This window comes from Streptomyces tibetensis (assembly GCF_040647715.1).
Lineage (GTDB): Bacteria > Actinomycetota > Actinomycetes > Streptomycetales > Streptomycetaceae > Streptomyces > Streptomyces tibetensis_A.
Window position 1 is genome coordinate 55,904 of sequence record NZ_JBEZCR010000003.1, and the last position, 52,570, is coordinate 108,473.

Annotated in this window: 64 protein-coding genes and 2 pseudogenes (2 of these 66 cut by a window edge); 46 read left to right on the forward strand and 20 right to left on the reverse strand. The window is 71.2% G+C overall.

What is annotated here, in order from left to right:
• On the reverse strand, window positions 1-58 hold the beginning of the coding sequence (locus AB0B29_RS08770) for a winged helix-turn-helix transcriptional regulator (RefSeq protein ID WP_362235865.1). 731 nt of this gene lie to the left of the window's left edge; 58 of the gene's 789 nt are visible here — the first part of the coding sequence; it begins with the start codon at window positions 56-58; its stop codon lies beyond the left edge, outside the window.
• 172 nt (window positions 59-230) lie between these two features.
• Between AB0B29_RS08770 and AB0B29_RS08775 the strand changes: the two genes are divergently transcribed.
• The 9 genes from AB0B29_RS08775 (at window position 231) to AB0B29_RS08815 (ending at window position 6,000) form a co-directional block, all read left to right on the forward strand.
• On the forward strand, window positions 231-1,082 hold the full coding sequence (locus tag AB0B29_RS08775; protein WP_362235868.1) for an alpha/beta hydrolase: 852 nt from the start codon (window positions 231-233) through the stop codon (window positions 1,080-1,082).
• 38 nt (window positions 1,083-1,120) lie between these two features.
• Entirely contained in the window at window positions 1,121-1,375 is a 255-nt protein-coding gene (locus AB0B29_RS08780) for a MoaD/ThiS family protein (RefSeq protein ID WP_234845559.1), read from the forward strand.
• A gap of 2 nt (window positions 1,376-1,377) precedes the next feature.
• Window positions 1,378-2,499 carry a hypothetical protein gene (locus AB0B29_RS08785; protein WP_362235871.1) on the forward strand — a complete coding sequence of 374 codons (1,122 nt, stop codon included), beginning with the start codon at window positions 1,378-1,380 and terminating at the stop codon, window positions 2,497-2,499.
• Window positions 2,500-2,638: 139 nt separating this feature from the next.
• Complete coding sequence (locus AB0B29_RS08790) at window positions 2,639-3,376, forward strand: LmeA family phospholipid-binding protein (RefSeq protein ID WP_362235873.1); 738 nt, start codon at window positions 2,639-2,641, stop codon at window positions 3,374-3,376.
• A 201-nt stretch (window positions 3,377-3,577) separates the two neighbouring features.
• Complete coding sequence (locus tag AB0B29_RS08795; RefSeq protein ID WP_350310325.1) at window positions 3,578-3,658, forward strand: putative leader peptide; 81 nt, start codon at window positions 3,578-3,580, stop codon at window positions 3,656-3,658.
• A 137-nt stretch (window positions 3,659-3,795) separates the two neighbouring features.
• Entirely contained in the window at window positions 3,796-4,641 is an 846-nt protein-coding gene (locus AB0B29_RS08800) for a sulfurtransferase (RefSeq protein WP_351628197.1), read from the forward strand.
• A 39-nt stretch (window positions 4,642-4,680) separates the two neighbouring features.
• Entirely contained in the window at window positions 4,681-4,968 is a 288-nt protein-coding gene (locus AB0B29_RS08805) for a DUF1416 domain-containing protein (RefSeq protein ID WP_003991226.1), read from the forward strand.
• A gap of 251 nt (window positions 4,969-5,219) precedes the next feature.
• Window positions 5,220-5,483 carry a DUF3099 domain-containing protein gene (locus tag AB0B29_RS08810; RefSeq protein ID WP_362235876.1) on the forward strand — a complete coding sequence of 88 codons (264 nt, stop codon included), beginning with the start codon at window positions 5,220-5,222 and terminating at the stop codon, window positions 5,481-5,483.
• Between the two features lie 142 nt (window positions 5,484-5,625).
• Window positions 5,626-6,000: a VOC family protein gene (locus AB0B29_RS08815; protein WP_362235878.1), complete on the forward strand. Its 375-nt coding sequence runs from the start codon at window positions 5,626-5,628 to the stop codon at window positions 5,998-6,000.
• Here the strand turns inward: AB0B29_RS08815 and AB0B29_RS08820 are convergent.
• Window positions 5,994-6,356, reverse strand: a complete 363-nt coding sequence (locus AB0B29_RS08820) for a DsrE family protein (protein WP_362235880.1) — start codon at window positions 6,354-6,356, stop codon at window positions 5,994-5,996. The genes AB0B29_RS08815 and AB0B29_RS08820 overlap by 7 nt on opposite strands.
• A gap of 105 nt (window positions 6,357-6,461) precedes the next feature.
• On the opposite strand from AB0B29_RS08820, the gene AB0B29_RS08825 reads away from it, so the two are divergent.
• The 6 genes from AB0B29_RS08825 to ygfZ all read left to right on the forward strand — a co-directional run bounded on the left by AB0B29_RS08825 (window position 6,462) and on the right by ygfZ (window position 11,194).
• Window positions 6,462-7,217, forward strand: a complete 756-nt coding sequence (locus AB0B29_RS08825) for a hypothetical protein (RefSeq protein ID WP_362235883.1) — start codon at window positions 6,462-6,464, stop codon at window positions 7,215-7,217.
• Window positions 7,214-8,056, forward strand: coding sequence for a hypothetical protein (locus AB0B29_RS08830; protein WP_362235885.1), 843 nt, complete (start codon window positions 7,214-7,216; stop codon window positions 8,054-8,056). Before AB0B29_RS08825 ends, AB0B29_RS08830 begins: the two co-directional genes overlap by 4 nt.
• Window positions 8,053-8,934, forward strand: a complete 882-nt coding sequence (locus tag AB0B29_RS08835) for a hypothetical protein (protein ID WP_362235888.1) — start codon at window positions 8,053-8,055, stop codon at window positions 8,932-8,934. Before AB0B29_RS08830 ends, AB0B29_RS08835 begins: the two co-directional genes overlap by 4 nt.
• Before the next feature lie 219 nt (window positions 8,935-9,153).
• Window positions 9,154-9,729, forward strand: coding sequence for an FABP family protein (locus tag AB0B29_RS08840; protein WP_362235890.1), 576 nt, complete (start codon window positions 9,154-9,156; stop codon window positions 9,727-9,729).
• Between the two features lie 51 nt (window positions 9,730-9,780).
• Complete coding sequence (locus tag AB0B29_RS08845) at window positions 9,781-10,218, forward strand: Fur family transcriptional regulator (protein WP_362235892.1); 438 nt, start codon at window positions 9,781-9,783, stop codon at window positions 10,216-10,218.
• 10 nt (window positions 10,219-10,228) lie between these two features.
• On the forward strand, window positions 10,229-11,194 hold the full coding sequence (gene ygfZ, locus AB0B29_RS08850) for a CAF17-like 4Fe-4S cluster assembly/insertion protein YgfZ (protein ID WP_362235895.1): 966 nt from the start codon (window positions 10,229-10,231) through the stop codon (window positions 11,192-11,194).
• Window positions 11,195-11,213: 19 nt separating this feature from the next.
• On the opposite strand, the gene dtd is transcribed toward ygfZ, so the two are convergent.
• The gene (gene dtd, locus AB0B29_RS08855) at window positions 11,214-11,639 is read right to left on the reverse strand and encodes a D-aminoacyl-tRNA deacylase (RefSeq protein ID WP_030242984.1); all 426 of its coding nucleotides are present in this window, start codon (window positions 11,637-11,639) and stop codon (window positions 11,214-11,216) included.
• 211 nt (window positions 11,640-11,850) lie between these two features.
• Between dtd and AB0B29_RS08860 the strand changes: the two genes are divergently transcribed.
• From AB0B29_RS08860 to AB0B29_RS08870, 3 genes are all read left to right on the forward strand, one after another.
• A complete protein-coding gene (locus tag AB0B29_RS08860; protein WP_362235898.1) occupies window positions 11,851-12,483 on the forward strand; it encodes an RsiG family protein in 633 nt (210 codons plus the stop codon).
• A gap of 97 nt (window positions 12,484-12,580) precedes the next feature.
• A complete protein-coding gene (locus AB0B29_RS08865; protein WP_362237210.1) occupies window positions 12,581-13,834 on the forward strand; it encodes a GNAT family N-acetyltransferase in 1,254 nt (417 codons plus the stop codon).
• A 269-nt stretch (window positions 13,835-14,103) separates the two neighbouring features.
• A complete protein-coding gene (locus tag AB0B29_RS08870; protein ID WP_362235901.1) occupies window positions 14,104-15,021 on the forward strand; it encodes a winged helix-turn-helix domain-containing protein in 918 nt (305 codons plus the stop codon).
• A 36-nt stretch (window positions 15,022-15,057) separates the two neighbouring features.
• Here the strand turns inward: AB0B29_RS08870 and AB0B29_RS08875 are convergent, their stop codons facing one another.
• Entirely contained in the window at window positions 15,058-15,246 is a 189-nt protein-coding gene (locus AB0B29_RS08875) for a hypothetical protein (RefSeq protein WP_104787582.1), read from the reverse strand.
• Between the two features lie 147 nt (window positions 15,247-15,393).
• Between AB0B29_RS08875 and AB0B29_RS08880 the strand changes: the two genes are divergently transcribed.
• From AB0B29_RS08880 to AB0B29_RS08905, 6 genes are all read left to right on the forward strand, one after another.
• The gene (locus AB0B29_RS08880) at window positions 15,394-16,284 is read left to right on the forward strand and encodes a winged helix-turn-helix domain-containing protein (protein ID WP_362235904.1); all 891 of its coding nucleotides are present in this window, start codon (window positions 15,394-15,396) and stop codon (window positions 16,282-16,284) included.
• 29 nt (window positions 16,285-16,313) lie between these two features.
• Window positions 16,314-17,051, forward strand: a complete 738-nt coding sequence (locus AB0B29_RS08885; RefSeq protein ID WP_362235907.1) for an HAD family hydrolase — start codon at window positions 16,314-16,316, stop codon at window positions 17,049-17,051.
• A gap of 299 nt (window positions 17,052-17,350) precedes the next feature.
• Window positions 17,351-19,537 (forward strand): phosphotransferase, encoded by a 2,187-nt coding sequence (locus AB0B29_RS08890; RefSeq protein ID WP_362235909.1) that lies wholly within the window; start codon window positions 17,351-17,353, stop codon window positions 19,535-19,537.
• 43 nt (window positions 19,538-19,580) lie between these two features.
• Window positions 19,581-20,195 (forward strand): TetR family transcriptional regulator, encoded by a 615-nt coding sequence (locus AB0B29_RS08895; protein WP_362235911.1) that lies wholly within the window; start codon window positions 19,581-19,583, stop codon window positions 20,193-20,195.
• Window positions 20,196-20,244: 49 nt separating this feature from the next.
• Window positions 20,245-22,260, forward strand: coding sequence for a HelD family protein (locus AB0B29_RS08900; protein ID WP_362235913.1), 2,016 nt, complete (start codon window positions 20,245-20,247; stop codon window positions 22,258-22,260).
• A 53-nt stretch (window positions 22,261-22,313) separates the two neighbouring features.
• Complete coding sequence (locus AB0B29_RS08905) at window positions 22,314-22,937, forward strand: RraA family protein (protein ID WP_362235916.1); 624 nt, start codon at window positions 22,314-22,316, stop codon at window positions 22,935-22,937.
• Window positions 22,938-23,085: 148 nt separating this feature from the next.
• Here AB0B29_RS08905 and AB0B29_RS08910 read toward each other — a convergent pair whose 3' ends face one another.
• Genes AB0B29_RS08910 through AB0B29_RS08920 form a run of 3 tightly spaced genes read right to left on the reverse strand, consistent with a single transcriptional unit; the run spans window position 23,086 to window position 25,415 of the window.
• Complete coding sequence (locus AB0B29_RS08910; protein ID WP_362235919.1) at window positions 23,086-24,264, reverse strand: GDSL-type esterase/lipase family protein; 1,179 nt, start codon at window positions 24,262-24,264, stop codon at window positions 23,086-23,088.
• 5 nt (window positions 24,265-24,269) lie between these two features.
• The gene (locus AB0B29_RS08915; protein WP_362235922.1) at window positions 24,270-24,857 is read right to left on the reverse strand and encodes a TetR/AcrR family transcriptional regulator; all 588 of its coding nucleotides are present in this window, start codon (window positions 24,855-24,857) and stop codon (window positions 24,270-24,272) included.
• Window positions 24,858-24,905: 48 nt separating this feature from the next.
• Window positions 24,906-25,415: a DUF2269 domain-containing protein gene (locus AB0B29_RS08920; RefSeq protein ID WP_362235925.1), complete on the reverse strand. Its 510-nt coding sequence runs from the start codon at window positions 25,413-25,415 to the stop codon at window positions 24,906-24,908.
• Window positions 25,416-25,550: 135 nt separating this feature from the next.
• Here AB0B29_RS08920 and AB0B29_RS08925 point away from each other — a divergent pair, with 135 nt between their 5' ends.
• Window positions 25,551-26,198, forward strand: a complete 648-nt coding sequence (locus AB0B29_RS08925; RefSeq protein WP_362235927.1) for a class I SAM-dependent methyltransferase — start codon at window positions 25,551-25,553, stop codon at window positions 26,196-26,198.
• Between the two features lie 28 nt (window positions 26,199-26,226).
• On the opposite strand, the gene AB0B29_RS08930 is transcribed toward AB0B29_RS08925, so the two are convergent.
• Window positions 26,227-26,496, reverse strand: coding sequence for a winged helix-turn-helix domain-containing protein (locus AB0B29_RS08930; RefSeq protein ID WP_362235930.1), 270 nt, complete (start codon window positions 26,494-26,496; stop codon window positions 26,227-26,229).
• Window positions 26,497-26,677: 181 nt separating this feature from the next.
• Between AB0B29_RS08930 and AB0B29_RS08935 the strand changes: the two genes are divergently transcribed.
• The 4 genes from AB0B29_RS08935 to AB0B29_RS08950 all read left to right on the forward strand — a co-directional run bounded on the left by AB0B29_RS08935 (window position 26,678) and on the right by AB0B29_RS08950 (window position 28,111).
• The gene (locus AB0B29_RS08935; protein WP_362235933.1) at window positions 26,678-27,028 is read left to right on the forward strand and encodes a hypothetical protein; all 351 of its coding nucleotides are present in this window, start codon (window positions 26,678-26,680) and stop codon (window positions 27,026-27,028) included.
• Window positions 27,028-27,411 (forward strand): hypothetical protein, encoded by a 384-nt coding sequence (locus AB0B29_RS08940; protein ID WP_362235936.1) that lies wholly within the window; start codon window positions 27,028-27,030, stop codon window positions 27,409-27,411. Before AB0B29_RS08935 ends, AB0B29_RS08940 begins: the two co-directional genes overlap by 1 nt.
• A 71-nt stretch (window positions 27,412-27,482) precedes the next feature.
• Window positions 27,483-27,788 carry a hypothetical protein gene (locus AB0B29_RS08945; RefSeq protein ID WP_362235938.1) on the forward strand — a complete coding sequence of 102 codons (306 nt, stop codon included), beginning with the start codon at window positions 27,483-27,485 and terminating at the stop codon, window positions 27,786-27,788.
• Complete coding sequence (locus AB0B29_RS08950) at window positions 27,785-28,111, forward strand: hypothetical protein (protein ID WP_362235940.1); 327 nt, start codon at window positions 27,785-27,787, stop codon at window positions 28,109-28,111. The genes AB0B29_RS08945 and AB0B29_RS08950 overlap by 4 nt, the downstream gene beginning before the upstream one ends.
• On the opposite strand, the pseudogene AB0B29_RS08955 reads toward AB0B29_RS08950, so the two are convergent.
• Window positions 28,089-28,337: pseudogene (locus AB0B29_RS08955) on the reverse strand (hypothetical protein); the annotation flags it as partial. The gene AB0B29_RS08950 and the pseudogene AB0B29_RS08955 overlap by 23 nt on opposite strands.
• Window positions 28,338-28,483: 146 nt before the next feature.
• Between AB0B29_RS08955 and AB0B29_RS08960 the strand changes: the two are divergent.
• The 5 genes from AB0B29_RS08960 (at window position 28,484) to AB0B29_RS08980 (ending at window position 31,029) form a co-directional block, all read left to right on the forward strand.
• Window positions 28,484-28,855: a VOC family protein gene (locus AB0B29_RS08960; RefSeq protein ID WP_362235942.1), complete on the forward strand. Its 372-nt coding sequence runs from the start codon at window positions 28,484-28,486 to the stop codon at window positions 28,853-28,855.
• Between the two features lie 68 nt (window positions 28,856-28,923).
• On the forward strand, window positions 28,924-29,199 hold the full coding sequence (locus AB0B29_RS08965) for a hypothetical protein (protein ID WP_362235945.1): 276 nt from the start codon (window positions 28,924-28,926) through the stop codon (window positions 29,197-29,199).
• Between the two features lie 136 nt (window positions 29,200-29,335).
• Entirely contained in the window at window positions 29,336-30,169 is an 834-nt protein-coding gene (locus AB0B29_RS08970) for an NAD(P)H-binding protein (protein WP_362235948.1), read from the forward strand.
• A 222-nt stretch (window positions 30,170-30,391) separates the two neighbouring features.
• Entirely contained in the window at window positions 30,392-30,613 is a 222-nt protein-coding gene (locus AB0B29_RS08975; protein ID WP_017945933.1) for a type II toxin-antitoxin system VapB family antitoxin, read from the forward strand.
• Complete coding sequence (locus AB0B29_RS08980; RefSeq protein WP_362235951.1) at window positions 30,610-31,029, forward strand: PIN domain-containing protein; 420 nt, start codon at window positions 30,610-30,612, stop codon at window positions 31,027-31,029. The genes AB0B29_RS08975 and AB0B29_RS08980 overlap by 4 nt, the downstream gene beginning before the upstream one ends.
• An 80-nt stretch (window positions 31,030-31,109) precedes the next feature.
• Here the strand turns inward: AB0B29_RS08980 and AB0B29_RS08985 are convergent, their stop codons facing one another.
• Together AB0B29_RS08985 and AB0B29_RS08990 are read right to left on the reverse strand one after the other, a co-directional pair.
• Complete coding sequence (locus tag AB0B29_RS08985) at window positions 31,110-31,523, reverse strand: DUF6193 family natural product biosynthesis protein (protein ID WP_362235953.1); 414 nt, start codon at window positions 31,521-31,523, stop codon at window positions 31,110-31,112.
• 222 nt (window positions 31,524-31,745) lie between these two features.
• Window positions 31,746-32,438: a TetR/AcrR family transcriptional regulator gene (locus AB0B29_RS08990; RefSeq protein ID WP_362235955.1), complete on the reverse strand. Its 693-nt coding sequence runs from the start codon at window positions 32,436-32,438 to the stop codon at window positions 31,746-31,748.
• A 53-nt stretch (window positions 32,439-32,491) separates the two neighbouring features.
• On the opposite strand from AB0B29_RS08990, the gene AB0B29_RS08995 reads away from it, so the two are divergent.
• A complete protein-coding gene (locus AB0B29_RS08995; RefSeq protein ID WP_362235957.1) occupies window positions 32,492-33,610 on the forward strand; it encodes an FAD-dependent oxidoreductase in 1,119 nt (372 codons plus the stop codon).
• Between the two features lie 136 nt (window positions 33,611-33,746).
• Here AB0B29_RS08995 and AB0B29_RS09000 read toward each other — a convergent pair whose 3' ends face one another.
• Window positions 33,747-34,643, reverse strand: a complete 897-nt coding sequence (locus AB0B29_RS09000) for an aminoglycoside phosphotransferase family protein (protein WP_362235960.1) — start codon at window positions 34,641-34,643, stop codon at window positions 33,747-33,749.
• A gap of 284 nt (window positions 34,644-34,927) precedes the next feature.
• Between AB0B29_RS09000 and AB0B29_RS09005 the strand changes: the two genes are divergently transcribed.
• The 3 genes from AB0B29_RS09005 to AB0B29_RS09015 all read left to right on the forward strand — a co-directional run bounded on the left by AB0B29_RS09005 (window position 34,928) and on the right by AB0B29_RS09015 (window position 36,775).
• Window positions 34,928-35,569 (forward strand): helix-turn-helix domain-containing protein, encoded by a 642-nt coding sequence (locus AB0B29_RS09005; protein WP_362235962.1) that lies wholly within the window; start codon window positions 34,928-34,930, stop codon window positions 35,567-35,569.
• Between the two features lie 88 nt (window positions 35,570-35,657).
• Entirely contained in the window at window positions 35,658-36,335 is a 678-nt protein-coding gene (locus tag AB0B29_RS09010) for a hypothetical protein (RefSeq protein ID WP_362235965.1), read from the forward strand.
• Window positions 36,336-36,442: 107 nt separating this feature from the next.
• Window positions 36,443-36,775 carry a DUF2516 family protein gene (locus tag AB0B29_RS09015; protein ID WP_362237212.1) on the forward strand — a complete coding sequence of 111 codons (333 nt, stop codon included), beginning with the start codon at window positions 36,443-36,445 and terminating at the stop codon, window positions 36,773-36,775.
• A 112-nt stretch (window positions 36,776-36,887) separates the two neighbouring features.
• Here the strand turns inward: AB0B29_RS09015 and AB0B29_RS09020 are convergent, their stop codons facing one another.
• From AB0B29_RS09020 to AB0B29_RS09035, 4 genes are all read right to left on the reverse strand, one after another.
• Complete coding sequence (locus tag AB0B29_RS09020; protein ID WP_362235968.1) at window positions 36,888-38,234, reverse strand: PP2C family protein-serine/threonine phosphatase; 1,347 nt, start codon at window positions 38,232-38,234, stop codon at window positions 36,888-36,890.
• Between the two features lie 373 nt (window positions 38,235-38,607).
• Window positions 38,608-39,696 (reverse strand): C40 family peptidase, encoded by a 1,089-nt coding sequence (locus tag AB0B29_RS09025; protein ID WP_362235970.1) that lies wholly within the window; start codon window positions 39,694-39,696, stop codon window positions 38,608-38,610.
• A 196-nt stretch (window positions 39,697-39,892) separates the two neighbouring features.
• Entirely contained in the window at window positions 39,893-40,711 is an 819-nt protein-coding gene (locus tag AB0B29_RS09030) for a class I SAM-dependent methyltransferase (protein ID WP_362235973.1), read from the reverse strand.
• Between the two features lie 31 nt (window positions 40,712-40,742).
• The gene (locus AB0B29_RS09035; RefSeq protein ID WP_362235976.1) at window positions 40,743-41,159 is read right to left on the reverse strand and encodes a CPCC family cysteine-rich protein; all 417 of its coding nucleotides are present in this window, start codon (window positions 41,157-41,159) and stop codon (window positions 40,743-40,745) included.
• Window positions 41,160-41,382: 223 nt separating this feature from the next.
• Between AB0B29_RS09035 and mshA the strand changes: the two genes are divergently transcribed.
• Window positions 41,383-42,720, forward strand: a complete 1,338-nt coding sequence (gene mshA / locus AB0B29_RS09040; protein WP_362235979.1) for a D-inositol-3-phosphate glycosyltransferase — start codon at window positions 41,383-41,385, stop codon at window positions 42,718-42,720.
• Entirely contained in the window at window positions 42,713-43,225 is a 513-nt protein-coding gene (locus tag AB0B29_RS09045) for a YbjN domain-containing protein (RefSeq protein ID WP_362235981.1), read from the forward strand. The genes mshA and AB0B29_RS09045 overlap by 8 nt, the downstream gene beginning before the upstream one ends.
• Here the strand turns inward: AB0B29_RS09045 and AB0B29_RS09050 are convergent.
• Window positions 43,222-44,058 carry a helix-turn-helix transcriptional regulator gene (locus tag AB0B29_RS09050; RefSeq protein ID WP_362235984.1) on the reverse strand — a complete coding sequence of 279 codons (837 nt, stop codon included), beginning with the start codon at window positions 44,056-44,058 and terminating at the stop codon, window positions 43,222-43,224. The genes AB0B29_RS09045 and AB0B29_RS09050 overlap by 4 nt on opposite strands.
• Before the next feature lie 49 nt (window positions 44,059-44,107).
• Between AB0B29_RS09050 and AB0B29_RS09055 the strand changes: the two genes are divergently transcribed.
• Window positions 44,108-44,545, forward strand: coding sequence for a DUF2000 domain-containing protein (locus AB0B29_RS09055; protein WP_362235986.1), 438 nt, complete (start codon window positions 44,108-44,110; stop codon window positions 44,543-44,545).
• 115 nt (window positions 44,546-44,660) lie between these two features.
• Window positions 44,661-45,368 (forward strand): YqeB family protein, encoded by a 708-nt coding sequence (locus AB0B29_RS09060; protein ID WP_362235989.1) that lies wholly within the window; start codon window positions 44,661-44,663, stop codon window positions 45,366-45,368.
• Window positions 45,369-45,501: 133 nt separating this feature from the next.
• Here AB0B29_RS09060 and AB0B29_RS09065 read toward each other — a convergent pair whose 3' ends face one another.
• The gene (locus tag AB0B29_RS09065; protein WP_362235992.1) at window positions 45,502-45,921 is read right to left on the reverse strand and encodes a nuclear transport factor 2 family protein; all 420 of its coding nucleotides are present in this window, start codon (window positions 45,919-45,921) and stop codon (window positions 45,502-45,504) included.
• Window positions 45,922-46,038: 117 nt separating this feature from the next.
• On the opposite strand from AB0B29_RS09065, the gene AB0B29_RS09070 reads away from it, so the two are divergent.
• Window positions 46,039-46,374 (forward strand): DUF6233 domain-containing protein, encoded by a 336-nt coding sequence (locus AB0B29_RS09070; RefSeq protein ID WP_362235994.1) that lies wholly within the window; start codon window positions 46,039-46,041, stop codon window positions 46,372-46,374.
• Between the two features lie 314 nt (window positions 46,375-46,688).
• Window positions 46,689-47,315, forward strand: a complete 627-nt coding sequence (locus AB0B29_RS09075) for a GNAT family N-acetyltransferase (RefSeq protein ID WP_362235997.1) — start codon at window positions 46,689-46,691, stop codon at window positions 47,313-47,315.
• A gap of 101 nt (window positions 47,316-47,416) precedes the next feature.
• On the opposite strand, the gene AB0B29_RS09080 is transcribed toward AB0B29_RS09075, so the two are convergent.
• Window positions 47,417-48,685 carry an MDR family MFS transporter gene (locus AB0B29_RS09080; protein WP_362236000.1) on the reverse strand — a complete coding sequence of 423 codons (1,269 nt, stop codon included), beginning with the start codon at window positions 48,683-48,685 and terminating at the stop codon, window positions 47,417-47,419.
• A 169-nt stretch (window positions 48,686-48,854) separates the two neighbouring features.
• Between AB0B29_RS09080 and AB0B29_RS09085 the strand changes: the two genes are divergently transcribed.
• The gene (locus tag AB0B29_RS09085) at window positions 48,855-49,616 is read left to right on the forward strand and encodes a phosphoglyceromutase (RefSeq protein ID WP_053670843.1); all 762 of its coding nucleotides are present in this window, start codon (window positions 48,855-48,857) and stop codon (window positions 49,614-49,616) included.
• 659 nt (window positions 49,617-50,275) lie between these two features.
• Here the strand turns inward: AB0B29_RS09085 and AB0B29_RS09090 are convergent.
• A pseudogene (locus AB0B29_RS09090) lies at window positions 50,276-51,261 on the reverse strand (tyrosine-type recombinase/integrase); the annotation flags it as partial.
• 388 nt (window positions 51,262-51,649) lie between these two features.
• On the opposite strand from AB0B29_RS09090, the gene AB0B29_RS09095 reads away from it, so the two are divergent.
• On the forward strand, window positions 51,650-52,570 hold the 5' portion of the coding sequence (locus AB0B29_RS09095) for a pentapeptide repeat-containing protein (protein WP_362236003.1). It continues 84 nt past the right edge of the window; only the first 921 of its 1,005 coding nucleotides appear in the window; the start codon lies at window positions 51,650-51,652; its stop codon lies beyond the right edge, outside the window.

Consider the following 52,570-nt stretch of genomic DNA (forward strand, 5'->3'; position numbering starts at 1 on the left):
CGGGAAGCACCTCCGTCGACGGCTGGAGGGCATTGGTCAGGAGCAGCAGAGAACTCATACGTCTGGTTCCTCCTCGGTCCCTGCGAGGACGTTTGTTGGCACAGCACCGCTCTGCGATCCCGAAGGCCCCGTACACCTGCGGTTTCCCGCTTCGTATACAACGCTTCCGAAAGCACAAAAGGACCCGGGGGCTACGTTGCCCGAGTCCTCTGCCCAGCAGAATAGCCCACATGAGCTCTGGTTCGGCAGGTCATGTGGCGCGTTCCACCGATCGTCCGCATGCCGAGACGAACGGGGGAAAGCCTGTGCGGACGTCGTCGCGGGCGTTTCTGCGGACGTCGGACGGTGTGGCGATCGACGCCGTGTACGCGCCGGGAGCGGCCCTGTACGACACCTCCGCGACGCCGTCCGCTCATCCGGTGTTCGTCGTCGCCCACGGTTTCACCGGTGCGGTGGACCGCCCGCACGTGCGTCGGATCGCGGAGGCGTTCGCCCGCTACGGGGGTGTCGTCACCTTCTCCTTCCGCGGGCACGGGATGTCCGGCGGGCACTCCACGGTCGGCGACCGGGAGGTGCTCGACCTGGCGGCGGCGGTGGCCTGGGCGCGCGGTCGCGGGCACGCGCGGGTGGTGACCGTGGGCTTCTCCATGGGCGGCTCGGTGGTGCTGCGGCACGCGGCGCTGCACCCGGGGCAGACCGACGCGGTGGTGTCGGTCAGTTCACCGGCCCGCTGGTACTACCGGGGCACCGCGCCCATGCGGCGGCTGCACTGGCTGGTGACCCGGCCCGAGGGGCGGGTCCTGGGCCGGTACGGATTCCGTACCCGCATCCACCACCGGGACTGGAACCCGGTGCCCCTCTCCCCGGTGGAGGCGGTGCCGAGGATCGCCCCGACCCCGTTGCTGATCGTGCACGGCGACGCCGACGGCTACTTTCCCGTCGACCATCCGCGCATGCTGGCCGCGGCCGCCGGTGACCAGGGCGAACTGTGGCTGGAGCCGGGCATGGGGCACGCCGAGCACGCGGCGGGCGACGAGCTGCTGGCCCGGATCGGGGAGTGGAGCCTCCGCCGGGCGGGCTAGCCTGACGGGGTTCACCGTCGAATTCATTGAGGAAGCAGATGCCAAAGGTCACGGTGCGCTACTGGGCCGCCGCCAAGGCCGCGGCCGGGGTGGCCGAGGAGCCCTACGAGGCGGTCACGCTCGCCGAGGCGCTCGACGGGGTGCGCGAGCGGCACCCCGGCGAACTCGAGCGCGTCCTGCGCCGGTGCTCGTTCCTCGTCGACGGTGACCCCGTGGGCACCCGCGGACATGAGACGGTACGGCTGGCCGACGGCGGCACGGTCGAGGTGCTCCCGCCGTTCGCAGGAGGGTGACGATGACCGACCAGCCGAACCAGCAGCCCCATCACCAGCCCCAGCAGCCGCACCAGCCCCAGCGGTACGACGGCTACGACCCCTACGGGCAGCAGCCCCAGGCGTGGCCCGGGCAGGGCTACCAGGGCCACGAGGACCCGCAGGCCGCCCAGCAGTACACGCAGCAGTGGCAGGGGCAGACCTGGGAGACGCAGAACCACCAGCCGGTGTCCGCGCAGGCGCCGGATCCGGAGACGGCGATCCTGACACCCCAGTCGCCCGGGCCGGCCCGAAGCCCCCGGGCGCCGCAGGGAGCCGCGGCCCCGGCCGCAGGGGACGCCGCAGACCCCTCCGCCCCCGGTTACGGCCCTGCCACCGTCGGCGGGAACGCGCGCCTCACGGACGCCCAGCGGGCCCGGGCGGAGGGACGCTCCCCGATCATCGAGCCCGGGATGCAGCCGGCCGCGCTGACGGCGCTGCTCGGGCTGCTGCTGGCCGGCGCCGCGGCGGTCGGGACGTACGCGCTGCTCGTGCCGCTGGTGATCCTGCAGGCGGTCACGGCGGCGGGCTGGTTCCGGCTGAACGGGATGTGGCCGGCCCGGCAGGGCATCGCCCTGGGCTTCGCGGGCGCGCTGGCCGCCGACGCCGCGCTGCTGGTCTCGGACCGCTCGCCGGCGGCGATCCTCGGCACGATCGGGGTGTGGGTGCTGCTCGCGCTGGTCCTTGGGCTGCGGTCGCACGCCGACCCGGACGAGCGGATGTACGGCCTGATGGCGACGGTCGCGGCCTCCGCGCTGGCGATCGTGGCCGGTGGGTACCTCGCCGCCGCGGCCGACGCGGTGACGGTGGGCGCGGTGGCCGTGGCGGTCGCGGTCCTGGCCCGCGCGCTGCCACTGCCGACCCCGGCCTCGGTGGTGGTGTCCCTCCTCGCCGCCGCGGGCGCGGGCATCGCGGCCGGGTCGGTCACGGGCCTCGGCACCCCGGGAGCGCTCCTCGGCGCGGGTGCCGCCGCCTGCGCGCTGATCGGCCACCGGGTCGCGAGCTACGACTACCCGTCCCGCTTCGTCCACTTCACGGCGGGCGTGGCCCTGCCGCTGGCCGCTGCGGCCCCGGCGGTGTACGTCCTGGGCCGGGCGCTGGTGTAGCGCGGAGGCCCGGACGCCGGGCTTCCGCTCTGTCACAGATGATCAACAATTCTCCGATCCCCCTTCCGCTCGGCGTTACTCTCACGCCAGGGACGGCCACCGGGTCGTCGAGACACCGGACCGGTGGGGGATTCAACGCATGCGCGCACTGCGAATACTGCTGATCTTCGTCGTGATCCTGGGCGGCCTCTTCGTGATCGCCGACCGCGTCGCGGTCAACTTCGCGGAGGACGAGGCCGCCGATCGGCTGAAGACCACGGAGAACCTGTCGGCGACCCCCGACGTGTCGATCAAGGGCTTCCCGTTCCTCACCCAGGTCGCCGGCGGCTCCCTGGACGACATCGAGGTCGGCATCAAGGACTACGAGGCCGCCGCGGGCGACGGCGGCCGGAAGATCCGCATCGACGACCTGCAGGCCGACATGAAGGGCGTCGAGTTCTCCGGCGACTACAGCTCCGCCACCGCCACCAGCGCGACCGGCACCGCGACCATCGCCTACGACGAGCTGCTGAAGACGGCGAAGTCCGAGCCCACGCAGGTCGCCCCCGGCGTCACCGCCAACGTCGTCGGCCTCTCCGACGGCGGCAACGGCAAGATCAAGGTCACCGTGGAGGCCACGGTGCTGGGCACCAAGCTCCCGGAGCCGGTCTCCGTGCTCAGCTCGGTGAAGGTGGACAACGGCACGGTCCGCGTGCACGCCGACGGCCTGCCCAAGTTCGGCGGTGTCGACATCGCCGAGAACCGCGTGCGGGCGATCACCGACTTCCAGCAGAAGATCGACGGCCTGCCCGGCGGCATCAAGGTGGACACCGTCGAGGCCGCCCCGGACGGCGTGGAGATCACGGTGAAGGGTTCCGACGTCCGGCTGGCCGGGTAGACAGGGCGCAGGCGGCGGACCAGGGGTGTCCGGTGGGCGAGACGACGGCGTCCGCAGCTCAGATGTGACGGCCGATACGTCGGGTCGCGACCCCTGCCGTCAGGCGTCGCACAGCTCTCGGGTCCCACATCGCGGATCATCTCGTCTCAGCATGCGACACACCGGTGACATGCCCGCCCGACCGTCCCTACGATCGACGGTATGAAGCGACAGGCGGACCTCACGAAGCGGCGGGCAGTAGACCTGTGCCGCGTCGCCGCCATGCTCTGTCGCACCTTCTGAGCGATCGCGTCGGCAGTCGCGCCGGCGCGCGCATCCCCGCAGCCCCGCATCACGGGCACCCGTGCGCCGCCCTGCCTCAAGGGCGCGCCCTGCAGACCTCGCACGCCCCGCCGTAACTGCCCCGGAGGAGAAGAAGCATGAGCCGCAACGACGTCCTGGTTGACGCCGACTGGCTCCAGGAGCACCTGGACGACCCGACCATCGCCATCGTCGAGGTGGACGAGGACACGTCCGCCTACGAGAAGAACCACATCCGCAACGCCATCCGGATCGACTGGACGCAGGACCTGCAGGACCCGGTCCGCCGTGACTTCGTCGACCAGGAGGGCTTCGAGAAGCTCCTGTCCGACAAGGGCATCGGCAATGACCACACGGTGGTCCTCTACGGCGGCAACAACAACTGGTTCGCCTCGTACGCGTACTGGTACTTCAAGCTGTACGGCCACGACAGCGTCAAGCTGCTCGACGGCGGCCGCAAGAAGTGGGAGCTCGACGCCCGCGAGCTGGTCGCCGGTGACGAGGTGCCGGAGCGTCCGAAGACGGACTACAAGGCCAAGGCCCAGGACACGTCCATCCGTGCCTTCCGCGACGACGTCGTGGCCGCCATCGGTTCGCAGAACCTCGTCGACGTGCGTTCGCCCGACGAGTTCTCCGGCAAGCTGCTCGCCCCGGCCCACCTGCCGCAGGAGCAGTCCCAGCGCCCGGGACACGTCCCGTCCGCCCGCAACATCCCGTGGTCCAAGAACGCCAACGACGACGGCACCTTCAAGTCGGACGAGGAGCTCAAGGAGCTCTACGCCGAGGAGAGCGTCGACCTGGCCAAGGACACCATCGCCTACTGCCGCATCGGTGAGCGCTCCGCGCTGACCTGGTTCGTGCTGCACGAGCTCCTCGGTGTGGAGAACGTCAAGAACTACGACGGCTCCTGGACCGAGTACGGCTCCCTCGTGGGCGTGCCGATCGAGCTCGGCGCCAACAAGTAACCAACCCCCACCGACCTTTCCAGACTTCAGGAGTACGACATGTGCGGTGCGAAGGCCGGCGGCCCCGACGCCTCGACGATCAAGCCCGGTGAGACCACCATCCAGGGTCAGGTGACCAAGGACGGCGAGCCCGTGGTGGGCTACGTCCGTCTGCTGGACTCCACCGGCGAGTTCACGGCCGAGGTGCCGACCTCGGCGACCGGACAGTTCCGCTTCTACGCGGCCGAGGGCACCTGGACCGTCCGTGCCCTCGTGCCCGGCGCCACCGCCGACCGCACGGTCGTCGCCCAGCAGGGCGGCCTGGCGGAGGTCGCGATCGCCGTCTGACGGCGACCGGATTTCGAAGGGCCGCACTCCTCGGGTTGGACGCCTGGGGTGCGGCCCTTCGGCCTGCCCGGACCCAGGGGGTCTCTGGCGGACCTCCGCGGCGTCGCGACGCCCGGCACGCACTCTCGCCGCACCGGACGGAAGGCCAAGTAGCTCCGCTACGAGACCTTCCGTCCGGCACGCCGAGAGCACGCACCGAACGCCGCTCCTTCCTCCGCGGAGATCCGCCAGAAACCCCCTACGCTGGACGTATGTACGCACGCCGGCGTCACACGTACTTCGCGATGATGGGCCTCTGTATCGGCCTCTTCGTGCTGGCCTGGGGTGTCGTGCGGCTGTGGTCCGTTCCCGTCGCCGTCGGGATGTGTGTGGTCGCCATGGTCATCCCGCCCGTGGCGGCCATGGTCGCGAACCGGCGCGGCCCCGAGGACCGGTGGTGGGACGACCCCTCGGGGGATCCCCAGTCCGACGAGTGGTGGGACGAGCTGGACGGCAAGAAGCGCCGCCCGCACTGAGCGGCTTTCTCCCCGCCCGGCCGTCCGCGTCGAGCGGCGTCCTTCCCCGCCCGCCGGCGTTGACCCGCCCGCTGAGCGGCTTTCTCCCCACCCGCCCGCGCTGACCGGCATCCGCTCCGCCCGCCCGGGGTATTCGCGCCCCATGAGACTGACGGCGGCGGTTCTGGACGCCCCGGACGCCCGGGAGCTCGCGCGGTTCTATCTGCGGCTGCTGCCCGGCTGGCGGGTGTGGCGGGGGGAGGACGGCCCGGACTGGGTGCACATCCGGCCGCCCGGCGGTGGCACGGGGCTGTCCTTCCAGACCGAGCCCGCCTACGTGCCGCCTGTCTGGCCGAGCGGCCCCGACCGGCAGCAGATGATGATCCACCTCGACTTCGAGGTCGACGACCTGGAGCGGGAGGCCGAGCGGGCCGTCGCCGCAGGGGCCCGGCCGGCCGGGTACCAGCCGCAGGACGACGTCCGGGTGCTGCTGGACCCCGCCGGGCATCCGTTCTGCCTGTACACGGACTCTCAGTAGACGAGCGCCTGCGTCCCGTCCGCCATGGCCTCCTGGACGAAGACCTGCGCGCCGGCGATGCGGACGCCCTTGAGGACGTCCTGCTCCGTGATGTCGCGACGGGCCGCACACTGCGTGCACAGGGTGACCCGGCCGCCGGCGAGGAGGGAGTCCAGCAGGTCGGGCAGGGGAGCCGCGTGCGGCAGCTCGAACTCGGCGGCCCGGCCGGGCAGGGCGAACCAGGCGGACTCGCCGGTCAGCCACAGGGAGACGTCGACGCCGCTGGCGACGGCCACCGCCGCCACCGTGAACGCCTGGGAGCACCGCTCGGGGGCGTCGGCCCCCGCCGTCACCTTGATCACCAGCTTCTTCGCCATGCCCGAATCGTAATCAACGACCGTGCAACCGTGATCGTCGACCGAGGGTCTCCTGTGCGCGCGCATATGGCATGCGCGACTCAAGATCTGTGATGTGGGGGCGTCTTGGAGACAGACGAAGAGGTGGCCGCCGCGCCCGAGCGCGGGTGGCGCCTTCGTCCACGGCGGGGCACGGCCGTGCTGATCGGTGCCGCCGCCGTGCTGGGGCTGGTAGCCGGCGGCTGCGCCGGATACCTCGTGCAGGTGCACCGCGCGCCCACGAAGCTGCCCCCGCTCTCGCGGCCGGCGCTCGCGCAGGCGAGGGGCGAGGGGCCCGAGCCCCTGTCGGCCGCGCGGGACCGGCGGGTGAAGACCGACGGCGACCTGCGCGAACTGCTGCTGGAGAAGCCGCGCGGGGCACGGGACGCCGCGTACCTGATGGGCCGAGACGGCTGGCTGGACCTGGCGAACTACGCCGAGTTCTACGAGAAACCGGGCGAGATGTTCGGCGAGCTCGTCGGCGACGAGTTCCGGCGTGCGGCCGTCACCGGCTGGCAGGGCGGCGGCAGCCACGAGGTGGAGATCCGGCTGGTGCAGTTCCGGCAGGAGGAGACGCTCGCCGCCGCGGAGAACGTGGAGAACACCCAGTACTGGGTCGAGGACAAGGGGGGCACCGACAGCTGGGCGATCCCCGGCTCCGGAAACGGGCGGGCCTACGTCCACAAGCGACCCGACACCAAGCCCGGTTATGTGCCGCTGTACACCGCCGAGGCACACGCCTGGCGCGGCGACATCGCCCTGGAGATGTGGATCACGGACACCAAGCCGATTCCCAAGGCGAAGATCATGGACCTGGCCGAGCGGCAGTTGGAGCGGCTGTGAGTGACGACTACATGGAGCCGAACGAGCCGGCCGAGCCGGTGGGAACCGGGACCGCGTCCCCATCCGTCCCCGAGCTCCCTGAGAAGCCCCCGCGCCTGGCCCGGGCCGCCGTCGTCGCCGCGACCGCGCTGCTGGCGGCGGCCCTGGTCGGCGGTGTGGGGTACACCGTCGTGGCCGTGAACGGCGCCGACCGGGACGCCGGCGCGCCGGTCTGGGCGTTCCCCAAGACCAGGAGCGAGCCGGAGGCGGAGAAGAAGGCCGCCCCCAGGGGGCTCGCCGGCCTGCTCGTGCCGTACGGGACCGACGGCTGGGGCCCGGGGCCGGACCTGGGCGCGTACGGCCCGGACACCGCGCTGAGCGGGCAGGAGGCCACGGCCTTGCGCAAGGAGGCACTGAGCGGCCTGCCGCGCACTCAGCGCAAGCGACTGGAGAAGGCCGTCGACCAGCAGCGCATCACCGGCGTCGCCATGCGCAGCTACCTCAGCACGACCAGCCTCTCCGACGGCTTCACCGACGGGGCCTTCGCCGTGCGCGTCCAGCTCGCCCGGATGGAGAACCGGGACGCCGTCCGGGAAGCCTCGCGGGTGCGCAGCGCGTTCCTCGGCTCCTCGGACGTCTTCCGCCCGGGCCCGAAGATCAAGGGCCACAAGGACGCCGCCTGCTTCCTGCCGCCGAAGGACGACGACGAGGAGCTGGAGACGATGCTCTGCTTCGCGCACGTCGGCAACGTCCTGGTCACCACCCTCGCGGACGGTGCGAAGCCACTTGACACCAAGGGGGCCGCGGCGCTGTTCCGCGAGCAGCTCGACCGCATCACCGAGCCGGGGAAGGCGATATGACCGAGGAGCAGCAGACCGCCGTACGGCCCGCGGAGCAGGTCGGGCGGGAGGTGCCCCCGGCGGGTGCGCAGGTGACGCCGGAGGCACCCCCGGCGCCTGTGCACGGGGACCACAAGGGCCGGGGAGCCCTGCGGGCCGCCCTGCGCTGGACGACCGCCGTGGTGGTCTTCGCGGTGGTCGGCGCGGCGACGGCGTACGGCCTCACGCGGCTGGAGCGGACCGACGTACCCGGGCTCTCGACGGAGTCGGACGGGCGCTGGGAGTACCCGGCGCTCACCAGGCCGCCGCTGCCCTCCGGCAGCCCGGGCCCGTTCGCCGAGGCCGACAAGGCCGGCACGCACCACGCCGACCTGCGGGCCCTGCTTCTGCCCGCTCCCGCCGGCGCCCAGGACGACAGGACACTGCGGGGCACGGACGGCTGGCTGGCGCGGAAGGACTTCCTGGCGGAATACGCCGCGAAGGACGACCGCGCGGAACTCGGGCGGCACCTCACCGATCACGGGCTGCGGCACATCGCCGCTCGCGGCTGGAGCATGCCGGACGGTACGCGTACGCGGATCTATCTGCTCCAGTTCGACACCGCGGCGGTCGTGGACGCACTGCTGGGGCCCTACCTCGCCCCCTACAGCGCGCCGAAGTTCCCGCTGCGCGGCGCCGCGACCTCGGGCAACGACCGGACGTTCCCCCAGGAGGCTTTGGTGCAGGACGTTCAGCGGGTGGTCTACGACGAGGCCGGGCCGCACGGCGGCGAGCAGGTCCGCCACGCCTACCTCGCCGCCGGCGACACCCTCGCGCTGGTCGTGCACTCCAGGAAGGGCGGCGCGCGGGCCGTGCCCTTCCAGCAGACGGTGACGTTGCAGAGCCAGCTGCTCGGCTGACGTCGCACGGTCGTACCTCACCAAGAGGCCCGGATCCCGGCCGCGTAAGCTGGCCTCCGGCCCTGTGCAACCGTTCGCACCCCCGCTCAAGGAGCACCCCGTGGAGATCTTCTTCGAAATCCTGTTGGTCCTGGTCGCCGTCGGCGTCCTCGCCTTCGCCGGACTGACCGTGAAGAAGCTGTACCAGGGCCAGCGCTGACCCACGTCTAGGAAGTTCCCATGATCGAGATCCCGTCCGACCTCCACAAGGACCTCGTCCCGCTCGCCTTCCTGCTCGGCAACTGGGCGGGCGCCGGCGTGCACGACTTCCCCGGCTCGGAGAAGTGCAACTTCGGGCAGGAGGTCACCTTCACCCACGACGGCCGGGACTTCCTGGAGTACCAGTCGCACAGCTGGGTGCTGGACCAGGACGGCAACAAGGTCCGTCCGCTGGAGTCCGAGCACGGCTACTGGCGCATCGACGCCGACCGCAAGGTCGAGGTGACGATGACCCGCGACGACGGCGTCATCGAGATCTGGTACGGCGAGCTGGCCGACAAGAAGCCGCAGATCGACCTCGTGACGGACGCGGTGGCCCGCACCGCCGCCTCCCAGCCCTACACCGGCGGCAAGCGGCTGTACGGCTACGTCAAGAGCGATCTGATGTGGGTCGGCGAGAAGCAGACCCCCGAGGTCGAGCTGCGCCCCTACATGTCCGCCCACCTGAAGAAGGTCGTGACCCCGGAGGAGGTCGAGCGCTGGGCCAAGGCCCTGCCCGACGACATGCCGGACGACGGCATCGCGTTCTTCAAGTAGCCGCACGCCTTCCTCGACCGGTCCCGTGCCGGTGGTCCTAGACTCTTGGGTGTGGTGAGCACCGACTGGAAGAGTGATCTGCGGCAGCGCGGCTACCGGCTGACCCCGCAGCGGCAACTCGTGCTCGAAGCCGTGGACGCCCTGGAGCACGCGACCCCCGACGACATCCTCGTGGAAGTGAGGAAGACGGCGTCGGGGGTCAACATTTCCACGGTGTACCGGACGCTGGAGCTCCTCGAGGAGCTCGGCCTGGTCAGTCACGCGCACCTGGGGCACGGGGCGCCGACGTACCACCTCGCGGACCGGCACCACCACATCCACCTGGTCTGCCGGGACTGCCAGAACGTGATCGAGGCGGACGTCTCGGTGGCGGCGGAGTTCACCGACAAGCTGCGGCAGACCTTCGGGTTCGACACCGACATGAAGCACTTCGCGATCTTCGGCCGGTGCAAGGACTGCACGCTCAAGGCTTCAACTACCGAGTCGTAGGCTTACGGATATGAAGAGCCCCCTGCTGACCCTGCCCGGCGCCGTCCCCGCCGAGGGCGTGGACGAAGGCGTCGCCGCCCACTACGGCGACCTGTTCCGTGAGCAGCGCGCCCTCGCCGACGGCACCGGATTCGTGGACCTCTCGCACCGGGGGGTCGTCGCCGTCACCGGTGAGGACCGGCTGGCCTGGCTGCACCTGCTGCTCACCCAGCACGTCAGCGACCTGCCGGCGGGCCGGGCGACCGAGGCGCTGATCCTCTCCGCGAACGGCCACATCGAGCACGCGCTGTACCTCGTCGACGACGGCGGGACGGTCTGGGCGCATGTGGAGCCGGGCACCCAGGAGGCGCTGATCGCGTACCTGGAGTCGATGAAGTTCTTCTACAAGGTCGAGGTCGCCGACCGCACGGACGACATCGCCGTGGTGCACCTCCCGGCCGGCTCCATCGCCGAGGTCCCCGAGGACGTCGTCGTGCGGGAGACGCCGCACGGCCGGGACCTGTTCCTGCCGCGCGCCGACCTGGAGGCGTACGCGGCGCAGGCCGGGCCGCCCGCCGGGCTGCTCGCCTACGAGGCGCTGCGCGTGGAGCAGCACCGGCCCCGGCTCGGTTTTGAGACCGACCACCGCACCATCCCGCACGAGCTGGGCTGGATCGGCTCGGCGGTGCATCTGCAGAAGGGCTGCTACCGGGGGCAGGAGACGGTCGCCCGGGTGCAGAACCTGGGCAAGCCGCCGCGCCGCCTGGTCTTCCTGCACCTCGACGGCAGCGAGGTGCACCTGCCGGTGGCCGGGACGGAGCTGCGGCTCGCGCAGGACGGTCCTGACGGCCGCAAGGTCGGCTTCATCACGACGTCCGCCCGCCACCACGAGCTCGGTCCGGTCGCCCTGGCCCTGGTGAAGCGGAACGTGCCGCCGGACGCCCCCCTGGTGGCCGGGGACACCGCCGCGGCCCAGGAAGTCGTCGTCGAGCCGTAGGACTTGTAGATCTTTCGGGTCAGATTTCGATCTGCACGGTGAACGGGCCGTCGTTCGTCAGCGATACCCTCATCGCCGCTCCGAAGCGGCCCGTGGCCACCGTCGCGCCCAGGGAGCGCAGTTGGGCGACGACCTCGTCGACCAGCGGTTCGGCCACGTCGCCGGGGGCGGCGGCGTTCCAGGTGGGGCGGCGGCCCTTGCGGGCGTCGCCGTAGAGGGTGAACTGGCTGATCACCAGGAGCGGTGCGTCGATGTCGCTGCACGACTTCTCGTCGTGCAGCATGCGGATCGACCAGAGCTTGCGGGCCAGCTGGGCCGCCTTCTCCTTGGTGTCCTCATGCGTGACGCCGACGAGGACGCACAGCCCCTCGCCCTCGATCGCACCCACGGTCTCGCCGTCCACGACGACGCTCGCGCCGTCCACCCTCTGCACCACTGCTCGCATACGTCCATCATGCAGGGCGGTGACATTCGCGCCGCGGCCGGACGGCGCATGGCCCGAAAGGGTGGTTTGCGCGGGCGCCAACAGCCCCTGCACGGACGTATTTTGCCGCTATACCGCCCATCTGGGGTCTATCGGGGGCACTCGTTCCCATAGCGGCCACTTGGGGTGGCACGATGCTTGGACACACCGGTCGAGGGGACGGTTGAGGCACATGAGCACATCAAGCACCGGACAGCAGCAGGCGGCTTTCCGGTCGACGTACACGGGGATCGGCGCGTCGGAGTACCACCGGCCGCCCACACAGCGCACGGACAGCCCGCGGTTGCCGTCGGACACCTCCGGGCCCCAGCTGCCCGCGCTGAGCCTGCCCGAGCTGCGCACGCTGCGCCGCGAGGCCCAGCGCGACGAGGCCGACCTGAGCTATCTGCGGAGGCTGCTCCAGGGGCGCATCGACATCCTGCGCGCCGAGGTGACCCGGCGTGCCCCGGCGGGCGCCGCTTCCGTCGCCGTGGCCGAGGAGACCTCGGTGGTGGAGCGGCTGGCGGAGATCCTGCGGGACGCCCCGGCCCGGCACCGCTCCTCGGCCCGCCACGTCACCCTGGGCACCCCGCAGGGCGAGGAGTTCCGGCGGCTGGCGGCGGAGATGCTCGCCGAGGTCGAGCTGTCCGACCTGGCTGCGCGCACGGACCTGGAGCTGAACACGGCGATGGGGCGGCTCGAGCGGCACGAGCAGCAGGTCTCCCGGCGCCGTCAGCGGCTCCAGCGCACGGCCGACGAGTGCAGCGCGGAGATCGCCCGCCGCTACCGCGAGGGGGAGGCCCAGGTCGACGACCTGCTGGTGTGAGCCGCTTCGGGGCCGAAGCTCCGGGGCCGGAGGAGGGCCGGTCGGATATTCGCGCGACACCGACCGGTCCTGTGCCTAGCGTGAGGTCATGACCCCCATGCCCCGTGCCGACGACATCGACATACGCCCGATCACGGAAGGCGAGTTCGCCGACTGGCTGCGGGCCGTGAACACCGGCTTCCTGCGGGCGTCCGCTCTCACCGAGGAGGAGGTCGAGGGCCGGCGCGGGCGGTTCGTCGAGGGCCGTTACCTCGGGGCCTTCGACCACGGCAGGTGCGTGGCGACCTTCCGCTCCTTCGACCAGGAGCTCACGGCCGTCGGCGGGGCCACCGTCCCGGCCGACGCGATCTCGGGCGTCACCGTCACCGCCACCCACCGCCGGCGCGGACTGCTCAGCCGGATGATGGCGAAGGACCTGACGGCCGCCAAGGACCGCGGGGACGTCGTCGCGACGCTGATCGCCGCCGAGTACCCGATCTACGGGCGCTACGGCTTCGGGCCCGCGACCTGGATGGCGGAGTGGACGGTCGACGTGCCGCGCGCGGGTCTCGACGCCCGTTGGGCGGGCCCGGCGGACGGCGGCCGGATCGATCTGGTGGAGGGCGAGGACGTCCGCAAGCTCGGCCCCGAACTGCACGAGCGGCTGCGTCGCGGCCTGCCCGGCGCCGTCGACCGCGACGAGACGTGGTGGAAGGTGAACACCGGCGTCCTGCGCTGGGACCCGACGTGGAAGCAGCCCTTCTACGCCGTGTACCGCTCGGCGTCCGGCGAGGTCGAGGGCATGGCCGCCTACGAGGTGGACGACCACTGGGGCGACGGCAAGCAGCCGCTGAACACGGCGACCGTGCGGTGGCTGCTCGGCACCACACCGGGCGCGGAACGCGCGCTGTGGGAGTACGTCTGCTCCGTCGACTGGGTCGTGAAGGTCAAGAGCGGCTGGCGGGCGCCCGACGACCTGCTCCCGCACTTCCTGCCGGACCCGAGGGCGGCCCGGATCACCTCGCTCGCGGACTGGCTGTGGGTGCGGATCCTGGACGTCCGGCGGGCGCTCGAGGCGCGGACGTACGAGGGCCAGGGGGCCCTGGTGCTGGAGGTCGCCGGTGTCGACGGGCTGACCGGCGGGCGCTACCGGCTGGAGGCCTCGCCCGAGGGAGCGTCCTGCACGCCGACCACCGAGAGCGCGGAACTCGAACTGGGCCTGGGCGAGTTGGCGGCGCTGTGGCTCGGGGACGAGTCGACGGTGCGGCTGGTGGCGCTGGGGCGGGTGCACGAAGGACGAGTGGGCGCCGCCCGGAAGGCCGACGCCCTGCTGCGTACGTCCAGGCGGCCTTGGTGCCCGGACATGTTCTGAGCCGCTCCCTCCTGCCGGTGTGCCGGCGGTGGCCGCTGGTGTGCTGGGACCCGCATCCGTAGCGAGCTGTTCAGTTGTGGTTGAAAGTGCGGCCGTACCGGCGGACGGGACTCCCGGCTCCCCTCCGGAAGGGAGTCCCTGTGCGGGTGGCCAACCCTTGGAAGGTCAGACCATGTTCCTCAAGTTGGCTACCAACTTCTCTGTTCTTATCTCCGCCTGGAAGCGGCTCATAACCACCTTTCCCTGAACTGCCCAAAGATGGCGGGAAGTTGTACTGTTCGGGTGTGGACCCGGAACATGACTCCGTCAACGGACGGAAGAGGTCAGGACGGCCACAGAGAACACATCACCAGGTGGCCGACGAGCTGCGCGCCCGGATCAGGTCGGGGGCGCTGCGCCCCGGTGAGCGCATGCCCACCCAGGCCCAACTGGCCCAAGAGTTCGGCGTCGAGCGCGGTGCCGTCCGGCAGGCCCTGCGGATCCTGCAGTCCGAGCGGTTGCTCACCAACGTGTCCAAGGGCAGTCCAGCGACCGTCGCGCCCGACCCCGTCGGTGCGCTGACCGGCCCGCAAGCGCCGCCGCGGCCCACGACGGTGGCCCTCGCTCCCCGGATAGCGGACGCGTTCGCGGCGGAGCACGTCGAGATCGACGCCGTGTGCCTGACGTCCATCTCCCTCACGCTGGCCATCGGTGAACCGCTGCGGCAGATCCACGCCGGACGGCTGAAACCGGCCAAGGTCGACGTCCGGGTGCTGCTGCCGAGCCGGGACATCGACCTGGCCTTCCCGGTGCCGGTCGAGGGGCGCGGGGACGACTGGGTGCACGAGCGGTGGCTTGCGATGCGCAACGCCCAGGGGCAGGTCCTCCAGCACAACCTGCTGGCCCTGCGCGCCACCCACGGCATCGACGTGCACGTCACGTTCCGGGCGCTGCCCTTCACCCCGCCGGTGAAGCTGTACCTGCTGAACGGCACGGAGGCGCTGTTCGCGTACTACACGCTGACGCGCCGGGAGGCCGAGACGGATCACGAGCAGCCGGCGCTGTACGACGCCCAGGGCACCCAGTCCATGTTGTTCGCCTTCCGGCAGGGCGCCGGGCTGCGCGACACGACGTTCGTGGAGCAGTCGCACCTGTGGTTCAACGCACTGTGGGAGACGATCAGTTCGGAGCTGGTGCTCACGAGCTGACGTCCCCCACGGGTCGTTCCGGGGTGGTGCGGTGACTCATCGGGCGGGGCCCGTGATCAGCAGCGCGAGCACGACGGCTCCCGCGGAGCTGACGGCCGGGCTCTTGGCCTTGACGCCGACGGTGAGAAGGATCAGGCCGACGAGGCCGGCCGGACCGTACTTCCACTGGACGATCTGTTCGAAGGCGACGACGAAGGCGGCGGAGAGGAGAGCGAGGGCGGGCATCGGTGTTCCCCCTTCGGAAGTCCGGAAGCAAAACTTCCGCCAACTCCGAGAAGTTGGCAACCAACTCTGATTAAGTTGTCCCCACTTGGCCCCTAGTTATAAACAACTTTCAAGCAACTCCCGTCAGATGGATCAGGGTTGTAGCGTTTGGTCGTGACCCAGGAGAGCGTGGCGGAGAACGTGGCAGTGAACGGCAGCAGAAGGTCATCGCCCCAGGAGATCGCCGACAGCCTGCGGGAACGCATCCGGGCCGGCGAGCTCAAGCCGGGAGACCGCCTGCCCACCCAGGCCGAACTCGCGGAGCGGTTCGGCGTCGAGCGCGGCGCGGTCCGCCAGGCGTTGCGGGTCCTCCAGGACGACGGTCTCCTCGCCGACGTCAGCAAGGGCAGCCCGCCCCGGGTAGCCGCCCCGGCTCCCGCCCGCGGCGAACCCCAGCCGACCATGGTGGGTCTGGCCCCGCGGCTGACCGAGGCGTTCTCCGCCCGGCGCGTCCGCGTCGACGTGGTCTGCCACACGGCGGAGACGCTGATGGTCGCCATCGGCGAGCCGCTGCGCCTGATCCACGAGGGCCGCATCCACCCCGAGTCGATCGACGTCCGCATCCTGGTCCCGTCCCGGGACATCGAGCTGGCGTTCCCGGTACCGGTCGAGGCGCACGGCGACGACAACCCGGTCCACCAGCGCTGGCTGACCATGCGCAACGCCCAGGGGCAGGTCCTCCAGCACAACCTGCGGGCACTGCGCTCGACGCACGGCATCGACGTGCACGTCACGTTCCGGGCGCTGCCCTTCACCCCACCGGTGAAGCTGTACCTCCTCAACGAGGAGGAGGCCCTGATCGGCTACTACATGCTGACCAGGCGCGAGGAGGAATGGGGCAGCCAGACCCTGGACATGTACGACGTCCTCGGCTCCCAGTCCCTGCTGTTCTCCTTCGTGCAGCGGACGGGCCGGCGGGACGCGGCGTTCGTAAAGGAATCCCAGAAGTGGTTCAACGCCCTCTGGGAAACCATCACGACGGACCTGACACTCTCCTAGTGACTCCTGATGCGGCGCAGACTGATGCGGTGACAATCGAGACCGAGAACGATCCGTACGAACTTCGCGATCTGGCCAGACGCGCGCGTGTCGTGCTCTGGGACTTCGACGGGCCCATCTGCCGCCTGTTCGCCGGCCACTCGGCGGAGCAGGTGGCGACCGATCTGGTCTCCTGGCTCGAGAGCCGGGGCCTGCACGGCCTGCTGACCGACGCCGAGCGGGAGTCCCTCGACCCGCAGGTGGTGCTGCGGGCGGTGGACCGCCGGCACCCCGGCAGCGACCTGGTCGCCGAACTGGAGGAGCGTCTCACCCAGGAGGAGCTGCGGGCCGCTTCCTCGGCGTGGCCGACCGCGTACGCGGACCCGCTGATACGCACCTGGACGGCGGTGGGTTCCCGCCTGGCGATCACCACGAACAACTCGCCACGAGTGGCCCGCACCTACCTCGAGAAGCGCGGCATCGTCGGCTGCTTCGCTCCCCACATCTACGGCCGGACCCGGGAGCTGCGTCATCTGAAGCCCGATCCGCACTGCCTGAACCGGGCGCTGAACGCGATGGGGGTGGCGCCGGGTGACGCTCTGATGATCGGAGACACGCCTTCCGACCACGAGGCGGCCGGGCGGGCCGGGGTGCCCTTCCTCGGCTATGCGCGGAGCGGAGGGAAGGCCAAGCTCCTGAGGGCGGTCGGGGCCGACGTGGTGCTGGAGTCCCTGGAGCCGCTGTTGCGGCTGCTGCGCAACGCAGGCGCTTCCGGGCGTCCTGAGTAGCGGAAAGGCACGGGTGAGGTTGGAGAGGGCCGAGGGGCGGCTGGGTGTAGCATTCCCGCACCGTGCAGCGATTGAGTCAAACGCTCGTCCTCGTTCGTATGTGAAAGGGCCAACCGGCCCGCCGTCGAACACGCTTGCGCCACCTCATGCAGATGGGTGGCAAACCACCCTTATCGGCTCACTCCGCCCTGCGCGGCACCGGCCGCGAACCTACGGTTTGCCTGACCGGCACCCCTTCGCACTGCACTCGTACTTCGCTCGTCTTCACTCGTACTTCACTCGCACTTCCGGAGCGGCCAGTGGGCGCACCCCCTCTTCCCCGTCCTCTGTACGGGGAACGCGCCTCGCACGACGCCGTCTGCCGGGCCTTCGCGAAGCGGGCCGCCGAGCTGGGGCAGGCGACCGGCGGCCACCACCACCGGAACTACGTCCTCCCGCTCACGGAGGACATGGCCCGCGTGGTCGGGCGGCCGGCGGGGACGCCGGTGACCGTCCGGGTCCGGCGTCCGGACACGCTGCCCGTCGTCATCCGGACCTGGCAGCACGAGGCGAAGATCCTCGACGCGGTCCGGGGAGTCCTGCCCCACGCGCCGGAGTGCCTGGTCACGCTGGACGGGTTCGCCGTCCACACCTTTGTGGAAGGTGTTCCGCTCTCCAGCGTCTGCGGCGACGGCAAGCCCGTGGACACCCTGCTCGTCCAGGCCCTGGCGGGTCTGCTCGCCCGGATGACACACGTACGGCGTGGCGCGCTGCCTGCCCTCCCGCCGGTCTGGCCCCGCAACGACACGGACAGTCAGGGCTTCCTCCAGACGCTGGTCCAGCTGGCCGACCGGCAGATCAAAGGGCCCAACTGGGCGGCTTTCGGAGGGCTGTTCGCCGCGCTCGGCATTCCGGAGGACGCGCTGGCCGAGCTGGCCGGACGGGTTCCCGCGATGGCCCGGCGGCCCTTCAGCCTGCTCCACGCCGACCTGCACCGGGACAACGTGATCGTGTCGCGCGCGGGTGAGCCGCCCCTCGTCTGTGTCGACTGGGAGCTCGCCACCTACGGCGACCCGCTGCACGACCTCGCGACGCATCTGGTCCGTATGCGGTACCCGGGCGACCAGTGGGCCGATGTGGTCGACGCGTGGGCCGCGGCCATGCAGGACGCCCGTCCGGCCGCCGTCAACGGCCTGGCCAGGGACCTCCGGCACTACCTGGCCTTCGAGCGGGCCCAGTCGGTCTTCCCGGACGTGATGCGGGCCGCCCGGTCCCTGGAGGAATCGTTCACGCAGACGAGTCTGGACGAGGCGACCGCGCAGGTGCGCCGGGCCCTCGATGCGGCGGCGGAACCGCTGCGCCTCACGAAGGTGCCGCGCGGGGGCGAGATCAAGCGGGTCCTGTTCCGCTGGCTGGTGTCGCGCATGAACGGGGACCTCAGCGGCCGGGCCTGGATCGCGAAGGCGTTCGAGTGGAGACCCGACCGGCGCGTTCCGGAGTGCCCGGACTTCCCGCCCACCGCGGTGCGGGACGCCCTGCTGGCGGAGGGAGCCGCTCCCGCGGGCCGGGTGTTCAAGGGGACCGCCCACCTGAACACCGTGGTGACGGTGCCGGGCGTCGACCCGCCCGTGGTCGTCCGGCGGAAGCTGCCCGAGGTGTGCCGGCGGGAGCGGGGCTTCCTCAGCGAGCACGCCGTCCTCAGGGCGATCGAGGAGTCGTCCGCCGACGTGGCGGCGCCGAGGGTGCTCGCACTGGGCGAGACGTCGCAGAGCGACACCATCGCCTTCCACACCTACGTCGGGCCGCGGGACGTGGACCGGCCCCCCGGCCACCCCGTCCACGGCCTGCTGCCGCACGAGGCCGACGGCCTGGTGGACCAGCTGTGCGCCCTGACGCGCGTGCGGTACAAGCAGCTCGATCCGACGGCCGGCGACGGCCGGTTCCACCGCTGGCTGCGGGAGCAGCTCGTCGCCCTCGTACGGGATCTGCCGAAGGAGTCGCAGCAACTGGCGCGGCATCTCGGACTGCCCGACGCGGACCGCCTGCGGCTGATCCTGTCCCGGCACGAGGTGAGCGAGCGTGAGCCCGCCCTGCTGCACGGGGACCTGAACCCCTGGAACCTCGTTCGCCGTGACGACCACCTGGCGCTGACCATCATCGACTGGGAGATGGCCGTCGTCGGCGACCCCCTGTACGACCTCGTCCGGCACATGCACCTCACGCCGACCCGGCCGGAGATCAGGGAGCGGATGTTCCGCCGCTGGGAGCGCCGGCTGCCGGCCGAGTACACCCATGACTGGCGCAGGGACTGGCAGGTGTACCGCTGGCTGGAGATCGTCCGCTCCGCCTATGTCGACCTGGACCGCATCGTGACCGGAGCGAGCCGGGACGCCCCGAACGTCCGGCGGGCGGTGGACTCCTACGCGGTGACCCTCGCCGCCGCCACCGCCACCCTCGGCCTCCCCACGCGCTCCACGACGAACCCGTACCTCGCCCGCGCGACCTAGTGCCGCTGCACTAGCGCCCCCGGCACTGCGTAGGCTCCCGGGCATGAGCACCCCCGGCCTGCGTGAGCGCAAGAAGCAGCGGATGTACGAGACCGTGTCGGACATCGCCGTGCGGCTCTTCCTGGAGAAGGGGTTCGACGCCGTGTCGGTCGCGGAGGTGGCGGCGGCGGCCGAGATCTCCAAGCCGACGCTGTTCCGGTACTTCCCGGCCAAGGAGGATCTGGTGCTGTACCGGATCGCCGACCACGAGGGGGAGGCCGCCCGGGTGGTCGCGGAGCGGGCCGGGACCGCGCCTGTCGAGGCGTTGCGGCGGCACTTCGTGGACGGGCTGGAGCGTGGGGATCCGGTGACCGGGCTCAACGACCGTCCCGACGTGCTGGCCTTCCACACCCTGTTGTACGGGACGCCCTCCCTGGTGGCCCGGGCGCACGCGCACCAGGAGCGGTCGGAGGCCGCGCTCGCCGATGTGCTCGGGGGGGATCTGGACGCGCGGCTGGCCGCCGGGCAGATCATGGCCGTGCTGCGGGTGCTCGCCCTGGAGAACTGGCGGCGGATCGCGGCGGGGGAGCGGGTGGCGGACGTGCGGCCGGATGCGGTGGCGGCGGCGGAACGGGCGTTCGGCCGGCTCGCGGCCGGGCTGCCGTCGCACCTCAAGTGAAACTCGGTAATTTATTTAACTCGGTTGCATTTTCGCGTACGCTCGGCGGATGACCTCGACCGAGCCCGCCCTCCAGCACGCCCTCGACACGGAACGCGCCCATCACGAGCGCTGCCGGACCGCCCTCGCCGCGATGGTCGAGGACGCCGGTGAACAGGTCGTCATCGGGGAGAACGTGTCGTCCGGGGCCGATGCCGAAGTCCTCGGGTACCGGCTGCGCAGCCACGCGAAGGCGCTGCGGGAACTGCCCGAGGGGCCGTTGTTCTTCGGAGCCCTGGAGAGCGGGGACGGGCCGTTGCACATCGGGCGGCTGCGGATCTCCGAGCACCCGGCCGAACCGCCCCTCGTCGTCGACTGGCGCGCGCCCGTCTCGCGCGCCTTCTACCAGGCCTCGGCCCGCGACCCGCAGGGCGTCGCCGTGCGGCGGCGGTTCGGCTGGGCGCCCGGCAGCCGGGGCGACTCCGCGGACCTCACCGGCCTGGAGGACGAACACCTGGAGCGGGGGGAGACCCGCGACAGCGAGATCGTCACCCAGGAGATCGAACGGCCCCGGGTCGGGCCCATGCGGGACATCGCCGCCACGATCCAGCCCGAGCAGGACGACCTCGTACGGGCGGACCTGGCGGTGTCGGTGTGTGTGCAGGGCGCGCCGGGCACCGGCAAGACCGCCGTGGGGCTGCACCGGGCCGCGTACCTGCTCTACACGCACCCGCAGCGCATCCGGCGCGGCGGCCTGCTGATCCTCGGACCCAACCGCACCTTCCTGTCGTACATCGCCGAGGTGCTGCCGGCCCTCGGGGAGACCGGTGTGCGGCAGTCGACGCTGGCGGAGGAGATCGCCCGGTGCCCGGTCCGGGGCGTGGACGAGGAACCGGCCGCGGTCGTGAAGCACGACGCCCGGATGGCCGAGGTGCTGCGAGGGGCGCTGTACGCGCGGGTGCGCGCCGACGGCGGCGGGACGTCGCTCGACGTGCCGGACGGGTCGTACCGGTGGCGGGTCCCGGCGGGGGTGCTGGCGGAGATCGTGGACGGGGTGCGGCAGGAGGAGCCGCCGTACGGGGTCGGGCGGGAGCGGGTGCGGGCGCGGATCGTGCGGTGTCTGCGCGAGCAGGCCGAGCGCCGGGCCGGGCCGCCCCCGAACGCCTGGGTGCGGCGGATCGAGCGGGCGCGGCCGGTGTCGGCGTACGTCGACGCCGTGTGGCCGCGGGTGCGGCCCGAGGAGGTCGTGGCCGGACTGCTCGGCGACGAGGACGTGTTGGCGGCGGCCGCCGAGGGGCTTCTCGACGCGGGTGAGCAGCGGGCGCTGCTGTGGGAGCGGCCGCCCCGGTCCTGGAAGTCGGCGCGCTGGTCGGCCGCCGACCTGGTGTTGCTCGACGAGGTGGCCGGGCTGATCGGGCATCCCGAGGGGTACGGGCACGTCGTCGTCGACGAGGCGCAGGACCTGTCCCCGATGGAGTGCCGGGCCATCGCACGCCGGGCCCGCTTCGGTTCGCTGACGGTGCTGGGCGATCTGGCGCAGGGGACGACGCCGTGGGCGGCGCGGTCGTGGCGTACGGTCCTCGCGCACCTGGGGAAACCGGACGCGGCCGTGGTCGCCCTGACCACCGGGTTCCGGGTGCCGCGGGCGGTCGTCGGGCTGGCCAACCGGCTGCTGGAGCGGCTGGACGTGGACGTGCCGGCCGCCCGTTCGCTGCGCGGGGACGGGGAGTTGCGGATGCGGGAGACCACGGTGGACGGCGTGGCCGGGGCGGTCGTGGCGGCCGTACGCGACGCACTCGGGCGGGAGGGGTCGGTCGGGGTCGTCGCGGCGGACGCGGACGTTCCCCGGGTGCGGGCGGCTCTGGACGCCGCCGGCATCGAGGTGGCGGGCCCGGACGAACTCGGCGCGCGGGTCGCTCTGGTGCCGGCGAGCGTGGTCAAGGGCCTGGAGTACGACCAGGTCGTGGCCGTCGAGCCGGCGGCGATCGCCGAGGCGGAGGAACGGGGGCTGCACCGGCTGTACGTGGTGCTGACCCGGGCGGTGTCACGGCTGGAGGTGGTGCGGGCAAGGCCACTGCCCTTCTAGGGGTGCGGGGGAGGCCACTGCCCTTGCAGGGGGCGGTCGTTAGGGTCCGTGCCATGACCGACGTAGACGCGTTCACGGACATACCCACGACCACCCTGGCCGATCTGCTCGGCCGCGGACAGGTCATGGACATCGGGATCCGGCCGTTGTGGGGGCCGGTGCCGCGGGTGGCCGGACCGGCCTTCACCGTACGGTGCCCTCCCGGCGACAACCTGATGCTGCACGCCGCGATCCACCGGGCCGGGCCCGGTTCCGTCGTCGTCGTGGAGTCGGGCGACCTGGACTACGCCCTGGCCGGTGGCAACGTGTGCGCCGTCGCCCGGCGCCGCGGCATCTCCGCGTTCGTCGCCGACGGGCTGATCCGCGACCTCGCCGAGGTCAGGGACCTGCGCTTCCCGGTGTTCGCCCGCGGTGTCATCCCCATCCCCGGTACGAAGTCGGCCGCACGTCCGCTGAACGAGCGGGTGCGCTGCGGCGGGGTCGAGGTCGAGGCGGGCGACACGGTCGTCGCCGACGAGGAGGGTGTCGTGGTCGTCCCCGGGGCCCGGCGCGAGGAGGTCCTGGCCGCGGCCCGGGCCAAGCTGGCCAAGGAGGCCGCGGAGTCCCTGGACGACTGGGAGACGGCCCACCGCGCCCGCATCGACGGGATCCTGACGGACCAGGGCTTCGAGGGCTGACACCCTGCCCGGTCGATCTGCCCTGGCCGGCCTGCGCCGCTCGGCCTGCCTCGGCCGGCCTGCGCTGCTCGGCCTGCCTCGGCCGGCTGCGCTGCTCGGCCTGCCCCCGCCGGTCTGCGCCGGTCGGCCTCTCCCGGCCCGTCGGTCGCTACGCCGTGGCGAAGGGGCCTCCGTCCCCGAAGGCCAGTGCGTGGAAGCGGTCGCCGATGTGGCGGTGGGTGGCGGCGTCCGGGTGGACGTGGTCGGGCAGGGGGTGGGCGTCGGCCTCCTTCTCGCCGTAGAGGTCGAGGCCGTCCAGGTAGTGCAGGTTCGGGTCCTCGGCGGCGCGCTGTTGGACGATGCGCGACAGCTCCTCGCGGATGACCGTGAGGGTCAGTTTGCCCAGGGGCGTCTCCGCCGGGTCTCCCATGGCGGAGAAGACCAGGCGGCCCTTGCCGATCTCTTCGCGGTCCGGGGCGGTGGGGCCGGGTGTGTCCTCGTGGATGGCGCAGTGGATGGGGGAGACGAGCAGCAGCGGGGTGTCCGGATGCCCCTCCCGGATCGTGTCGAGGAAGCCGTGCACGGCGGGCCCGAACGCGCGCAGCCGCATCGCGTCGGTGTTGACGATGTTGATGCCCATCTTGACGCTGATCAGGTCGGCCGGGGTGTCCCGCATGGCACGCGCGGTGAACGGGTCGAGCATCGCGCTGCCGCCGAAGCCGAGGTTGACCAGCTCCACACCGCCCCGCAGCGCGGCGATCGCGGGCCAGATGGCCGTGGGGCTCGCGGCGTCGGAGCCGTGGCTGATCGAGCTGCCGTGGTGCAGCCACACCCGGCGTCCCCGGTCCGGCGCGGGCACCACGGGGGCGTCCGTGCGCAGGGCGACGAGCTCGGTGGTCTCGTTGTGCGGCAGCCAGATCTCGACGTCCTTGTCCCGCGCGGGCAGGCCCGTGAAGCGGACCGTGCCGACCGGGCCGGACGTGAGTTCGCTCTCCCAGGTGGCCAGGTCGACGGTCAGGACGTTGCCGTCGGTCCCGGTGGCCTGGCCGGCCGGGCTGCCGTCTACGAGCAGGTCGTACAGCCCGTCCGGGCGCGAGGGGAAGCCGGTGTAGTCGCGCTTGGTGCGCAGGGTGTCCAGCTCGACGGCGGTCGCGGCGGTCCGGAACACCAGCCGTACGCCGGAGGGCTGGGCCTCGGCCATCGCCAGCTGCGCGTTGGTGTTCTGCGCGCGGGCCCGGGCGGGCAGGCGGTGGGGGAGCAGGCCGTGCTCGGTGCGCTCCACGTCGAGGGCGCCGCGCAGCAGGTCCGCCGTGAGGGGCGTGGTGATCCAGTCGTGATCGGTGTGCATGGGTGTCAGCCTCGGGGGTCGGTGGGGGCCGCGGGCCAGTTCCGCAGCAGCGTGTCGAGGGCGTCGAGGATCCGGGCCCAGGTCTCCTCGGTGTCCGGGGCGCTGTGGCTGAAACCGCCGCCGAGCTCCAGGCTGACGTAGCCGTGGAAGACGCTGCCGAGGAGTCGCACCGCGTGGGTCTGGTCCGGTTCCGTCAGGTCGTAGCCGCGCAGCAGTGCCCGGGTCATCTGCGCGTGCCGGACGCCGGCGCTCGCGGCCGCCGTCTGCGGGTCGAGTCGCAGCTGGGCCGCGGCGTAGCGGCCGGGGTGTTCCCGCGCGTAGTCGCGGTACACGTTCGCGAGGGCGGACAGGGCGTCCTTGCCGGCCCGTCCGGCCAGGGCGTCGGCGGCGCGGTCGGCGAGTTCGGTGAGGGCGAGCAGGGCGATCCTGGTCTTGAGGTCCTGGGAGTTGCGCACGTGCGAGTACAGGCTCGCGACCTTGACGTCGAACCGCCGCGCGAGCGCCGAGACGGTGACCTGGTCGAAGCCGACCTCGTCGGCGAGTTCCGCACCGGCCTCGGTCAGCCGCTCCGGCGTCAGTCCCACGCGTGCCATGAAGACTCTCCCTTCTGCCTGAAGAGAGTGTGCATCTTCCTAAATGCTTTAGGCAAATGAGCGCGATGCTTTGCCTCGCCGGGTCCTTCCCCAGGGCTTCAGGACGGAGATCACCGTCATGAACACGTAGGCGGACAGCGACACGACCGGCCCGAACAGCACGTCACCGGCGTCCGGCAGCGGCCCGCCCGCGGCGACGGCGGTGACCGCGGAGTTCACGGCGGGGCGCAGGACGAACACCGTGGCGGTGGTCGTGGCGAGGGTCAGCCAGAACTTCGTGTACACCCACCGGTACCTGGCCAGGCCCCACACCGTGCCCAGCGACAGCACCAGACCGCTGAGGAGCGTGAGCAGGGCGACGGGGATCAGGAGCCAGTCGGCGAAGAGCTTCATGGCCCGCACGGACGCCTCCACGGTCACGGGGGCCCCGGTGGTGGCCGCGGTGGTCCCGAGCGCGAGCAGCCCGAGCGAGAGCCCGAGCCAGCCCGCGGAGGCGGTGACATGGACGACCAGCACGGCCCGGCGGGCGCGGCGACTGAGTTTCCGGTTCGGCTTCACACTGTCACCGTGCCGGGGGAGGGGCGGCGCGGGCGTCTGGCAGCGGGAGTAAGCCGACGTACTGGCGTCGGAGTAGGGGGGCGTGTCTCCACCGTCCGGTACGGGGGTGTCAGTGCCGTCACCTACCTTCGCGGCATGACCGAGCCCTCGTACGTCACCGCCGTCCGCGAGTCCTACGACACCGTCGCCGCCGAGTACGTCCGACGCGTCAAGGAACCGGCCGAGTTGGACCCGGTGTCCCGCGCGATGCTGGCCGCCTTCGCCGAACTCGCGGCGCCTCTCGGGCCGGTCGCAGACCTGGGCTGTGGCCCCGGCAAGGTGACGGCACACCTGGCCGCCCTGGGAGTGCCGGTGTTCGGCGTGGACGTGTCGCCGAAGATGATCGAACTGGCCCGGGCGGCCTACCCGGAGCTCCGCTTCACCGTCGGCACGCTGACCGCGCTGGAGATCGGCAGCGGCGAACTCGGCGGCATCCTGGCGTACTACGTCACCCACCACACCCCGCCGCAGTGGCTGCCGACCGTCTTCGCCGAGTTCCACCGCACCCTCGCGCCCGGGGGCCGGCTGATGCTGGCGGGCCATGTGGGCAACGGCGAGCACCTGCGCCCGACGCGGGCGTACGGCGACCATCCGGTGTCCTACGAGTCACACCTGCTGCCGCCCGACCGGATCGCGGAACTGCTCACCCGGGCCGGGCTGGTGGTCACGACGCGCGTGGTGCAGGAACCCGAGGGCGGGTCGAAACGGCGGGCGGGGACGTTCCTGGCGTACAAGCCGGAGTAGCGGGACGGGCCGAGGGGGGGTGGGGTCTTCAGTCGTTCGGCCCGCTGTCTCCGGAGGCTCCACCGGCTGCCTCAGGCATCCCGATGACGTAGGTCCCCTTCGCGGGCAGAGTGGCGACGAGCCCGCGTTTCCGGAGTTCGACGACGGCGCGTCGCACCGTGCCGATGCTCACGCGGTACAGATCGGTCATGGCGCGCTCACCCGGCAGCGCGGCCCCTTGCGGCAACTTGCCGGACGCGATGTCCGTGGCGATGGCGTCGGCGAGTTTCACGTACTCGTAGCGCGGAAGCTCCGTCATTCCTCCACCGTGCCGCAGCCCTACGCAGATCGCAGAGGCAGAACGCGTCCCACCGCGGTGGGACGCAGAGGAACGCAAGGGTGTGCAGGGGGACGCAGTTGCCGGTATGGTCGAAACGACAAACCCCGGCGAGGTGGCTAGACCTCCCGGGGCACGGCCAACGCTTACCAGGAGCGTCGACATGCACGACCTTATCCCCCGCGCCCTCCAATGGCTGCGCCTCCTCTTCGCCCCCGGCACCGGGAAACGGCGTCGGTGCCGCCCCCGACGGCACCTCTTCCCCCACGTGCACCTCAGCCTCGTCAGCTGCCCCTCGACGGCCCTGCCGCCGCAGCTCCCCCGTCACCGCTCCCCGTACGGCCTGCACGGTCCTCTCGACGGGGCCGCCTCCCCCCTCGTCCGCCCCTATCTTGCCGCCCACGAAAGCGAGGCTGCCCTCCAGGAACGCCGCCGCCTGGCCCTCGTGCTCGCCGCCGACTTCGGGATCGATCTCCACCAGCACCTGATCGGCACGCGGAAGGTGGCCGCCTGATGGAACGCCCCACCGGTCAGGCACCGCCCCGGCTTCTGCCCTGGCTGTCCGAAGAAGGCAATCCCTGCTACCTGATGACCGACGACAACGGCGGCTACCTCTCCCGTCTCGCCGACGAGCTGGAAGCCGTCCAGCTCGCCACCGGCACGGACGTGTTGGGCCTCGCCCGCAAGGTGCTGGACGACCCGGACTCGCCGTACACGGAGGTCCGCTTCGCCGGCCTCCGCCTCGCCGAGTGCCTCACCGACGCGCTGCGGGTCGCCGAGTCCCGAGGGATGCGCGTGCCGGTGCCGGTGCAGGTGCCGGACACTGAGGGCACCAAAGCGGACGAAGGCGCTCACCGGCAGGTCACGCATAACGTAACGAGCGGGCTATGGTCGTAACCACGACGCGTCGAACGAGTTCACCGGCTATGACTGCCCACGCCGCCGAACCGACACCGAGTGTCCCGCCCATGCCCGAGCGGACCCCGAAGGCCCTGCGCGAGGCGATCGTGGAGCACGCCCCCCAGCTCCTTGCCGACTTTGACGAGCACTGGAAGTGGGCTGTCGCCGACGCGTACGACATCAGCACGGTGCCCGCGTTCATGGCCCGCTGGTGGGGTCAGTACGCGATCGCCCGCGAGCCGAAGCTCGACGCCCACGTGACCGACCTCGAACACCGTGCGGCGGAGGCCACCGACATCACCGAGGCCAAGGCGCTCCTCGAAGAGGCATCCAATATCCGATACCAGGTGCGGCGACTGGAGCCCGGCCAGTGACCGACGACGGATTCATGGGTCCGCCGTGGCAGATGGACTGGACGCTCAAGGCCCAGGCTGCCCGCGACACCCTGCCGGAGAACGTGCGGAAGACGGTCGACGCCGCGCGGGCGGAATCGGTCACGGCAACGGACCTCTACTTCCGAGGCATCGAGGCTGACGCTGATCTTCCCAAGGGCATGAAGGTCCGGCCGCTTGAGTCCAGCAGGCCGAAGGGGCCCCGCATCCTCCTCTTCGACAACGGGCACGGCTGGATGACCTACACCTTCATCCGACGTGTTGAGGATCCTCAGATCGTCAGAGATCGGCGAAGCTGTCCTTGACCGAGGCGCCGGGTGAGGACGTGTCGATCCGGGCGGTGAGCGCGTCGGGGTCGGCGTCCGGCAACAGCGTCACGGCGTCGGGGTAGTGGAGCGGCGTTCGCACCGGGGCGGCCCAGGCGTCGGCCCCGAAGTGGCCCGTCATCCCGTGCGCCCGGCACATCGCCGCACACCACTCGGCGTTGTTCCGGGCGGCGGCCCGGACCAGGGCTTGCCGCGAAGTCGTCATGACGCGGATCAAACCGATGGCAGGTCCGGCCCGTCCACTGATTTGATGGTGGCCGCCCTGCCGTCCAGTGCCGGAAGGACTCCCCCGTGCCTGCTTCCCCTGCTGAGCCGACCCGCCCGGGCGGACTGCCAGGAGGTGCCGGCCGGATGAGGTTGAGCGCGATCACCCTGGACTGTGCCGATCCACTCGCCCTGGCGGCGTTCTACCAGCAGGCCACCGGACTGGAACTGCATCCGAGGTCGGACGCCGACTTCGCCGCGCTGGACGGTGAGAACGGCCTCTCCCTCGCCTTCCAGCGGATCGACCACCACCGGCCTCCCAGCTGGCCCGACCCCGCCGTTCCCCAGCAGATGCACTGCTGTTTCCGGGCCGCGGACCTGGATGAGACGGAGGCACGTCTGCTGGAGCTGGGCGCCGGCAAGCCGGAGTATCAGCCGAACGCGGGGAGATGGCGGGTGCTCACGGATCCGGCGGGGCACCCCTTCTGCATCGTCGGGGGGCTCGACGGGCCTGAATGAGGAGGTCGGCCCGCAGGCCGGGAAGGGGTCCCCGGCCTACGGGCCGCGGCTCGGCCAGGATGAGATCCATGACCTCGTCGAAGACGCAGAAGACACCGAACACGTCGAACACATCGGACACGCCGGGTCCGGCCACGGTGGCCACCTCACCCACCCTGTCCGCCACGGAGATCACCACGCCCCGCCTCCGGCTGCGCAAGGCGCACGACAGCGACCGTGCCGGGTTCATCGAGCTGCAGACCGCCCCCCAGGTCCGGTTACACCTCGGTGGTCCGAGGCCGCGGGCTGCGGTCGAGCCCGAACAGACCCTCGTGGTGGCCGCACTGCACTCGTTCCAGGCCTGAGCGGCGGGCCGGAGGCGTTCTGGCCGAGGTGTTCCGTCTCCGTCGACCTGCTGATCTTGATCCTTGACCTCAAGTGAAGTTGAGGTCTTAGCGTGCCGTGCACGTGATCACCGGCTGACGACAGGAAGAGATGACGATGATCCTCGTGACCGGCGCGACCGGGAACATCGGAAGTGCCCTGCTGCGGGAGTTGCACCTGGCCGGCGCCGCGCCCGTGCGAGGTCTGACTCGTGATGTGCGACGGGCCTCGTTCCCCGAAGGGATCGCAGCCGTCGAGGGCGATCTGGCGCAGGCCGAGTCTCTGAAAGCCCCGTTGGAGGGAGCGCGCTCGCTGTTCCTGTTGTCCGGCATGGGGGCGGAAGCGGAGGTCCTGGCGGCTGCCCGGCAGGCAGGCGTCGAGCACGTGGTGCTCGTGTCGTCGATCACGGTGCAGACTCATCCGCATCTGCCCGCGGCCCGCGAGAACCAGGCTGTCGAGCAGGTGCTCAAGGACAGCGGCATGGCCTGGACCATCCTGCGGCCGACGCAGTTCGCCTCCAACACCCTGTGGTGGGCGCAGTCGATCCGCGATCAGGGCGTGGTCCGAGCGCCGTACGCGGACACCGGTCTCCCCACCATCCACCCTGCGGACATCGCGGCGGTGGCCCGTGCGGCGCTGACCGAGCCGGGCCACCGAGGGCGGACCTATGCGCTGACCGGGCCGGAACGCGTAACGGTCCGACAGCAAGTCGCAGCCATAGCGGCGGCGTTGGGGCGCGAGGTGGCCTGTGTCGAGATCAGCAGGGAGGAGGCCCACCGGCAGATGGCGTCCTTCCTGGGGGAGGAGACAGCGGACGCGGTCCTCGATCTGATGGGCGGGGACCTCAATGGGGAACTCCTGAAGGTGCACGACACCGTTCCCCGGGTCACCGGGACCGCGGCCAGGCCGTTCCGGCAATGGGCGTCGGATCATGGCGCCGCCTTCCGCTGATGCGATGGCCGTGCCGCGCCAGGACGTGCCAACCCGTCATCGGTCAGGGCCGGGGACGTCCAAGGGGAAGGCAGGAGCCGAGCGGCCGGCATCCAGTCCGTACGGGGGCGACCTCTTCTGTCGCCGCCAGTGGAGCGCGGCTTGAGCGGGTCGGTGATTGGGCCGAGCATGCACCCTGCGGATATATACACTGGATGTTGCCCTTGAATAAAGGAGTCCAGTATGAGCGTGACGACGATCGACCTTGATGACGACGCGCTGGAGAAGGCCATGCGTGTCGCCGGCGGTGGGACCAAGAAAGACGTGGTCAATGCCGCCCTTCGTGAGTACGCCGAACGCCATGAGCGGGCCGCGCTCGTAGCGAAGCACTTCCACGCCGCCCAGCAGTGGGATTACGAAGGCTGGCAGCAGCGCCGCGTCGAGGACAAGCAAGGTGGCGTGTGATCCACTACCTGCTCGACTCCTCCGGGCTGTGGCGCCTCCTGCGTGAGGAGCAGTTGCGGGACGCATGGCTGGAGACCACCACGCTCCGCGCCATCGGGTCGTGCGCCGCCCAGCGAGCCGAGTTCCGGCGCTCGGCGCGCAACGCCGCGGAGTACGAGGCCATGGGGGAAATGTTCACCGATCTGTACCCCGACGTGCCTCTTCCCAGGAGGTTGTGGGACTGGGTCGACACAGCCCAGTACGCCCTCGCCGAGAAGGGCGCCCTCGGTGCGGCCGGGCCGCTCGACCTGATGATCTGCGCGACCGCCGCGCATCATGGACTGATCGTCCTGCACGACGATGCCGATTTCGTCACCGTGGCGCGTTTCCTGCCCGACGTCAGTGAGCGGAATGTACGCAACGTCCCGGGTTTCTAGCATCCCCGGCTGACGTCGAACGCCCCGTGGGACTTTGCGCGGTACCGCTGAAGGTGAGGCAGCGTCAGCGCCTGACGTTGTCATGCGTGTTCGTCGGCGGATGCAGTGACGGCGGGATCGGAGTCGTCGGGTAGGAGTTCAAGCACAAGGGTCACGGCTTCTTCGGCGGTGTCGACCTCGCCGATCACGGCGGAGGGAGAGCGTCGGCGAACCTTGAAGCGTCCGTTGTGCAGGGGCTCGATCGATCCGGCCTGCATGCTCCAGGGGTAGCTGATGGAGCTGCTGAAGAGCAGGGTGAAGTGGCTGGTGAACGGGTACAGCCGCCGGAGTCGTGGTTGGGCGGCGGCAGCCTCCAACAGCGGAACGATGCCCGGATACGGGCGCCCGGGCGAGCGGACCTGATGTATTTCCTGTCTCCACCGCCAGCTGAGCCGTAGGGACTCCCAGCGGGCCTCGACGGCCTCAGTCAGTCCGCGACGGCGTGCTGCGACCATGTCCGGCAGAGCAGGTCTCGGAGGCGGGGGTAGCTGTCGGCTGGAGGTCTCTTCGGTCGCGTCCACCGCCACAGTTTCCCGGACGGAGTCTGCAGGCGGTGCTCTGATGACGGAGATCATGACCGGGTAAGGACGCGTATCCGGAGGAGCCGGAACGACGTGACATCACGAAGGTCCGGGCAGTCCCAGTCCGGCGCGATCCCCTCTCTCACCAGCTGAGCGTCACGCCGGCGGCCGGGTGAGTTTGGCGGCCACGGCGTCGAGGACCCAGTCCAGGCCGGTCGCGAAGGATGTCTCGGCGTCCACGTCCGTGCCGTCGTACACGGCCTTGGCCAGCGCCGGGAAGCGGCCGGTGGCCAGCATTCTCGTCACATGCGGACCGTGGGCGCGCTGCCAGTCGTGTTTGGACAGGCCCGTGGCGCGCTCGGCCCGCAGGTTCGCGATCTCGCGCCTGATCGCGCCAATGAAGTAGGCGCTGACAGTCTCCACGGCGCGCATGACGGTGTCGACATCGGTGAGGCCGTCGAAGGCGGCCAGCGTGGCCTCGGTCACGGCGAGGCCGTTCGGACCCAGGGCCGGGCGGCCGCCGAGCAGGTCGGCCAGCCATTCGTGACGGAGGGTGGCCTGCCTGGTGCGGTGGGCGAGGATGCGCAGCGCCTCCCGCCAGTCACCGGGCTGCTCCTCGGGGAGGATCTCGGCCTGGACCTCGTCCACCATGAGGTCGAACAGCTCCTCCTTGGTGGAGATGTATCTGTACAGCCGCATCGGACCGGCGTCCAGGCGGGCCGCGACCTTGCGGACCGACACCGCCTCCAGTCCGCCCTCGTCGGCCAGTGCGATGGCGGCGGCGACAATCCGCTCCCGGTCGAGCGGTACGGGGCGAGTCGGCGGCTCCGGCCGGTCCCAGACAGTCATGCTCACACCGTACCGTTGCGATACGCCGTATATGAGAAATACAGTGTATCGCCATGAGGCCTCGCATCGCAGTGGTCGGCGGTGGTCCCGCCGGCCTCACCTTCGCCCGCGTCCTGCACCGCCATGACCACCCCGTCACCGTCCTCGAACGCGATCCCGCCCCCGACGCCCGCCCCCCGGGCGGCACGCTGGACCTGCACGAAGGGATGGGCCAGCTCGCGCTCGACAAGGCGGGGCTGCTGGCGGAGTTCCGGGCGCTGTCCCGCCCCGAGGGGCAGGCCATGCGCATCCTGGACACGGACGGGACCGTCCTGCGCGACTGGCAACCCCGCCCGGATGAGCAGGCCAATCCCGAGATCGACCGCGGACAACTCCGTGACCTGCTGCTCGGTTCTCTCGACGTCCAGTGGGGCCGGGGCGTGACGCAGGTGGTGCCGGGGGCCCGGGACGGCGTACTCGTCCATTTCGCGGACGGGCGACAGGAGACGTTCGACCTGGTGGTCGGCGCGGACGGCGCCTGGTCCCGGACGCGCCCGGCGGTCTCGCCGGTGACGCCGCACTACACCGGCGTCACCCATGTCGAGACCTCGCTGGACGACGTCGACACCCGCCATCCCGACCTCGCCCGGCTGATCGGCGACGGTTCCATGGCTGTGTACGGGGTGAACCGAGCTCTCGTCGCCCAACGCAACAGCGGCGGCCACGTCAAGGTGTACGCCAAGTTCCGCGCGCCGCTGGACTGGCACACGAACCTGGACCTGGCCGACGTCGAGGCCGTGCGATCGAGCCTGCTGGCTCTGTTCGACGGCTGGGCCGCTCCCGTCCTCGACCTCCTGCGCCACGGCACCGCTTTCGTTCACCGCCCCCTCTACGTCCTGCCCGTGTCCCACACCTGGACCCACGTCCCCGGGGTGACGCTACTGGGCGATGCCGCCCATCTGATGCCCCCGTTGGGGGCGGGCGCGAACCTCGCGATGCTGGAGGGCGCCGAACTTGCCGAGTCCATCGCCACCGGCCCTGGAGATCTGGACGAGGCCGTCCGCGCCTTCGAGGAACAGATGTGGGCACGGGCAGGCAGATGGGCGAAGATCACGACGGACGGTCTGGAACGCCTCATGAGCCCGGACCCCGCCGAAGCCCTCGCCGTGTTCGATCACGTCCAGCCGTCCTGACGGTAAGCGCGCCGGCACCGAGACAGCCCGCACCGTCGCCGAGATTCTCAGACCGCGGTCGCACCGGCCGGGCGGCATCGATTCCTGTCGGCGCGTACATGGCCGCCGGGGAGGCCCAGTCGATCCATGCCCGACGTCAAAGGCCCCTCAGGACACGATCGAGTGCGGACCGGCCTGCGGGCCCCCAGTTCGGCTTGCCTCCGGGCAGGCCGCGATCCCCGGCTTGGCCCATCGCCATCAGGAACAGGCTCCTCATCGCGGCCAGTCCGCGTGCCCGTCGCACCGCTGCCTCGTCCGCCTGCGCGTAGCTGTCGAAGAACCGTGAGGCGCCACCCGCGGGGAGGAGCAGCCAGGCGGCCGCGAGGTCCCACGCCGGGTCGCCGGCGACCAGCGCGCCGAAGTCGACGACACCCGCCAGGGTCCCGTCCGCGACGACGACGTTCGCCGGATGCAGGTCGCCGTGCACCCACACCGGCGGGCCCTCCCACCCCGGGGCCGCCACCGCTTCACCCCAGACGTCACGGATCTCGTCGGCGAGGTCGACAGGGGCGACGTCCTGGAAGAAGTGCTCGAAGCCGTCCGCGCAGTCCTTGGGGTGAGCGCCGAAGTCCGAAGCGGTCGGTGCGTCGGCGGGCGCCTCCACGTGCAGCGCCCTGAGGAAGCCCGACAGCGTCTCGGCCGCGTGGTCGCCGCGAGTGATCGAGCCATGGTCCAGCGGCGTGCCCTCGACCCATGTCATGACGGTCCAGATCTTGGGGAAGCGCTCGGACGGCGCACCGTCCCGCAGGGGGACAGGAATCGGCAGCGGCAGGCGCGAGGCCAGAGTCGGCAGCCACCGGCGCTCCTTGAGCTGGAGATCGGGGCTCGTGTCCATCCGCTGCATCCGGACGGCCAACTCGTCACCCAGGCGCCACATTTGGTTTCCCCAGCCGCCCGCCACCTCGCGGATGGGCAGCTCGGCCAGGTCCGGATGCTGCTCCCGAAGCAGGTCGCGGACCAGATCCTCGCTGATCTCAATCTCGGACTCGATCATGCCGAGTCACCGTACTTGGCCCTCGAACCCGTCGGCACCCCCCGATCACCGCCGCCTTGGCTTCGCCCGAGCCGCCTGCATCGCGGTGCTGCAGGCCTTCGCCGACGCCGGCGGCCACCGCACGATCGTCTGCTCGCGCGGCGACTCGGATAGCGCGGGAACCGCTCACTTCCACTGGGAACGGACAGCCGGCAAGAGCGGGCAGCGGGTGGCAACCGAGTGCTGTGGCGCACTTTTGCAAGCGGGTGCTTGCAATAGTTAGCGGGGTGTTGCACTGTGGAGGCATGGCATCGCTCAACGTCGGCAATCTCGGTGACTATCTGCGCGAGCAGCGGCGCACTGCGCAGCTGTCGTTGCGACAGCTCGCCGACGCCGCCGGGGTGTCCAATCCGTATCTCAGCCAGATCGAGCGCGGGCTGCGCAAGCCGAGCGCGGAGGTGCTGCAGCAGGTCGCCAAGGCGCTGCGGATCTCCGCCGAGACGCTGTACGTCCGGGCCGGCATCCTCGACGCCGAGCGTGATCGGGACGATGTGGAGACGCGTGCCGTCATCCTCGCCGACCCGACGCTGCACGAGCGGCAGAAGCAGGTGCTGCTGCAGATCTACGAGTCCTTCCGCAAGGAGAACGGGTTCGGGAGCGGCGACGGCCCGGACGGCTCGCAGGCCTCGGACCGTGCGGATGCCTCGGGCGGTGCCGGCGTCGTCGGTGTCGTCACCGCCGACGGGGCGGTGAGCGTCGACGGGGGCGCCTCCGGCACCGGGATACCCAACGCCGGCCCGGCCGACGGCGGTCAGCCGGCCCGGCGCCGCAGCCGCAAGAGCGCCGTACGCAGCGACAGCACGAACGACGGCGGTACGACCGCCACCCGCCGCACCCGCAAGAGCACCGGCGGCAGCGACACCGATCCGCAGCAGACGGCCGGCTGAGCCGGACCAGGGCATGGGCCGCCCGCCGCGGATCACACAACCCTCAGCCGAACCCTCAAGCGACACAGAATCCGGGAGGACCATCACCATGGCCATCACCGACGACCTGCGCAAGACCTTCAGCAACCCCACCCCGCTCTACTTCGCCGCAGGCACCGCCGACCTCGCCCTTCAGCAGGCCAAGAAGGTGCCGGCCCTGGTGGAGCAGCTGCGCTCCGAGGCTCCCGCGCGGATCGACGCCGTACGCAACACCGACACCAAGGCCGTCCAGGAGAAGGCGTCGGCCCGGGCCAAGGAGGCCTCCGCGCGCGTCAAGGAGACGCAGGAGACCCTGCAGACCAAGGTCACGCAGTTCATCGGCTCCATCGACGTCGACATCAAGAAGCTCGGCAGCACGATCGACTCGGACCTGAAGAAGTTCGGCGAGAGCGCCCAGGACTTCGCGCTGCGCGGGGTCGGCGTGGCCGCCGAGTACGCCGTCAAGGCCCGTGAGACCTACGAGAAGGTCGCCGAGCACGGCGAGCAGGCCGTCCGGACCTGGCGCGGCGAGGCCGCCGACAGCATCGAGGACGTCGCCGAGGGCGTCGAGGAGCTGGCCGTGGCCGTCGAGCCGAAGCCGAAGCCGAAGCCGCAGCCGGTCCAGGTCAAGGAGGAGCCGGTGAAGCCGGCCGCCGCCGCCCAGGCCAAGAAGGCCCCCGCCGCCAAGAAGGCCCCGGCGCGCAAGGCCACCACCACCGCCAAGAAGACCACCCCGCCCGCGAAGTAGTACGGCGGAGAGGCCGAACGGGCCGGGCACCCTAGGGGTGCCCGGCCCGTTGTACGGGTACGGTGACCGCGTAGGACGAGCCGAGTCAGGTGGTGGACGTTGTGCTGATGCAGGGCTTCCAAGGGTTTATGTGGCTTCTGAACGTGGCCCTGACCGTTTTCTGCGCATTCGCGCTGCTTGACGCGGCGGTGCGCCGGGAGGACGCCTACCGCGCGGCCGACAAGAAGACCAAGCCCTTCTGGCTGATCATCCTGGGGCTCGCCCTCGTGGTGAACCTGCTCTTCTCGATCCTGTCGTTCCTGCCGATCATCGGCCTCATCGCGACGATCGTGTACATGGTCGACGTGCGTCCCGCCATCCGGGCCCTGCCGGGCGGCGGCCGCAGCCGGCGCGGCTCCAGCAGCGACGGCCCCTACGGCCCGTGGAACGGCGGCCGGTAGGGCTCCCGGAGCAGCAGGCCCGGAGCCACCGCACCCGGTCCCGTAGGGCCGGGGCTACGGCACCCCGTCTGGCAGGGCCGAGGCTCAGGGCTCCCGGAGCTGCAGGCCCGGGCTACGGCACCCGGTCCAGCAGCAGGACCGCCACGTCGTCCGTCAGCTCGCCGCCGTTGAGTCGGCGTACCTCGTTCACCGCCGCCCCCAGCAGCTGCTCGCCCCGCAGGCCCTCGGCGAACTGGCGGCGGATCATCTCCGTCATGCCGTCCTGGCCGAGCCGCTCCCGGCCCTGGCCTATGCGGCCCTCGATCAGGCCGTCGGTGTAGAGCATCAGGCTCCACTCGGCGCCCAGCTCCACCTGCATCCGCGGCCAGCGGGCACCGGGGAGCATGCCGAGGGCCGGTCCGTTGTTGTCGTACGGCAGCAGGCGGGCCGGCTTGCCCGGGCGGGCCAGCAGCGGCGACGGGTGACCCGCCAGGCACAGCCCGGCGCGCCGGCCGTCCGGCGCGATGTCGACCGTGCACAGGGTCGCGAAGATCTCGTCGTCGGCCCGCTCGTGTTCCAGGACCTGCTGGAGCGTGCCCAGCAGCTGGTCGCCGCACAGGCCCGCCAGCGTCAGCGCCCGCCACGCGATCCGCAGCTCCACGCCGAGCGCGGCCTCGTCCGGGCCGTGCCCGCAGACGTCGCCGATCATGGCGTGCACCGTGCCGTCCGGCGTGCGCACGACGTCGTAGAAGTCGCCGCCGAGCAGTGCGCGCGAGCGGCCCGGGCGGTAGCGGGCGGCGAACCGCAGCGAGGAGCCCTCCAGCAGCGGCGTGGGCAGCAGACCGCGCTCCAGGCGGCGGTTCTCCTGCGCCCGCAGTCGGCCCTCGGCGAGCCGGCGCTCCGCCGACTCGGAACGCTTGCGCTCCACCGCGTAGCGGATCGCCCGGCTCAGCAGCCTGCCGTCCAGCTCGTCGCGGAAGAGGTAGTCCTGGGCGCCCACCCGCACCGCCTCGGCGCCGCGCTCGGCGTCACCGGACGCGGTCAGCGCCAGGACGGCGTGCCGGGGTGCGAGCTCCAGCACGTGCCGGAGCACGGCGAGCTCGTCCGCGGAGTCGCTGTGGCCCGGCGCGGGCAGCGCCAGGTCCAGCAGGATGCAGTGGACGTCGTCGGTCAGCAGCCGGCCGGCCTCCGTCAGGTTGCGGGCCGTGCGGACGCGGATCGGCTTGCCTGCCTGGTCGAGCATGTCCGGCACGATCGGCGAACCGGCCGGATCGTCCTCGATCAGCAGCAGCGTCAGGTTGGTGTGGGCGGTGTTGTTCTCCACCTTGTCCGTGGTGTTCCCGGCGGTGTCCGGCGTGCGGCCGGCGGGCGAGGCGTCCTTCACGGGCTCCTCGGCCGAGCCGCCGCGCGGGGACGCGGCCTGCGCCTGACCACTCTCCGCGGCCGGGATCGCTCTCTGCCGCGGTATGGGTACGGGCATCGTCTTGGGTTCCTTCCCTCCCCCCGAGGGCATGGTGGGGCGAGGGACCTCGACCCACCGAGCGGGACCATAGCGGGTGTCGGCGCCGCATTGGAATGGTGTGAGCCACGCCGCTGTGCCACCGGCCTGTGTCATATGCCGCGATATGCCCCGCAGTTGGACAGCTCGGAGATGCTGCAGGGATGACGAACGTCACGTCAGCGCACGGTTGGCCCGTGGCGAGGCGTGCGGTGGGTCACGTGGGACAGGTCACCGAGGATGTCCGATATCCGGTGTGCGGGACCCCGCTGTTGGGTGTGCGGCCCTCCGCAGCCCTGCGTACGTCCCCCGGCCGCCGTCCGCGTTCAGCCGGCGTCCGTGCCGCCGTCCGCGTTCAGTGGGTGCCCGTGCCGGCGTCCGGCCGTACGACCCCGAGGATGGGCATGGTTCCGGCGCCCGCGATCGTCACGGTCCGCCCGGGGCGCGGCGCGTGCACGATCGACCCGTCGCCGATGTACATGGCGACATGGCTGGCGTCGTCGAAGTAGATGATGAGGTCGCCGGGGCGCATGTCCTGGATGTCGATGTGCCGCAGCCGCTTCCACTGCTCCTGTGAGGTGCGGGGGATGCCGTGCCCCGCGGACAGCCACGCCTGCGACGTCAGCCCCGAGCAGTCGTAGGTCCTGGGGCCCTCGGCGCCCCACTGGTACGGCTTGCCGATCTGGGCCGTGGCGTACTTCACGGCCTTCTTGCCCTGCTCGGAGGCCTTGCCGTTGATCTCTTCGAGAATGCCGGAGCCGAGCCAGGCGGTCTGCGCCCGGTTCGCGGCCTCCTTCTCCAGCTCCGCGAGGCGCTCCTGCTCCTCCTTCTGCAGCGCGGACTCGAGCTTCTCCGCCTGCGCGATCTGCTTCTCGATCTTCTTCTGGGCGGCGGCCTTGGCCTTGCGGCCCGCTTGCAGCTTCTTCAGCTGCGCGGCGGCGTCCTTGGCGTACTGCTCCAAGTCCTCCTGGGTGCGGGTCAGTTCGCCGAGGAGTCCCTTGGTGGCGTGGTGGCCCTCGCGGACCCGCCCCGCGCCGTCGAGGAAGTCCTGGGGGTCGTCGCTCAGCACCAGGTGGGCCTCGGGTGGCAGTCCGCCCCCGCGGTACTGGGCGGCGGCCGCGGCGCCCGCGCGGTCCTTCAGTTTCCTGAGCTTCTCCTGGCCCTTGACGATCTTCTTGGCCAGCTCGACGACTTCGGCGGACTGCTTGTCCGCCTTCTCGTCGGCGGCGTTGTACTCGTCGGTGGCGCGGCCGGCGGCGCGGTAGAGCCCGTCGAGCTTCTTGCGGACGGCCTCGAGGTCCTTGGCGGGTGCGAGTGCCGCGCCGGCGCCGGGGGTGGGTGAGGGGGTGGGGTTCGCGAACGCCGTGCCCGGTGCCGCCAGCACCGTGACCGCGCAGACCACGGCCACCGCGGTCGCCATCAGGCCACGCTTGCCCGTACCCATACCTCAGCCCCCAAACTGATTAACCATCAGTAACTTGTGGTTCGTTTGGGGATGCTGCCATGTCGGCCCGCAAAGCGACAGAGGTAGTACTTCCCGCCACTCCAGTGCCGGTATGCCCCGGCATGACGATCTCCCCGTCTGTGTGACGAACGACTCAAAGAGATCGTTCCAACGGGTCCTGTGAGGGCGGGGGCTGTCAGGCGCCCGGGGCCAAGGCCGCCCAGCGCACCGTCACTTCGCCCTGCCGCCAGCGCGCCGGTCCGTCCGCCACCGGCCAGTCGGCGGTCAGATCCCGTATCGCGCGCATCCAGCGCTGCCGGGCGCCGTAGGAGGCGTAGGGCGCGGCGGCCGCCCAGGCGCGGTCGAAGTCGCGCAGGAAGGCGTGCACCGGCTCGCCCGGGACGTTGCGGTGGATGAGCGCCTTCGGCAGGCGCTCCGCCAGGTCGGACGGGCGCTCCAGGGAGCCCAGCCGGGTCGCGAAGGTGACCGTGCGCGGTCCCTCCGGCCCGAGCGCGACCCAGACGTGCCGGCGCCCGATCTCGTCGCAGGTCCCCTCGACCAGCAGCCCGCCGCGCGACCCGGTCGCCGGGTCGGCCGGTACGAGCCGCCCGCACAGCCGCCGCCACACGGCCGCGACCTCGCCCTCGTCGTACTGGCGCAGCACGTTCGCCGCGCGGACGAGCAGGGGCCGCTGCGGGATCGGGATCTCGAAGCCGCCGTGCCGGAAGGCGAGCCCCGCCCGCTCGTAGGGCAGCGCTGCCGCGACCCGGGCCGGGTCGATCTCGACGCCGACCACGCGCGCGCGGGGCGCGACCGTGCGCAGTCGCTGCAGCAGCTCGACGGCCGTCCAGGGGGCGGCGCCGTACCCGAGGTCGACCGCCACCGGGTCGGCGGCGCGGCGCAGCTCGGCGCCGTGCGTGGCCGCGATCCAGCGGTCCATGCGGCGCAGCCGGTTGGGGTTGGTGGTCCCGCGCGTCACCGTGCCGAGGGGGCGGGTCGCTGCGCGGGAGGTCATGCCTACGAGGTTAAGCGGCGCTCGGCGCCGGTCAGGAGCCGAGGTGCCGCCGCCAGTACGTGGGACGCCAGTAGTACAGGACGGTGAGGTCGTCGGGCATCGGTTCGTGGGCCGGACCCCGCTCGAACGGGTCCCGGTCCGGGTCGGCGGGCCGGAAGCCCGGGTCCAGCGGCTCGTCGTCCCGTGGCGGCCGTACGTGCCGCCGCATCTCCTCGGTGACCGCGCCGATCCGCCGGTAGTTGGCCTGCGCCTCGATCAGGCTCAGCCCGTGGTTGGGGCCGCCGCCGGACGTGGGGTGACGGAGCTGGGAGGGGTCCTCCTCCCAGTAGCAGACCGGGCAGATCTCGTAGGCCCACAACTCGCCGAGGGTCCGGTGGCCGCAGCACGGGCAGGGCAGGAGCTCCTCCAGTGGAGGGGGCGGGGCGGGGTCATGCCGTGTGCCTGTCATGTCGGTGAGGATAGAGAAGCCGGGAGCTCGCCGTCCGCCCAGCTCGTACACCGGTGACCGCTCGCGCCAGGACACTTCCGCCCTCGAACGGTTGAGCGACAAGCGGTAATGATTCGGTAAAACTGCCGAATCGGGAAATGGAGCACCTCGCTCCGGTGTTGCACCCCGTCGGAGGGCACCGTGCGCCCTGCGAAGGCATGCCCGGAGCGAGGAGGAACGCCACGTGAGCCAGTACATCGGCAGGCTCGGCCGGCGCTCCGCGTCGTCGCCGGCCCGTCTGCGGCTGCACCGCAGGCCCCGCCGCGTCGCCATGCTCTCCGTGCACACCTCGCCGCTCCACCAGCCGGGCACCGGCGACGCCGGCGGCATGAACGTCTACATCGTCGAGCTCGCCCAGCGCCTCGCCGCACACGGCGTCGAGGTCGAGATCTTCACGCGCGCGACCGCCGCCGCCCTCCCGCCGACGGTCGAGCTGGCCCCCGGCGTCCTCGTCCGGCACGTCGACGCCGGCCCCTACGAGGGCCTCAACAAGGAGGACCTCCCCGCCCAGCTGTGCGCCTTCACCCACGGCGTGATGCAGGCCTGGGCTCACCACCGCCCCGGCCACTACGACCTGGTCCACTCCCACTACTGGCTCTCCGGCCACGTCGGCTGGCTCGCCGCCCAGCGCTGGGGCGTCCCCCTGGTGCACGCCATGCACACCATGGCCAAGGTCAAGAACGCCAACCTGGCCGACGGCGACGCCCCCGAACCGGCCGCCCGCGTCATCGGCGAGACCCAGATCGTCGCCGCCGCCGACCGCCTCATCGCCAACACCACCGAAGAGGCCGACGAACTCGTACGGCACTACGCGGCCGAGACCGACAAGGTCGCCGTGGTCCACCCCGGTGTGAACCTCGGCCGTTTCTCGCCCGCCGACGGCCGGGCCGCGGCCCGGGCCCGCCTCGGCCTGCCCCAGGACGCGCTGATCCCGCTCTTCGCCGGCCGCATCCAGCCGCTGAAGGCCCCCGACGTGCTGCTGCGGGCCGTCGCCGTCCTCCTCGACGAGCGCCCCGAACTGCGCTCGCGCATCGTCGTGCCCGTCGTCGGCGGCCCCTCAGGCAGCGGTCTCGCCAAGCCCGAGGGCCTGCAGAAGCTGGCCGCGCGCCTGGGCATCGCGGACGTCGTACGGTTCCGCCCGCCGGTCGGCCAGGAGCAGCTGGCGGACTGGTTCCGCGCCGCCTCCGTGCTGGTCATGCCCTCCTACAGCGAGTCCTTCGGCCTGGTCGCCATAGAGGCGCAGGCGGCCGGCACCCCGGTGCTCGCGGCGTCGGTCGGCGGCCTGCCGATCGCCGTGCGCGACGGGCACACCGGCTTCCTCGTCCGCGGCCACGACCCGGCCGACTACGCGCGCGTGCTGCGCGACTTCGCCGACGACCCGCAGCTGGCGCCCCGGCTGGGCGACCAGGCCGCCCGGCACGCCCAGTCCTTCGGCTGGGACACCGCGGCCGCTGCCACCGCGGACGTCTACACGGCCGCGATGCAGGCGCACCGCCGTCGCGTACGCTCGCTGCATGGGTGAAACCGATCAGGAACAGCGTGCGGCGCAGGTCATCGAGGGAGTGCTCAAGGACGCCGACCTGGAGTGGGAGAGTCCCCGGCCCGGCACGTACGTCGCGCAGCTCCCCGGCACCCGCAAGCTGAAGACGACGCTCTCCCTGCTCGTCGGCCGCCACTCCCTGTCGCTGAACGCCTTCGTCATCCGTCACCCCGACGAAAATGAGCAGGGCGTCCACCGCTGGCTCTTGGAGCGCAACCTCAAGCTGTACGGCGTGAGTTACGCCGTCGACCAGCACGGCGACGTCTACGTCACCGGCCGCCTCTCCCTGTCCGCCGTCACCCCCGACGAGCTCGACCGCCTGCTCGGCCAGGTCCTGGAGGCCTCCGACGGCGCGTTCAACACCCTGCTGGAGCTGGGCTTCGCCTCGGCGATCCGCAAGGAGTACGCGTGGCGGGTCTCGCGGGGTGAGTCGACCCGCAACCTGGAGGCGTTCACCCATCTCACCCAGCGCCCCGAGCGGCCCTAGGCGGCCAGGTAACGCCCCGGCGGCACACCCACCAGCTTCCGGAAGTGCCGGGTGAGGTGCGACTGGTCGTAGAAACCGGCCGCCACCGCCACCTCGCCCGGAGTGCGCCCCTCCAGGAGCAGCCGCCGGGCCAGACCCACCCGCAGGGACGTCAGGTACTGGTGCGGGGCGATGCCGTAGGCCGTGCTGAACGCCCGTACGAGATGGGCGGGATGGGCGCCGAGCAGCCCCGCGGCCTCGCGCAGGACGACGCCCTCGACGATCCGCTCGTCGAGCAGCTCGCGCAGCCGCCGGGCGAGCACCGGATCGGCCGGCCGAGCGGAGGCGGACTCGTTCCGCAGATGCCCGCGCAACCGCTCCCCGACGAACAACAGCCTGCTCTCGGCCTCCAGTTCCTCACCGGGCCGCCCCAGCGCGCCGTGCACCTGGCCCACCCGCCGCCGCAGCAGCGGATCGCGCAGATCGGGCCGGTCGACGGCTGCCCCGATGAACTCGTCGCCGAGGTGCGTCCCGTCGAGGTACAGCACCCGCTTGCGGAAGCCCTCGGCGGTGACGGGGGAGCCGTTGTGCGGCACGTGCGGCGGCAGCAGCGTCACGGTGTCGTGCGGGGTGCCGTGCTCGTGCCGGTCGAGGTCGTAGCGCACGGCGCCGGTGTCGACGATCAGCAGCGTCCAGGAGTCGTGGACGTGCATCGGATACGCGTACTCGGTGAACCGCGCGTGGAAGACCTCGACGACACCTTCGACGGCGGGCCGCCAGGCGGAGACGGTCCGGGAGGACTCGGAGGTGACCCGCGGGGACGCGAAGACGGTCCGGGAGGACTCGGAGGCCATGCAAAGAACGTACAAGACCCCGGCCGGGGCGGGCGGGCACGCTCGGACCATGGACACCGAAGCCTCCCCGGAGCCGATCCGCTTCGACACGAAGATCGCCGTACTGCTGCGCGCGGACCTTGAGCCCTGGCAGCGCCTCAATGTGACATCGTTCCTGGTCAGTGGCCTCGGAACACAGGTTCCCGAGGTGATCGGCGAACCGTACGAGGACGCGGACGGCGTGCCCTACCTCCCCATGTTCCGCCAGCCCGTCATGGTCTTCGAGGCCACGAAGGAAACCCTGACCACCGCCCACACCCGTGCCCTCTCCCGCGCCCTGCCCCGGGCGATCTTCACCTCCGACCTCTTCGCCACGGGCAACGACCGCGACAACCGCGCCGCCGTGCGGGCCGTGCCGACCGCGGACCTGGACCTCGTGGGGCTCGCCGTGTACGGCCCGAAGAACGCGGTGGACAAGGTGGTGAAGGGAGCGCGGATGCACCCGTGAGCCGGGGCGGCGGGCTGCGGGCGACCAAAGTCGCGGGGGCGTAGACCAACGGCTGACGACAGGGCGGGCGGCTGCTGAAGAGACTGGCCGTATGGAGGAAGCCAGGAACGTTCCCATGCGGAAGAGCCCCCGTCCGCAGGCGGGCAGGACGACGGAACTCGCCGAACCGGCCTGGGCCATCGTGCTCTTCTGCGTCGTCTGCGGTGCCGTGGCCGGCGCGCTGCTCCCACTCCTCGCCCGCCTGCTGCTCGCCCTGCCGTGGGCACCGCTCGAAGGCCCGGCCGAACTGCTGACCTCGCTCCCCGAACCCGCCCTCACCCTCGGCACGACAGCGGTGGGCGTGCTCGGCGGCCTGCTGCTCGGCTTCACGGCGGCGCACGAGTCGCTGTCCGTCCGCGTCCACGACACCCACGTCACCCTGGCCGTCCGGGACAGTGTCCAGGACTTCGCCCGCGACGAGATCTCCGTGTTCTTCCGGGACGGCAAGCAGCTCGTCCTGCTCGGCCCGGACGGCCTGGAACTGGCACGGGAGCACTGCGGCCTGAACTGGCGGCGCCTCGTCGACGCCCTCACCGCACACGGCTGGTCATGGGCGGAGGAGGACCCGTTCCGCGCCGCGTTCCGCCGCTGGGTCCCCGGCACTCCCGGCCTGCCCATGGGCGCGGACGCACTGCTGCGGGCCCGCGCGCAGGCCCGCGCGGAGGAGGGCGGTGCCGCGGACGCCCGGGAGTTGCGAGGGGAACTGCTGCGGCTGGGGGTGGTCGTGCGGGACGAGGACCGGCGGCAGTACGTCCGGGTCGTACCGGGCGACGTCGGCGGGTGAGGTGACCCGGGTCGCCGCGGCTGGTGGTGACTCGTGCTCGTGCGGTGGGCGTCAGGGCGTGCAGGCGGTGACTCGTGCTCGTGCGGTGGGCGTCAGGGCGTGCAGGAGGTGACTCGTGCTCGTGCGGTGGGCGTCAGGGCGTGCAGGCCGCGGCGATCGACACGCTGTTCTCGTACAGGTGGTGCCGGGTGATCCGCCCGCCCTCGACGGTGAGCCGCAGCGCGAAGGGCCCCGCGAAGGACTTGCCGGTCGCCCGGACGGTCCCGGAGAGGTGCCCCATCAGCACGGCGTCCGTCCCGTCGACGAGGAAGGTGTCGACGGAGGCGCGGGCGTCCTCGGGGACGGTGTACCGGGCCAGCTCATCGGCCTGCGCGGCGCATTCTGCGGCGGTGGACCGAGGCCGGATCCACGGCACGGCGGGGTTCTCGGCGAGCATCCAGTCGACTGTGTCGGCGAAGAGAGCCGTCAGCCCCTCTGTGTCGCCGGCGAGCCGGAGCTCGAGGAACTTCTGGACGGTGGAGCGGGTGGCTTCGGCGGTGTCGGCGGGTGTCATGGAACTCAGCCTGCCGGGGTGCGCGGGGCGCGTCGATTACCTCGGAGGTAAGGGTGCTGCGGCCGGAGATGGGGTGGGTGGGTGCCGTGGGGACACCCTGCTCCTAGAATCGAACGCATGAACGATCCAGGGTCGCGACTCGCGCTGCTCCGCTTCCTGGAGCGCGTGCAGGAGCGCGACCTGGCACGCACCCGCCGATGGATCGCGGACGAGGAACGCCGCCAGACCGAACACCGACGCGGTGTCCTGGCCCGGCCTCCCGCGCCGGACTGGCTGATCGAACACGGTCTGTCCGGGCAGGAGGCCGTGTACGTCCATGTCGGCGGCTGCTGGAACGCGGGCCGGCGCAGCAAGGGCGTCGACCGTGACCACGCCCGGCGGGCCCTCGCCGAAGGGGTCAAGGCCTGCCCGCAGTGCCGGCCGGACACGGAGCTCGGGTTCGTGGACGGGTAGGGCGGCCGGATGCGGAGGGGGCGTTGTGGACTGCCGCTTTCGTCGTGGACCGCCGCTTTCCTTCGGCCGCTGTCGCAGGCGCGGCGCCTCACCGGAACCCGAGTATGAGCATCAATGTCAGTGCCCGGCGCTACGGTCACCAGTGCGCGGCCGGCTTCCGGGGGTCCAGCTCCGTAGGGAATGGTTTGTATCCCCGGCCTGTCCGGGGGCGGCCCGGAGATGTCGTCCGGGACCCAACCGACGGTCGGGCTTTGCCGATCGCCAGAAGGTGACCTGCCAGCGCCGGCCGCGCACCGCTGGATCATCATGCCGGTATGTCTGCGAACCAGCCCGCGAACGCGAACCAGCCGGCCAACGCCAACCAGTCTGCGAAGCGGTCGGCGAACGTCAACCACTCTGCGAACCGATCGGGGAACGAGCGTCCTGGGACACCGACCGTCACCCGGCTCTCCCGCTACACGAAGACCGAGCAGGACGAGATCCTCGGCAGCGGCGACGACCCCTTCGGTGTTGCCGCAGCCGGTCTGACCTGGCTCCCCAAGGAGGAGCACTTCGGTGTCCGGCTCGACGGCCGGCTCGTGGCCCATGCCGGTCTGCTGCGGCTGCCGGTATCGGTCGGGGGTGAGGAGACCGAGGTGATGGGCGTGGGCGGAGTGGCCGTGGCGCCCGGCGTACGGGGCCGTGGCCTCGCCCGGCTCGTGCTCGCGGCGGCCCTCGACCACGCTCGCACGCAGGGGCCCCGGCACGCGCTCCTGTTCTGCCGGCCTCCCCTCGTGCCGCTGTACCAGCGCCTCGGATGGCTCCCGCTCGACACGGACGTACTCGTCGAACAACCCGGCTCCGACGTGGTGACCATGCCGCTGCGCACGATGGTGACGCCCCTGCGCGACGACGCGCACTGGCCGCCCGGGCGGGTGCGGCTGCACTCCTTGCCGATGTGACGGGCCCCTGCACGGGTCCCTGCCGATGTGCCGGGTCGGAGGGGCACGGCGTAGAGCGCCTCACCCCGCACCACCGACCGTGCACCGGGGGCAGGTCCGCCTCACCCCGCACCGACCTCGGGCTGTGGGCGCACCCCCACCGACGGCTCGGCCACCTTCTCCTCGCCCGGTACACGCCGCATCAGCACGGCGTACCCCACCCCGGCCACCGTCCCCACCACCGCGCACAGGCCCCACAGCCACGCCGCCCCGAACCGGTCGATGACGAACCCGGACAGCAGCGGGGCGACGAGGGCGGCCACCGACCAGGACATCGTGTACATGCCCTGGTAGCGCCCGCGCCCGTGCACCGGGGACAGCCGTACGACGAGACTGGTCTGCGTCGGTGCGTTGACGATCTCGGCCAGCGTCCACACGCACACCGTGAGCGCGATGACGCCCAGGGACCCCGCGAAGGCGGTCAGCGCGAAGCCGTACCCCGCGAGGACGGACGAGGCGACCAGCAGCCGGCGCGGATCCCGGTGTTCGATGAAGCGGGTGACCGGGATCTGGAGGACGACGATCATCACGCCGTTCACGGCGATGGCCATGCCGTACTCGGCCGGGGAGAACCCGGCCTCGCCCATGGCGACGGGCAGCCCCACCGACCCCTGCTGGAATACCAGCGCCACGAGGAAGGACAGTCCGACGACACTCATGAACCGCCCGTCGCGCAGTACGGTGCGCAGGCTCACGGAGTCGTCCCGGACGCCCGCCGTCACCACCCGCTCGGCCGGCTTGGACTCCGGCAGCCGCAGGAAGACGAGGATCGCGCAGGCCAGCGTCATCCCCGCCTCGATCAGGAACCCGGCGCGGTAGCTGACCTCGGCGATGAACCCGGCGGCCGTGGAGGAGACGGCGAAGCCGAGGTTGATGGCCCAGTAGTTGAGGGAGAAGGCGCGGATACGGTCCTCGGGCCGGACGATGTCGGCCATCATCGCCTGCACGGCGGGCCGCGAGGCGTTGCTCGCCATGCCGACGAGGAAGGCGACACCGGCGATCGCGACCGGGTCGCGCACGAAGCCCAGCAGCGCGACGGACACGGCGGTCGAGGACTGCGCGATCAGCAGGGTGGGCCGCCGGCCCAGCCGGTCGGTCATCACCCCGCCGCCCAGTGAGGAGACCACCCCGCCGAGCCCGTGCAGGGCGGCGACCAGACCGGCGTACGTGGCGGAGTAGCCGCGGTCGAGGGTCAGGTACAGCGCCATGAACGTGGCGACGAAGGCGCCGAGCCGGTTGACGAGCGTGCTGGCCCACAGCCACCAGAACGCGCGGGGGAGACCGGAGACCGTCTCCCGGACGGCGCGGCGGGCGCGCAGGGCGTACGGCATGGGTCCCCCGGAGGCAGCAGGCGTGGATGGCGCATGTAAGCAGCGCTGGCGACAGGCGCACATTACAAACGGGTGGTTGACGGGGGCCACTCAATTAACAGATCCCGTCAAACGTCCGCCTGCCGGGCAGCCACGCGAACGGGCGAAAGCGTGGATTACGCTCTGAGGCATGGCCGACGCACCGTACAAGCTGATCCTCCTCCGCCACGGCGAGAGCGAGTGGAACGCGAAGAACCTGTTCACCGGCTGGGTGGACGTGAACCTCAACGAGAAGGGCGAGAAGGAGGCAGTCCGCGGTGGCGAGCTCCTGAAGGACGCCGACCTCCTCCCCGACGTGGTGCACACGTCCCTCCAGAAGCGCGCGATCCGCACGGCACAGCTGGCCCTGGAGGCCGCGGACCGTCACTGGATCCCGGTCCACCGCTCGTGGCGCCTGAACGAGCGCCACTACGGCGCCCTGCAGGGCAAGGACAAGGCGCAGACGCTCGCCGAGTTCGGCGAGGAGCAGTTCATGCTGTGGCGCCGGTCCTACGACACCCCGCCCCCGCCGCTGGACGTCGACGCCGAGTACTCCCAGTTCTCCGACCCGCGCTACGCGACCCTCCCGCCGGAGCTGCGGCCGCGCACGGAGTGCCTGAAGGACGTCGTCGTTCGCATGCTGCCGTACTGGTTCGACGCGATCGTCCCCGACCTGCTGACCGGCCGCACGGTCCTGGTCGCGGCCCACGGCAACTCGCTGCGCGCCCTGGTCAAGCACCTCGACGGCATCTCCGACGCGGACATCGCGGGCCTCAACATCCCCACGGGCATCCCGCTCTCCTACGAACTCGACGCCGACTTCAAGCCCCTGAACCCGGGCGGCACGTACCTCGACCCCGAGGCGGCTGCAGCGGCGATCGAGGCGGTCAAGAACCAGGGCAAGAAGAAGTAAGCAGCGCTGAAGAAGCCCCCTGCCTGCGGGTTGTCCGCTGGTAGGGGGCTTGTTGTTGGGCTTGGGCCGTGCTTGGGCCGTCACAGGTGCTTAGGTCTGTAGGTGACGTGGCGTTGTAGGCCTTACGGCGAAGGCGAGTTGGGGGGTTACAGCCTGCCGGTGAGCCACGTGAAAGGAACGCGTAGAGCGGTACACTCGCCACAGCTTTCTCACAGCGGCGGGCCTCAAAAAAAAGCCCTCGAAGGTGACTCTCTGCGTACGGAAGAGTACGCACAGCGTGACGAGTCCTTATCTGGACCTTACTTCGAGGCGCTCCCCCGACAGTAGAGGCCCGTGGGAGGGCCTTCATCGAGGTAAGGGCCCCGCAGTGACCTTTCACATTCCCCCGGTCAACGGTCTCGTTGTCGCGGTCAGCGTCCTCATCGGCTGCATCGTGTACCACCGAAGCAGCGGCGCGCATGAGGGGCGAGCCACTAAGGGTGACCTGGCCATGGCAATCACGGCCGTCGGGGCGTGCGTTCTCATCCTGAGCTTCTTGTTCGGTCTGGGGGACGGTGGAGCACCTACGGGTGATTCACCTGCTCCGGTGCCGACGGTTTCAGCTCCGGCCCTGACCACGGCTACACCGTCTGCTATGAGCAGTCCGTCCCGTTGATAACTCACCCAACTGACCACGGCAGGCGAGCACGAGCACGGTTGCGCGAAACCATGACGGCGGCGACCGCCCTGCGGGTGCGCTCCTGGCTGGAGGGCATCAGGTGCGCGTACACGCGAAGTGTCAGACCTGGGTCCGAGTGGCCGAGGTACTCGGCCAGGGCCTTGATGTTCTCCCCGGCGTCCAGGAGCACTGAGGCGTGAAGTGCCGGAGGGCGTGCATGCCGTTCTCGCGGGACTCGGCGTAGGACTCGCCTGGCTTCCGCTCAGGGATCACTCCGGCCGAGGCGAGCGCCCTCTTCCACACTTCCTCGTTGAGGGACGTCCGCCAGACATGACGGCCACGCGGGCCGGCGAAGATCAGCCGCTTGGTCACCGGAGGCCCGTCCGCCACCTTCCACGGCAAGGTGATCTCCACCGGCGGGAACCGCTTCATGTGGTCCCGGAGGGCATCAGCGACCGGACCGGGCAGCGGCACGTCCCGCAGCTTGCCACCCTTGGGTGGAGCGAACACGGGCTTGCTGCGGCTCAGCTTGAGCTGCTGGACCACGTGGAGCGTGCCCGCCACGAAGTCGCGTCGACGGCGATGCCAAGGATCTCCCCCTGGCTGGAGACCGCAGCCGCCGCCCAGGTCGACCATGGCTTGGTACCGCTCGGGCATGCCGGCCTGGACGGCGAAGACCCGCTCTGCCGTCCATGGGACGACTCGCTTGCTGTCCACGGTCGGCGGCCGGACCGAGCGAGCAGCACACGGGTTCCGGGGAAGATGCCCATCGTCCACGGCAGCGCTCAGAGCCGCCCGCACGTTGGAGTAGATCGTCCGAGCGTACGAGCCACGGACGCCGTTCTCTTGGAGCTGCCTCACCCAGTCACGGATGTGAGCAGGCTGGAAGGAGCCGAGCGGACGCGACCCCAGGTACGGGAACGCGTGCAGCCGAAGCTGCGACTCCATCGACGCCTGAGTGTTCGGATCGGGTGCGTGAGTCACCCAGTTCGCGCGCCTGGTCGTTCGACTGACGGACCGTAGTGGCGGGCTTTCCCCGGCTGAGGCTGTGACGGACCACGACGAAAGCTCCGACCGTCAGCCGAACTAGGCGCTACGCGGCCTCTGCCTGCTCCGTGTGCGAGGCCGCGCGGAGTGTCTCACTGCGGGACACCACAACACCCAACCGGGAATCTGCAACCGCACCAAGCCTGAAGGTTGTCTAGCAGGCATGACCCTGTTGTCTGACTTGGCCCAGAGGCGGTCTGCCCTGGCGCAGAGACGAAGGAGCGCTCGCCGGCGAAAGAGCGCTTTGCGGACAGGTCCCGCGCTGGACCGACGCCGGGAGCGCGTCAGGAGAGCCGCCCGTCTTCGACGACGAGGGCTGGTTGCCCTGATGGCGATAGGAGGCCTCGCAGTTGTGGTCGGCCTCCCATGGCTTATCTGGCGCGGCCCCTATGTCCTGGATGCCAAGTACATCGATCGCAGAGCTCTCGGTGAAGGATCAGCAGCCCTCGTCACCGGTCTGCGTACCGCTCTGGTCGCAGTCGTGGCTGCTCTCGGTGCCGGCATCGCCCTGCTCTACACCGCTCGCACCTACCGTCTCACCCGGCGCGGGCAGATCACCGACCGCTTCACCAAAGCCCTTGAACGGCTGGGCTCCCCCGAAATCTACGTCCGTATCGGTGGCATCCTCGCCCTCGAGCAGATCGTGCAGGACGCCCCCGAACAGGCAGCCACCGACGCTGCCGAGGTCCTCGGCCACTTCATCCGCCACCGGGCTCCTAGAGCCCGACGTCAAGACGACCCCGACCCTCCCAGTCTCCCCAATGAACTGGAGGCAGACGTACAGGCAGCGCTCACCGCACTCACCCGAGCGGAGTCACGCACCCACGTCGACCCCCGCCAACAGCTCGATTTGCGTGGGCTTCACCTCGCTGGTGCACATTTGAAGGCCGCAGATCTCACCTACGCCGACCTGCGCATGGCGGACCTGACGGGGGCCCACTTGACCGGCGCGACGTTGACGGAGGCCACTCTGATCAGGACAACTCTGGCGAAGGCGAGACTTTTCGAGGCGACATTGACGAGGGCTGACCTGGCCTACGCCACGTTGACGGACGCCAATCTGCGAAGGGCGGAATTGACGGAGGCCTACCTGGTACAGGCAAGGCTGGCAGGGGCCAAGTTCGGCAAGGCGACGTTGACGGAGGCTGTCCTGAAGGGTGCGACTCTGACGAAGGCCGCCCTGCCCGGGGCAACCTTGACGGGGGCCGACCTGTCCGGGGCTGACCTCTCCGGAGCAATCCTTACGGGG

Bases quoted from the DNA above. Each gene is read 5' to 3' on its own strand.
- AB0B29_RS08775 (WP_362235868.1), top strand. From the start codon at position 231: ATGAGCTCTGGTTCGGCAGGTCATGTGGCGCGTTCCACCGATCGTCCG.
- AB0B29_RS08780 (WP_234845559.1), top strand. From the start codon at position 1,121: ATGCCAAAGGTCACGGTGCGCTACTGGGCCGCCGCCAAGGCCGCGGCC.
- AB0B29_RS08785 (WP_362235871.1), top strand. From the start codon at position 1,378: ATGACCGACCAGCCGAACCAGCAGCCCCATCACCAGCCCCAGCAGCCG.
- AB0B29_RS08790 (WP_362235873.1), top strand. From the start codon at position 2,639: ATGCGCGCACTGCGAATACTGCTGATCTTCGTCGTGATCCTGGGCGGC.
- AB0B29_RS08795 (WP_350310325.1), top strand. From the start codon at position 3,578: ATGAAGCGACAGGCGGACCTCACGAAGCGGCGGGCAGTAGACCTGTGC.
- AB0B29_RS08800 (WP_351628197.1), top strand. From the start codon at position 3,796: ATGAGCCGCAACGACGTCCTGGTTGACGCCGACTGGCTCCAGGAGCAC.
- AB0B29_RS08805 (WP_003991226.1), top strand. From the start codon at position 4,681: ATGTGCGGTGCGAAGGCCGGCGGCCCCGACGCCTCGACGATCAAGCCC.
- AB0B29_RS08810 (WP_362235876.1), top strand. From the start codon at position 5,220: ATGTACGCACGCCGGCGTCACACGTACTTCGCGATGATGGGCCTCTGT.
- AB0B29_RS08815 (WP_362235878.1), top strand. From the start codon at position 5,626: ATGAGACTGACGGCGGCGGTTCTGGACGCCCCGGACGCCCGGGAGCTC.
- AB0B29_RS08820 (WP_362235880.1), bottom strand. From the start codon at position 6,356: ATGGCGAAGAAGCTGGTGATCAAGGTGACGGCGGGGGCCGACGCCCCC.
- AB0B29_RS08835 (WP_362235888.1), top strand. From the start codon at position 8,053: ATGACCGAGGAGCAGCAGACCGCCGTACGGCCCGCGGAGCAGGTCGGG.
- AB0B29_RS08840 (WP_362235890.1), top strand. From the start codon at position 9,154: ATGATCGAGATCCCGTCCGACCTCCACAAGGACCTCGTCCCGCTCGCC.
- ygfZ (WP_362235895.1), top strand. From the start codon at position 10,229: ATGAAGAGCCCCCTGCTGACCCTGCCCGGCGCCGTCCCCGCCGAGGGC.
- dtd (WP_030242984.1), bottom strand. From the start codon at position 11,639: ATGCGAGCAGTGGTGCAGAGGGTGGACGGCGCGAGCGTCGTCGTGGAC.
- AB0B29_RS08860 (WP_362235898.1), top strand. From the start codon at position 11,851: ATGAGCACATCAAGCACCGGACAGCAGCAGGCGGCTTTCCGGTCGACG.
- AB0B29_RS08865 (WP_362237210.1), top strand. From the start codon at position 12,581: ATGCCCCGTGCCGACGACATCGACATACGCCCGATCACGGAAGGCGAG.
- AB0B29_RS08875 (WP_104787582.1), bottom strand. From the start codon at position 15,246: ATGCCCGCCCTCGCTCTCCTCTCCGCCGCCTTCGTCGTCGCCTTCGAA.
- AB0B29_RS08895 (WP_362235911.1), top strand. From the start codon at position 19,581: ATGAGCACCCCCGGCCTGCGTGAGCGCAAGAAGCAGCGGATGTACGAG.
- AB0B29_RS08900 (WP_362235913.1), top strand. From the start codon at position 20,245: ATGACCTCGACCGAGCCCGCCCTCCAGCACGCCCTCGACACGGAACGC.
- AB0B29_RS08905 (WP_362235916.1), top strand. From the start codon at position 22,314: ATGACCGACGTAGACGCGTTCACGGACATACCCACGACCACCCTGGCC.
- AB0B29_RS08910 (WP_362235919.1), bottom strand. From the start codon at position 24,264: ATGCACACCGATCACGACTGGATCACCACGCCCCTCACGGCGGACCTG.
- AB0B29_RS08915 (WP_362235922.1), bottom strand. From the start codon at position 24,857: ATGGCACGCGTGGGACTGACGCCGGAGCGGCTGACCGAGGCCGGTGCG.
- AB0B29_RS08925 (WP_362235927.1), top strand. From the start codon at position 25,551: ATGACCGAGCCCTCGTACGTCACCGCCGTCCGCGAGTCCTACGACACC.
- AB0B29_RS08930 (WP_362235930.1), bottom strand. From the start codon at position 26,496: ATGACGGAGCTTCCGCGCTACGAGTACGTGAAACTCGCCGACGCCATC.
- AB0B29_RS08935 (WP_362235933.1), top strand. From the start codon at position 26,678: ATGCACGACCTTATCCCCCGCGCCCTCCAATGGCTGCGCCTCCTCTTC.
- AB0B29_RS08940 (WP_362235936.1), top strand. From the start codon at position 27,028: ATGGAACGCCCCACCGGTCAGGCACCGCCCCGGCTTCTGCCCTGGCTG.
- AB0B29_RS08945 (WP_362235938.1), top strand. From the start codon at position 27,483: ATGCCCGAGCGGACCCCGAAGGCCCTGCGCGAGGCGATCGTGGAGCAC.
- AB0B29_RS08960 (WP_362235942.1), top strand. From the start codon at position 28,484: ATGAGGTTGAGCGCGATCACCCTGGACTGTGCCGATCCACTCGCCCTG.
- AB0B29_RS08965 (WP_362235945.1), top strand. From the start codon at position 28,924: ATGACCTCGTCGAAGACGCAGAAGACACCGAACACGTCGAACACATCG.
- AB0B29_RS08970 (WP_362235948.1), top strand. From the start codon at position 29,336: ATGATCCTCGTGACCGGCGCGACCGGGAACATCGGAAGTGCCCTGCTG.
- AB0B29_RS08975 (WP_017945933.1), top strand. From the start codon at position 30,392: ATGAGCGTGACGACGATCGACCTTGATGACGACGCGCTGGAGAAGGCC.
- AB0B29_RS08985 (WP_362235953.1), bottom strand. From the start codon at position 31,523: ATGGTCGCAGCACGCCGTCGCGGACTGACTGAGGCCGTCGAGGCCCGC.
- AB0B29_RS08990 (WP_362235955.1), bottom strand. From the start codon at position 32,438: ATGACTGTCTGGGACCGGCCGGAGCCGCCGACTCGCCCCGTACCGCTC.
- AB0B29_RS08995 (WP_362235957.1), top strand. From the start codon at position 32,492: ATGAGGCCTCGCATCGCAGTGGTCGGCGGTGGTCCCGCCGGCCTCACC.
- AB0B29_RS09000 (WP_362235960.1), bottom strand. From the start codon at position 34,643: ATGATCGAGTCCGAGATTGAGATCAGCGAGGATCTGGTCCGCGACCTG.
- AB0B29_RS09005 (WP_362235962.1), top strand. From the start codon at position 34,928: ATGGCATCGCTCAACGTCGGCAATCTCGGTGACTATCTGCGCGAGCAG.
- AB0B29_RS09010 (WP_362235965.1), top strand. From the start codon at position 35,658: ATGGCCATCACCGACGACCTGCGCAAGACCTTCAGCAACCCCACCCCG.
- AB0B29_RS09015 (WP_362237212.1), top strand. From the start codon at position 36,443: ATGCAGGGCTTCCAAGGGTTTATGTGGCTTCTGAACGTGGCCCTGACC.
- AB0B29_RS09020 (WP_362235968.1), bottom strand. From the start codon at position 38,234: ATGCCCGTACCCATACCGCGGCAGAGAGCGATCCCGGCCGCGGAGAGT.
- AB0B29_RS09025 (WP_362235970.1), bottom strand. From the start codon at position 39,696: ATGGGTACGGGCAAGCGTGGCCTGATGGCGACCGCGGTGGCCGTGGTC.
- AB0B29_RS09030 (WP_362235973.1), bottom strand. From the start codon at position 40,711: ATGACCTCCCGCGCAGCGACCCGCCCCCTCGGCACGGTGACGCGCGGG.
- AB0B29_RS09035 (WP_362235976.1), bottom strand. From the start codon at position 41,159: ATGACAGGCACACGGCATGACCCCGCCCCGCCCCCTCCACTGGAGGAG.
- AB0B29_RS09045 (WP_362235981.1), top strand. From the start codon at position 42,713: ATGGGTGAAACCGATCAGGAACAGCGTGCGGCGCAGGTCATCGAGGGA.
- AB0B29_RS09050 (WP_362235984.1), bottom strand. From the start codon at position 44,058: ATGGCCTCCGAGTCCTCCCGGACCGTCTTCGCGTCCCCGCGGGTCACC.
- AB0B29_RS09055 (WP_362235986.1), top strand. From the start codon at position 44,108: ATGGACACCGAAGCCTCCCCGGAGCCGATCCGCTTCGACACGAAGATC.
- AB0B29_RS09060 (WP_362235989.1), top strand. From the start codon at position 44,661: ATGCGGAAGAGCCCCCGTCCGCAGGCGGGCAGGACGACGGAACTCGCC.
- AB0B29_RS09065 (WP_362235992.1), bottom strand. From the start codon at position 45,921: ATGACACCCGCCGACACCGCCGAAGCCACCCGCTCCACCGTCCAGAAG.
- AB0B29_RS09070 (WP_362235994.1), top strand. From the start codon at position 46,039: ATGAACGATCCAGGGTCGCGACTCGCGCTGCTCCGCTTCCTGGAGCGC.
- AB0B29_RS09075 (WP_362235997.1), top strand. From the start codon at position 46,689: ATGTCTGCGAACCAGCCCGCGAACGCGAACCAGCCGGCCAACGCCAAC.
- AB0B29_RS09080 (WP_362236000.1), bottom strand. From the start codon at position 48,685: ATGCCGTACGCCCTGCGCGCCCGCCGCGCCGTCCGGGAGACGGTCTCC.
- AB0B29_RS09085 (WP_053670843.1), top strand. From the start codon at position 48,855: ATGGCCGACGCACCGTACAAGCTGATCCTCCTCCGCCACGGCGAGAGC.